This window comes from Sediminimonas sp. (genome assembly GCF_024637375.1).
Lineage (GTDB): Bacteria > Pseudomonadota > Alphaproteobacteria > Rhodobacterales > Rhodobacteraceae > Sediminimonas.
In genome coordinates this window covers 1-55,261 of record NZ_JAGXFK010000058.1, presented here as the reverse complement: position 1 = coordinate 55,261, position 55,261 = coordinate 1, and the positions used below count along the sequence as shown (strand labels likewise).

57 protein-coding genes and 1 pseudogene (1 of these 58 cut by a window edge) are annotated in these 55,261 nt (G+C 67.8%); 27 read left to right on the top strand and 31 right to left on the bottom strand.

Annotated features, from left to right (window positions below):
• From fdhD to Q0L89_RS09650, 10 genes are all read right to left on the bottom strand, one after another.
• On the bottom strand, positions 1-546 hold the 5' portion of the coding sequence (gene fdhD / locus Q0L89_RS09695) for a formate dehydrogenase accessory sulfurtransferase FdhD (RefSeq protein ID WP_296764365.1). 282 nt of this gene lie to the left of the window's left edge; the window shows 546 of its 828 coding nt (coding positions 1-546); it begins with the start codon at positions 544-546; its stop codon lies beyond the left edge, outside the window.
• Between the two features lie 8 nt (positions 547-554).
• The gene (fdhF, locus tag Q0L89_RS09690) at positions 555-3,446 is read right to left on the bottom strand and encodes a formate dehydrogenase subunit alpha (RefSeq protein WP_296764363.1); all 2,892 of its coding nucleotides are present in this window, start codon (positions 3,444-3,446) and stop codon (positions 555-557) included.
• A 121-nt stretch (positions 3,447-3,567) separates the two neighbouring features.
• Positions 3,568-5,085 (bottom strand): NADH-quinone oxidoreductase subunit NuoF, encoded by a 1,518-nt coding sequence (locus Q0L89_RS09685; protein WP_296764360.1) that lies wholly within the window; start codon positions 5,083-5,085, stop codon positions 3,568-3,570.
• Complete coding sequence (locus tag Q0L89_RS09680; protein ID WP_296764359.1) at positions 5,082-5,558, bottom strand: formate dehydrogenase subunit gamma; 477 nt, start codon at positions 5,556-5,558, stop codon at positions 5,082-5,084. Before Q0L89_RS09680 ends, Q0L89_RS09685 begins: the two co-directional genes overlap by 4 nt.
• A gap of 112 nt (positions 5,559-5,670) precedes the next feature.
• Positions 5,671-6,579, bottom strand: a complete 909-nt coding sequence (locus tag Q0L89_RS09675) for a LysR family transcriptional regulator (RefSeq protein ID WP_296764357.1) — start codon at positions 6,577-6,579, stop codon at positions 5,671-5,673.
• Between the two features lie 44 nt (positions 6,580-6,623).
• Positions 6,624-7,001, bottom strand: coding sequence for a DUF2237 domain-containing protein (locus tag Q0L89_RS09670; protein WP_296764356.1), 378 nt, complete (start codon positions 6,999-7,001; stop codon positions 6,624-6,626).
• A 264-nt stretch (positions 7,002-7,265) separates the two neighbouring features.
• Positions 7,266-7,952 carry an aminoacyl-tRNA hydrolase gene (gene pth / locus Q0L89_RS09665; protein WP_296764353.1) on the bottom strand — a complete coding sequence of 229 codons (687 nt, stop codon included), beginning with the start codon at positions 7,950-7,952 and terminating at the stop codon, positions 7,266-7,268.
• A gap of 138 nt (positions 7,953-8,090) precedes the next feature.
• On the bottom strand, positions 8,091-8,747 hold the full coding sequence (locus Q0L89_RS09660; RefSeq protein ID WP_296764351.1) for a 50S ribosomal protein L25/general stress protein Ctc: 657 nt from the start codon (positions 8,745-8,747) through the stop codon (positions 8,091-8,093).
• Between the two features lie 135 nt (positions 8,748-8,882).
• On the bottom strand, positions 8,883-9,524 hold the full coding sequence (locus Q0L89_RS09655) for a hypothetical protein (RefSeq protein WP_296764348.1): 642 nt from the start codon (positions 9,522-9,524) through the stop codon (positions 8,883-8,885).
• Between the two features lie 225 nt (positions 9,525-9,749).
• Positions 9,750-10,523 carry an FCD domain-containing protein gene (locus tag Q0L89_RS09650; RefSeq protein ID WP_296764345.1) on the bottom strand — a complete coding sequence of 258 codons (774 nt, stop codon included), beginning with the start codon at positions 10,521-10,523 and terminating at the stop codon, positions 9,750-9,752.
• A 127-nt stretch (positions 10,524-10,650) separates the two neighbouring features.
• Between Q0L89_RS09650 and Q0L89_RS09645 the strand changes: the two genes are divergently transcribed.
• Together Q0L89_RS09645 and cueR are read left to right on the top strand one after the other, a co-directional pair.
• A complete protein-coding gene (locus Q0L89_RS09645; RefSeq protein WP_296764343.1) occupies positions 10,651-10,962 on the top strand; it encodes a hypothetical protein in 312 nt (103 codons plus the stop codon).
• A gap of 86 nt (positions 10,963-11,048) precedes the next feature.
• Positions 11,049-11,441 (top strand): Cu(I)-responsive transcriptional regulator, encoded by a 393-nt coding sequence (gene cueR, locus Q0L89_RS09640; RefSeq protein ID WP_296764340.1) that lies wholly within the window; start codon positions 11,049-11,051, stop codon positions 11,439-11,441.
• A gap of 6 nt (positions 11,442-11,447) precedes the next feature.
• Here the strand turns inward: cueR and rnhA are convergent, their stop codons facing one another.
• The 6 genes from rnhA to Q0L89_RS09610 form a co-directional block, all read right to left on the bottom strand.
• A complete protein-coding gene (gene rnhA, locus Q0L89_RS09635) occupies positions 11,448-11,924 on the bottom strand; it encodes a ribonuclease HI (RefSeq protein ID WP_296764338.1) in 477 nt (158 codons plus the stop codon).
• Between the two features lie 21 nt (positions 11,925-11,945).
• Positions 11,946-12,398 carry a DUF3429 domain-containing protein gene (locus Q0L89_RS09630; protein ID WP_296764335.1) on the bottom strand — a complete coding sequence of 151 codons (453 nt, stop codon included), beginning with the start codon at positions 12,396-12,398 and terminating at the stop codon, positions 11,946-11,948.
• Between the two features lie 16 nt (positions 12,399-12,414).
• On the bottom strand, positions 12,415-13,365 hold the full coding sequence (gene ispH, locus Q0L89_RS09625; protein ID WP_296764333.1) for a 4-hydroxy-3-methylbut-2-enyl diphosphate reductase: 951 nt from the start codon (positions 13,363-13,365) through the stop codon (positions 12,415-12,417).
• 100 nt (positions 13,366-13,465) lie between these two features.
• On the bottom strand, positions 13,466-14,527 hold the full coding sequence (locus Q0L89_RS09620) for a DUF2235 domain-containing protein (protein WP_296764407.1): 1,062 nt from the start codon (positions 14,525-14,527) through the stop codon (positions 13,466-13,468).
• The gene (locus Q0L89_RS09615) at positions 14,502-16,808 is read right to left on the bottom strand and encodes a xanthine dehydrogenase family protein molybdopterin-binding subunit (RefSeq protein ID WP_296764330.1); all 2,307 of its coding nucleotides are present in this window, start codon (positions 16,806-16,808) and stop codon (positions 14,502-14,504) included. Before Q0L89_RS09615 ends, Q0L89_RS09620 begins: the two co-directional genes overlap by 26 nt.
• A 61-nt stretch (positions 16,809-16,869) precedes the next feature.
• Positions 16,870-18,000, bottom strand: a complete 1,131-nt coding sequence (locus Q0L89_RS09610; protein WP_296764327.1) for a type III PLP-dependent enzyme — start codon at positions 17,998-18,000, stop codon at positions 16,870-16,872.
• Positions 18,001-18,111: 111 nt separating this feature from the next.
• Between Q0L89_RS09610 and Q0L89_RS09605 the strand changes: the two genes are divergently transcribed.
• Positions 18,112-18,543: an Lrp/AsnC family transcriptional regulator gene (locus Q0L89_RS09605; protein ID WP_296764324.1), complete on the top strand. Its 432-nt coding sequence runs from the start codon at positions 18,112-18,114 to the stop codon at positions 18,541-18,543.
• An 86-nt stretch (positions 18,544-18,629) separates the two neighbouring features.
• The gene (locus tag Q0L89_RS09600; RefSeq protein ID WP_296764322.1) at positions 18,630-21,791 is read left to right on the top strand and encodes a valine--tRNA ligase; all 3,162 of its coding nucleotides are present in this window, start codon (positions 18,630-18,632) and stop codon (positions 21,789-21,791) included.
• A gap of 81 nt (positions 21,792-21,872) precedes the next feature.
• On the opposite strand, the gene Q0L89_RS09595 is transcribed toward Q0L89_RS09600, so the two are convergent.
• The 3 genes from Q0L89_RS09595 to Q0L89_RS09585 form a co-directional block, all read right to left on the bottom strand.
• The gene (locus Q0L89_RS09595) at positions 21,873-24,476 is read right to left on the bottom strand and encodes a peptidoglycan -binding protein (RefSeq protein ID WP_296764319.1); all 2,604 of its coding nucleotides are present in this window, start codon (positions 24,474-24,476) and stop codon (positions 21,873-21,875) included.
• 3 nt (positions 24,477-24,479) lie between these two features.
• Positions 24,480-25,715: a biopolymer transporter ExbB gene (locus Q0L89_RS09590; protein ID WP_296764317.1), complete on the bottom strand. Its 1,236-nt coding sequence runs from the start codon at positions 25,713-25,715 to the stop codon at positions 24,480-24,482.
• A 68-nt stretch (positions 25,716-25,783) separates the two neighbouring features.
• Positions 25,784-26,314, bottom strand: a complete 531-nt coding sequence (locus tag Q0L89_RS09585; RefSeq protein ID WP_296764314.1) for a gamma-glutamylcyclotransferase — start codon at positions 26,312-26,314, stop codon at positions 25,784-25,786.
• A 66-nt stretch (positions 26,315-26,380) separates the two neighbouring features.
• Between Q0L89_RS09585 and Q0L89_RS09580 the strand changes: the two genes are divergently transcribed.
• Positions 26,381-27,394, top strand: a complete 1,014-nt coding sequence (locus Q0L89_RS09580) for a DUF2125 domain-containing protein (protein WP_296764312.1) — start codon at positions 26,381-26,383, stop codon at positions 27,392-27,394.
• Between the two features lie 7 nt (positions 27,395-27,401).
• Here the strand turns inward: Q0L89_RS09580 and Q0L89_RS09575 are convergent, their stop codons facing one another.
• From Q0L89_RS09575 to Q0L89_RS09540, 8 genes are all read right to left on the bottom strand, one after another.
• Positions 27,402-28,358 (bottom strand): prephenate/arogenate dehydrogenase family protein, encoded by a 957-nt coding sequence (locus Q0L89_RS09575; protein ID WP_296764310.1) that lies wholly within the window; start codon positions 28,356-28,358, stop codon positions 27,402-27,404.
• Positions 28,355-29,440, bottom strand: a complete 1,086-nt coding sequence (gene hisC, locus Q0L89_RS09570) for a histidinol-phosphate transaminase (RefSeq protein WP_296764308.1) — start codon at positions 29,438-29,440, stop codon at positions 28,355-28,357. Before hisC ends, Q0L89_RS09575 begins: the two co-directional genes overlap by 4 nt.
• A gap of 172 nt (positions 29,441-29,612) precedes the next feature.
• Positions 29,613-30,233 (bottom strand): 30S ribosomal protein S4, encoded by a 621-nt coding sequence (gene rpsD / locus Q0L89_RS09565; RefSeq protein WP_296764305.1) that lies wholly within the window; start codon positions 30,231-30,233, stop codon positions 29,613-29,615.
• Positions 30,234-30,485: 252 nt separating this feature from the next.
• Positions 30,486-31,049, bottom strand: coding sequence for a F0F1 ATP synthase subunit B (locus tag Q0L89_RS09560; RefSeq protein WP_296764303.1), 564 nt, complete (start codon positions 31,047-31,049; stop codon positions 30,486-30,488).
• Between the two features lie 5 nt (positions 31,050-31,054).
• Positions 31,055-31,594 carry a F0F1 ATP synthase subunit B' gene (locus tag Q0L89_RS09555; RefSeq protein ID WP_296764301.1) on the bottom strand — a complete coding sequence of 180 codons (540 nt, stop codon included), beginning with the start codon at positions 31,592-31,594 and terminating at the stop codon, positions 31,055-31,057.
• An 88-nt stretch (positions 31,595-31,682) separates the two neighbouring features.
• Positions 31,683-31,919, bottom strand: coding sequence for a F0F1 ATP synthase subunit C (locus Q0L89_RS09550; protein WP_026757232.1), 237 nt, complete (start codon positions 31,917-31,919; stop codon positions 31,683-31,685).
• 85 nt (positions 31,920-32,004) lie between these two features.
• Positions 32,005-32,760, bottom strand: coding sequence for a F0F1 ATP synthase subunit A (locus Q0L89_RS09545; protein ID WP_296764297.1), 756 nt, complete (start codon positions 32,758-32,760; stop codon positions 32,005-32,007).
• Positions 32,750-33,118 carry an AtpZ/AtpI family protein gene (locus Q0L89_RS09540; protein WP_296764295.1) on the bottom strand — a complete coding sequence of 123 codons (369 nt, stop codon included), beginning with the start codon at positions 33,116-33,118 and terminating at the stop codon, positions 32,750-32,752. Before Q0L89_RS09540 ends, Q0L89_RS09545 begins: the two co-directional genes overlap by 11 nt.
• 219 nt (positions 33,119-33,337) lie before the next feature.
• On the opposite strand from Q0L89_RS09540, the gene Q0L89_RS09535 reads away from it, so the two are divergent.
• Positions 33,338-33,679 (top strand): metalloregulator ArsR/SmtB family transcription factor, encoded by a 342-nt coding sequence (locus Q0L89_RS09535; RefSeq protein ID WP_296764294.1) that lies wholly within the window; start codon positions 33,338-33,340, stop codon positions 33,677-33,679.
• 18 nt (positions 33,680-33,697) lie between these two features.
• Here the strand turns inward: Q0L89_RS09535 and Q0L89_RS09530 are convergent, their stop codons facing one another.
• Both Q0L89_RS09530 and Q0L89_RS09525 read right to left on the bottom strand, forming a co-directional pair.
• A complete protein-coding gene (locus Q0L89_RS09530) occupies positions 33,698-34,609 on the bottom strand; it encodes a DMT family transporter (RefSeq protein ID WP_296764292.1) in 912 nt (303 codons plus the stop codon).
• On the bottom strand, positions 34,606-35,487 hold the full coding sequence (locus Q0L89_RS09525; RefSeq protein ID WP_296764290.1) for a LysR family transcriptional regulator: 882 nt from the start codon (positions 35,485-35,487) through the stop codon (positions 34,606-34,608). The genes Q0L89_RS09530 and Q0L89_RS09525 overlap by 4 nt, the downstream gene beginning before the upstream one ends.
• A 356-nt stretch (positions 35,488-35,843) precedes the next feature.
• Here Q0L89_RS09525 and ffh point away from each other — a divergent pair, with 356 nt between their 5' ends.
• The 11 genes from ffh (at position 35,844) to Q0L89_RS09470 (ending at position 43,442) form a co-directional block, all read left to right on the top strand.
• Entirely contained in the window at positions 35,844-37,325 is a 1,482-nt protein-coding gene (ffh, locus tag Q0L89_RS09520; RefSeq protein WP_296764288.1) for a signal recognition particle protein, read from the top strand.
• 139 nt (positions 37,326-37,464) lie between these two features.
• On the top strand, positions 37,465-38,025 hold the full coding sequence (locus Q0L89_RS09515; RefSeq protein WP_296764286.1) for a GNAT family N-acetyltransferase: 561 nt from the start codon (positions 37,465-37,467) through the stop codon (positions 38,023-38,025).
• Entirely contained in the window at positions 38,025-38,630 is a 606-nt protein-coding gene (locus Q0L89_RS09510; protein ID WP_296764284.1) for a GNAT family N-acetyltransferase, read from the top strand. Before Q0L89_RS09515 ends, Q0L89_RS09510 begins: the two co-directional genes overlap by 1 nt.
• Positions 38,631-38,728: 98 nt before the next feature.
• Entirely contained in the window at positions 38,729-39,025 is a 297-nt protein-coding gene (locus Q0L89_RS09505) for a chorismate mutase (RefSeq protein WP_296764282.1), read from the top strand.
• Positions 39,026-39,075: 50 nt separating this feature from the next.
• On the top strand, positions 39,076-39,453 hold the full coding sequence (rpsP, locus tag Q0L89_RS09500) for a 30S ribosomal protein S16 (RefSeq protein ID WP_296764280.1): 378 nt from the start codon (positions 39,076-39,078) through the stop codon (positions 39,451-39,453).
• A gap of 53 nt (positions 39,454-39,506) precedes the next feature.
• Positions 39,507-40,055, top strand: coding sequence for a ribosome maturation factor RimM (gene rimM, locus Q0L89_RS09495; RefSeq protein WP_296764279.1), 549 nt, complete (start codon positions 39,507-39,509; stop codon positions 40,053-40,055).
• A 1-nt stretch (position 40,056) separates the two neighbouring features.
• Positions 40,057-40,872 (top strand): hypothetical protein, encoded by an 816-nt coding sequence (locus Q0L89_RS09490; RefSeq protein WP_296764277.1) that lies wholly within the window; start codon positions 40,057-40,059, stop codon positions 40,870-40,872.
• Positions 40,869-41,720 carry a tRNA (guanosine(37)-N1)-methyltransferase TrmD gene (trmD, locus tag Q0L89_RS09485; RefSeq protein WP_296764275.1) on the top strand — a complete coding sequence of 284 codons (852 nt, stop codon included), beginning with the start codon at positions 40,869-40,871 and terminating at the stop codon, positions 41,718-41,720. Before Q0L89_RS09490 ends, trmD begins: the two co-directional genes overlap by 4 nt.
• 54 nt (positions 41,721-41,774) lie before the next feature.
• Positions 41,775-42,158 carry a 50S ribosomal protein L19 gene (gene rplS / locus Q0L89_RS09480; protein WP_296764274.1) on the top strand — a complete coding sequence of 128 codons (384 nt, stop codon included), beginning with the start codon at positions 41,775-41,777 and terminating at the stop codon, positions 42,156-42,158.
• Between the two features lie 11 nt (positions 42,159-42,169).
• Entirely contained in the window at positions 42,170-42,391 is a 222-nt protein-coding gene (gene rpmE / locus Q0L89_RS09475; RefSeq protein ID WP_296764272.1) for a 50S ribosomal protein L31, read from the top strand.
• Positions 42,392-42,632: 241 nt separating this feature from the next.
• Positions 42,633-43,442, top strand: a complete 810-nt coding sequence (locus Q0L89_RS09470; protein ID WP_296764270.1) for a division plane positioning ATPase MipZ — start codon at positions 42,633-42,635, stop codon at positions 43,440-43,442.
• Between the two features lie 69 nt (positions 43,443-43,511).
• Here Q0L89_RS09470 and Q0L89_RS09465 read toward each other — a convergent pair whose 3' ends face one another.
• Together Q0L89_RS09465 and Q0L89_RS09460 are read right to left on the bottom strand one after the other, a co-directional pair.
• A complete protein-coding gene (locus Q0L89_RS09465) occupies positions 43,512-44,378 on the bottom strand; it encodes a DMT family transporter (protein ID WP_296764268.1) in 867 nt (288 codons plus the stop codon).
• Positions 44,375-44,815, bottom strand: a complete 441-nt coding sequence (locus Q0L89_RS09460; RefSeq protein ID WP_296764266.1) for a MarR family winged helix-turn-helix transcriptional regulator — start codon at positions 44,813-44,815, stop codon at positions 44,375-44,377. Before Q0L89_RS09460 ends, Q0L89_RS09465 begins: the two co-directional genes overlap by 4 nt.
• Positions 44,816-44,884: 69 nt before the next feature.
• Here Q0L89_RS09460 and hmgA point away from each other — a divergent pair, with 69 nt between their 5' ends.
• The 10 genes and pseudogenes from hmgA to Q0L89_RS09410 all read left to right on the top strand — a co-directional run.
• Positions 44,885-46,252: a homogentisate 1,2-dioxygenase gene (gene hmgA, locus Q0L89_RS09455; RefSeq protein WP_296764264.1), complete on the top strand. Its 1,368-nt coding sequence runs from the start codon at positions 44,885-44,887 to the stop codon at positions 46,250-46,252.
• A 78-nt stretch (positions 46,253-46,330) separates the two neighbouring features.
• A pseudogene (gene fahA, locus Q0L89_RS09450) lies at positions 46,331-47,586 on the top strand (fumarylacetoacetase).
• Between the two features lie 81 nt (positions 47,587-47,667).
• On the top strand, positions 47,668-48,618 hold the full coding sequence (locus Q0L89_RS09445; protein WP_296764262.1) for an MBL fold metallo-hydrolase: 951 nt from the start codon (positions 47,668-47,670) through the stop codon (positions 48,616-48,618).
• Between the two features lie 43 nt (positions 48,619-48,661).
• The gene (locus tag Q0L89_RS09440; protein ID WP_296764260.1) at positions 48,662-50,275 is read left to right on the top strand and encodes an FAD-dependent oxidoreductase; all 1,614 of its coding nucleotides are present in this window, start codon (positions 48,662-48,664) and stop codon (positions 50,273-50,275) included.
• A gap of 6 nt (positions 50,276-50,281) precedes the next feature.
• The gene (locus Q0L89_RS09435) at positions 50,282-50,485 is read left to right on the top strand and encodes a DUF2783 domain-containing protein (protein ID WP_296764257.1); all 204 of its coding nucleotides are present in this window, start codon (positions 50,282-50,284) and stop codon (positions 50,483-50,485) included.
• 159 nt (positions 50,486-50,644) lie between these two features.
• The gene (locus Q0L89_RS09430; RefSeq protein ID WP_296764404.1) at positions 50,645-52,060 is read left to right on the top strand and encodes a pyridoxal-dependent decarboxylase; all 1,416 of its coding nucleotides are present in this window, start codon (positions 50,645-50,647) and stop codon (positions 52,058-52,060) included.
• A 1-nt stretch (position 52,061) separates the two neighbouring features.
• Positions 52,062-52,844 carry an HpcH/HpaI aldolase/citrate lyase family protein gene (locus tag Q0L89_RS09425; RefSeq protein WP_296764255.1) on the top strand — a complete coding sequence of 261 codons (783 nt, stop codon included), beginning with the start codon at positions 52,062-52,064 and terminating at the stop codon, positions 52,842-52,844.
• A gap of 306 nt (positions 52,845-53,150) precedes the next feature.
• Positions 53,151-54,167 carry a TRAP transporter substrate-binding protein DctP gene (dctP, locus tag Q0L89_RS09420; protein ID WP_296764252.1) on the top strand — a complete coding sequence of 339 codons (1,017 nt, stop codon included), beginning with the start codon at positions 53,151-53,153 and terminating at the stop codon, positions 54,165-54,167.
• 141 nt (positions 54,168-54,308) lie between these two features.
• Positions 54,309-54,869: a TRAP transporter small permease gene (locus Q0L89_RS09415; RefSeq protein WP_296764401.1), complete on the top strand. Its 561-nt coding sequence runs from the start codon at positions 54,309-54,311 to the stop codon at positions 54,867-54,869.
• Between the two features lie 3 nt (positions 54,870-54,872).
• On the top strand, positions 54,873-55,261 hold a 389-nt coding region (locus Q0L89_RS09410), incomplete at its 3' end, for a TRAP transporter large permease subunit (RefSeq protein ID WP_296764250.1).

Genomic DNA, 55,261 nt, shown 5'->3' with positions numbered 1-55,261 from the left:
GCCCACGTCCTCGCGCGCGGCGACGATGCCCGCGCCGGGGCGGTAGAACCCGGCGGCATGAACGGCATTGGTCTGATCGTGCAGCGGCTGGTGGCTGTCGCGCAGCGCCTCCACCGCCTGCGCCAGGTCCGACGCGGCCGGCGTCGGGCCGTCCCGGCCCACATGCGGCAGCGGGCGCACCGCCTGTTCAAGGCTGTCGATCCCGCACAGCCCACAACCCACCGGCCCGGCCATCTGTCGCCGCCGCGCGGCCAGCGCCGCGCCGCGCCCGCCGCGCAGCCAGATGCGCGCCTCGATCCCATGGTCGTGCGCGACCTGTTCGAAGTCGGCGATCTGCGCGAGGTCGGTCACGATCCCCTCGGTCAGCGAAAACCCGGTGGCGAAGTCGGCGATGTCCGCCGGGGTAGCCATCATCACCGCCTGGGTGGTGCCGTCATAGACCATCGCCACCGGCACTTCCTCGGGCAGCGTGCGGGTGATCCGGCGCTCGTCGCCCGGCCTGACCGACAGGCCGGCCATGCTGCGGCTGGCGGGATAGCGTGTCATGGCGCGCCCTACTCCGCCGCCGGCAGGATGCGGCGCGCGCGCGCGGCCTGCGCAGCGTAATCCTCCTGCCAGTCGGTAGGCCCGTTCGACAGGCTCACCTGCACCGCGGTCACCTTGTATTCGGGGCAGTTGGTGGCCCAGTCGCTGAAATCGGTGGTGACCACGTTGGCCTGCGTATCGGGGTGGTGGAAGGTGGTGTAGACGACGCCGGGACTGACCCGGTCGGTTGCCCGGGCGCGCAGCGCGGTGTCGCCGGTGCGGCTGTTCAGCCTGACCCAGTCGCCGTCCTTGATGCCGCGCAATTCGGCGTCGTGGGGGTGAATTTCCAGCACGTCCTCTTCGTGCCAGATCACGTTCTCGGTACGCCGGGTCTGGGCGCCGACGTTGTACTGCGACAAGACCCGCCCGGTCGTCAGCAACAGCGGAAAGCGCGGCCCGGTCCGCTCTTCGGTGGCGACGTACTCGGTCACGATGAACCGCCCCTTGCCGCGCACGAAACCGTCGACGTGCATCAGCGGCGTACCCTCGGGGTGCGCCTCGTTGCAGGGCCACTGAACCGAGCCAACTTCCTCCAAGAGGTCGTAGCTAACGCCGGAAAAGCTGGGCGTGGTGGCCGCGATCTCGTCCATGATCTGGCCGGGGTGATCGTAGCTCCAGTCGCCGCCCATGGCATTGGCCAGCAACTGCGTCACTTCCCAGTCGGCATAGCCGCTGCGCGGCGCCATCACCTTGCGCACGCGGTTGATGCGCCGCTCGGCATTGGTGAAGGTGCCGTCCTTTTCCAGGAAGGTCGAGCCGGGCAGGAACACATGGGCGTAATTGGCCGTCTCGTTGAGGAACAGGTCATGCACGATGACGCATTCCATCGCCGCCAACCCGGCGGCGACGTGCTTGGTGTCGGGGTCCGATTGCAGGATGTCCTCGCCCTGGCAGTAGAGCCCCTTGAAGCTGCCATCTACCGCGGCATCCAGCATGTTGGGGATGCGCAGGCCCGGCTCGGGGTCGATCTCGACCCCCCAGAGCGATTCGAACACCGCGCGCACGTCGGCGTTCTTGACATGGCGGTAGCCCGGCAATTCATGCGGGAAGCTGCCCATGTCGCACGACCCCTGCACATTGTTCTGCCCCCTGAGCGGGTTCACACCCACGCCGGGCCGGCCCACGTTGCCGGTCATCATGGCAAGGTTGGCGATGCCGATCACGGTGGTCGACCCCTGGCTGTGCTCGGTCACACCGAGCCCGTAATAGATCGCCCCGTTACCGCCAGTGGCATAAAGCCGCGCCGCCGCGCGCAACTCGTCCGCGGGCACGCCGGTCAGTGCCTCGGTCGCCTCGGGGCTGTGGCGCGGGTCGCTGACGAATTCGGCATATTCGGCGAACTCGTCCCAGTCGCAGCGCTCCCGGATGAAGGCCTCGTCCATCAGCCCTTCGGTGACGATGACATGCGCCATCGCGGTGACTACCGCCACGTTTGTGCCGGGGCGCAAGGCCAGGTGATGCGACGCCTCGATATGCGCCGATTTCACCAGGTCGATGCGCCGCGGGTCGATGACGATCGCCTTTGCCCCCGCGCGCAGCCGCTTTTTCAGGCGGCTGGCGAATACCGGGTGCGCGTCGGTGGGGTTGGCGCCGATCACGATCACCACGTCGGTCTGCTCGACGCTGTCGAAATCCTGCGTTCCGGCACTGGTGCCCAGGGTCTGGCCCAGCCCGTAACCGGTGGGTGAGTGGCACACCCGCGCGCAGGTATCGGTGTTGTTGTTGGCGAACACCTGCCGCGCCAGTTTCTGCACCAGGTAGGTTTCCTCGTTGGTGCAGCGGCTCGACGTGATCACCCCGATTGAGCGGCGCCCGTACTCTTCCTGCAAGCCGCGCAGCTTGTTCGCGGCGAATTCCAGCGCCTCGTTCCAGCCGACCTCGCGCCAGGGCTCGTCGATCGACTCGCGGATCATCGGGCCCAGGATGCGGTCCTTGTGCGCGGCATAGCCATAGGCGAACCGCCCCTTGACGCAGCTATGCCCGCGGTTGGCCTTGCCGCCCTTGTAGGGCACCATGCGCACCACCTGGTCGCCGTTGAGTTCGGCCTTGAACGAACAGCCGACCCCGCAATAGGCGCAGGTGGTCACCACCGACCGTTCCGGCGTGCCCAGTTCGATCACCGATTTTTCCTGCAAGGTTGCGGTCGGACAGGCCTGCACGCAGGCGCCGCAGCTCACGCAGTCCGACGACAGGAAATCGTCGCCCATCGCGCCGGCGCTCACGCGGCTCTCGAAACCGCGCCCCTGGATTGTCAGCGCGAAAGTGCCCTGGACCTCTTCGCACGCGCGCACGCAGCGCGAACAGACGATGCACTTGCTGGGGTCATAGGTGAAATAGGGGTTCGAGTCGTCCTTGGGCATCCATTGCGGGTTGGCCTCGCCGCCGCTGCGCGCCTCGAAATGGTTGGTCAGGCCGCCCGATTGCGGTGCCTCGTAGCGCACGTCGCGCAACCCCACCATGCCGGCCATGTCCTGCAGTTCGCAATCGCCGTTGGCCGCGCAGGTCAGGCAATCAAGCGGGTGGTCGGAGATATAAAGCTCCATCACGCCGGTGCGGATCTTGCGCACCTTGTCGGACTGGGTGCGCACCACCATTCCCGGCGCCACCGGCGTGGTACACGAGGCGGGCGTGCCGCGCCGTCCCTCGATCTCGACCACGCACAGCCGGCACGACCCGAACGCCTCGACGCTGTCGGTGGCGCACAGCTTGGGTATCTGCAACCCCGCCTCGGCCGCCGCACGCATCACCGAAGTCCCTTCCGGCACCGTCACGGCAAAGCCGTCAACCGTCAGCGTAACCGGCGCGCCCTGTCTGGCCGGGGTGCCCATGTCGCGGTCGTCGGGGATGATGAAATCCTTCATGACAGAACCTTTCGTGCATCTGCTGTCCCGGCCTTCTTCTGGCCGGAAATATCCCGGGGGGTCCGGGGGGCAGCGCCCCCCGGACGGTCGCCGCCGCAGGCGGCGAAACCGCTCGGCCCGGTCATTCCGCCGCCTCCCGGTGGAGGCCGAAATCATCCGGGAAATGGCGCAGCGCCGACATCACCGGGTAGGGCGTGAAGCCCCCCAGCGCGCACAGCGAGCCATCGGTCATCGTCTCGCACAGATCGCTCAACAGGCCGGCCGCCGCCGCATCGCCCGCGACGATGCGGTCGATGGTCTCGACGCCCCGCACCGCCCCGATCCGGCACGGCGTACACTTGCCGCAGCTTTCCACGGCGCAGAATTCCATTGCCAAGCGCGCCATCTGCGCCATGTCGGTGCTATCGTCGAACACCACCACCCCGGCGTGCCCGATGAGCCCGCCAGCCCCGTCGAATTCCTCGTAGCCAAACGGCGTGTCGAACTCGTCCGGCACGAAATAGGCACCCAGCGGGCCGCCCACCTGCACCGCCTTCACCGGCCGCCCCGTCGCGGTGCCGCCGGCGATGTCGTTGACCAACTCGCCCAGGGCCATGCCGAAGGCGGTCTCGAACAGCCCGCCATGTTTGACGTTGCCGGCGATCTGCACCGGGATCGTGCCCTTTGAGCGGCCCAGCCCGAAATCGGCGTAATGCGCCGCGCCGCGCTCGAAGATCACCGGCACCGTGGCCAGGCTGAGCACGTTGTTGACAACCGTCGGCCGGCCCATGAACCCCTCGATCGCCGGCAGCGGTGGCTTGGGCCGCACCACGCCCCGCTTGCCTTCCATCGAGTTGAGCAGCGACGTTTCCTCGCCACATACGTAAGCCCCTGCGCCAACACGGATTTCCATGTCAAAAGCGACACCCGAGCCCAGCACATCATCGCCCAGCAGGCCGGCGTCGCGGGCGGTGTCGATAGCGGCATTCATCACCGCGATGGCCACCGGGTATTCGCTGCGCAGGTAGACATAGCCCCTGGTTGCCCCGACCGCGCGCCCGGCGATCGCCATGCCCTCGATCAGGCTGAACGGATCGCCCTCCATGATCATGCGGTCGGCGAAGGTGCCGCTGTCGCCCTCGTCGGCGTTGCAGACGATGTATTTCTGCGCCGCCGGGGTGTCATGCACGGTTTTCCACTTGATGCCGGTTGGAAATCCCGCGCCGCCGCGCCCGCGCAGGCCGCTGTCGGTGACGTCCTGCACGATGGCGGCCGGGTCCGCATCCAGCGCCCGGCGCAGCCCGGCAAGCCCGCCATGGGCGGCGTAGTCGTCCAGGTCCAGCGGGTCGATCACCCCGCAGCGCGCGAAGGTCAGCCGCGTCTGGCGGGCGAAAAAGGGGATGTCCTCGACCGGGCCCAGCGTCTCGGCGCTGCCGTCCAGTATCGCGGGCACGTCGGCCACGCTCACCGGGCCATAGGCCAGGCGCACACCGTCGCGCTCGACCTCGACCAGCGGCTCCAGCCACACCATCCCGCGCGAGCCGTTGCGTACAACCTGTACGTCCATATCGCACGACCGGGCCGCAGCGCGGATCGCCTCGGCCACCTCGTCGGCGCCCAGTGCCTTGGCGGCGCTGTCGAGGGGAACGTAGATCTTCATGCCCCGGCCTCCGTCAGGATCGCGTCAATCTGCGCCGCGTCCATGCGGCCCACCAGCCGGTCATCGACCATCGCCGCCGGCCCGCAGGCGCAAAGCCCCAGGCAGTATACCGGCTCGATCGTCACCGCGCCGTTGGCGCTGGTGCCGTGCCAGGCAACACCGGCGCGCGCCAGCGCCGCGTCGGCCAGCGCCGCGCCGCCCATCGCCTGGCAGGCCTCGGCGCGGCAGATTTTCACCACATGGTGGCCGGCGGGCACGTCGCGGAAATCGTGGTAGAAACTCAGCACTCCGTGGACCTCGGCCGCGGTGATGTTGAGCGCCTCGGCAATCATCGGCACCGCCGCCTCCGGGACGTGGCCGAACGCATCCTGCACGCTGTGCAGGATCGGCAAGAGCGGCCCCTCCTGCGCGAGGTGACGGTCGATCAGGGGCTGGATGTCCCCGGCGGATGGCTGCGGCAGGTGCTGGCGCATATCGCCCCCCAGTCGTTGCTGTGCCTGTCCCCCGTGGCCGAAATCGCGCGCCGATTCAATATCGAGTTTCCGTTGATTGATAGGAGTAGCCTATCAGAAACGCGCGATTTTCTCAATCGCCGGCCGCGGCGGCCGGACCATCGCGCGCGACCTGCCCGGCCTCGGCCAGCAGCGCCCGCAGCACCGGGGTGTGCGGCTCGCGATAAGGCGCCACCAACCCCACGGCGTGGCCCGCGCCCGCCTGCACGATGGGGATCACCCGCAGCGGCTTGCCCGCGGTCAGGAACCGCGCCAAGTCGAACGGCAGGATCGTCGCCCAGTCGCCATGCGAAACGTGCGAAACCAGCACCACGGTCGAGTTCGACTCCATCCGCGCCTGCGGCGCCACCCCGGCATCCATGAAGTTCTTGTTGATGATGCGGCGGTTCTGCATGTCCGGGGTCAGCATGCACAGCTTGAGGTCGGCCAGGTCCGCCCAGCCCACCGTGTCGCGCCCGGCCAGCGGGTGATCGGGGTGGCAGACCAGCGTGTAATGCTCGCGGTAGAGAAGCGCGGTCGAAACCCGGCCCAGGGGCTCGTTGTCGAGATAGGACAGCCCGGCGTCGATATCGAGGTTTTCCAGCATCGTCAGGATCTCGGCCGAGGTCCGCGACAGGATGGTGAAATCCACGTTCGGGTGGCGCTGGTTGAACCCGGCCGCAAGCCGCGAGGCCCATGTCAGCGCCGTCGGAATCACCGCCAGCCGCAGATGCCCCGACAGCCCCTTGCCGGTCTGGCGCATCTCGTCGCGCAGCATGCGCACGTCGCCGACGATCTGGCGCGCCCAGACCAGCGCGCGCTGGCCCTCGGGCGTCAGCCCGCCATAGCGCGACCCGCGCTGCACCAGTTTGACGCCCAGTTGGTCCTCGAGCTGGCGGATGCCGGTCGAAAGCGTCGGCTGGGTGACACCAAGGCTGGCGGCTGCGCGGCCGAAATGCTGCTCTTTCGCCAGCGCCAGGAACATTTCCAGCTTTGCTATCATGTCAAACCGATACCACCGGAGCGCGGCATTTCAATGTAAATCGGCTATTCGGGAAGGGCGTTGGCGCGCAATACCTCGATCGGCACGATATCCAGCGTCGCGCGGTGGGTCGCCGGCAGCAGCACCCGCGGCGCGCACCCCTCTTCGTGCGCTTGCAGGAATCGCGCCGCGCACAGGCACCAGCGGTCACCGGCGCGCAGGCCGTCGAAGCCGAATTCCGGGCGCGGGGTGCTCAGGTCGTTGCCGACGTATTTCGAATAGGCCAGGAACTCGGCCGTCATCACGGCGCAGACGGTGTGGCGGCCTGTATCCTCGGCGCAGGTGTTGCAGTGCCCGTCGCGAAAGAACCCGGTGCGCGGCGCGTTGGAGCAGGGCTGCAACGGCGTGCCCAGAACGTTCACCGGATCATCCTTTTCGATCATTGCACGTCCCTGCCTGTTGCTGCGGCCCTCAGACGCTTTCGGCGATCAGCCGAAAGATGCGTATGTTTTCCTCCACCAGCCATCCTCGCGGAACTTCCGGTCGGCGGCAATGGTAGCGATCACGAGGATCAACAAGCGCCGAGGCCGCAGTTTCGTCATTCGGCGCACGGTGTTTCCCTTGCGACCGCCCCGGCACACAATGACGGCGGGCGCGGCGAAAATCCAGATGCCTGATCGGTGCCCTGCCGCAGGGTCACGGACGGGTCATCGAAACCTGTCCCTCAGCCTTTGCAGGGGCGAGCGGTCGTCTGGCGGGTCAGGGGGCGCGTCGGATGCGTCCCGTTTCTCTGCGGGCTTTTCCGCCCCGGGTTTCGAAGGCCGCGGCGGGGCGACGCGACGGGCCACGGCATTCAGGAATCGACCGTTGTCGCCCTTTGCCAGGTCGGCGGCGCCGTCGCTAATGCCGCGCATCAGGTCATCCAGCCAGTCCTGGTCGGCGCGGGCGAAATCGTGCAGCACGTAGTGCGCCACCGCGTCCTTGTGGCCGGGATGACCGATGCCCAGACGCACGCGCGCGAAACCGGCGCCGATATGTGCCTGGATCGAGCGCAACCCGTTGTGGCCCGCGTGCCCGCCGCCACGCTTGACCCGCACCTTGCCCGGCGCCAGGTCCAGTTCGTCGTGGAACACGATCACGTTCTCGGCGGGCAGCTTGTAGAAGCGCGCCACCTCGCCCACCGACTGGCCCGAGAGGTTCATGAACGTCTGTGGCTTGAGCAACACCACCTTTTCGTCGCCCAGGCGGCCCTCGGTCACCAGGCCCTGAAAGCGCGCGCGCCACGGCCCGAAGCCGTGATCGGCGGCGATCCTGTCAACCGCCATGAAACCGATGTTGTGCCGGTTGGCCGCGTATTTCGCGCCCGGATTGCCCAGCCCCGCGAAGATCAGCATGCGCGCATTCCCCTGCCTTGTACCGCGACAGTCCTAGCGCGGTCGCGCGGCAACCTCAACGGCGCAGGAAAAAGGGCGCGGTGCCGCCTCCGGCGCCGCGCCCTCCGATATCTCCCGACCGACGGGATCGACGAGGCGTCAGTCTTCGCTGCTCTCGCCGCTGTCTTCGGCGGTCTCGGCCTCGGCCTCTTCGCCTTCTTCCTCTTCGTCATCCGCCGAACGCAGGCTGGACGGTGCCGAGACGTTGGCGATCACGAAATCGCGGTCGATGGTCGGCTTGGCGCCCTTGGGCAACTCGACGTCGGAAATGGTGACGGTATCGCCGATCTCGCATTGCGACAGGTCCACGGTGATGCTTTCGGGAATGTCGCCGGCGGTGACGCGCAGCTCCACCTCGGGGCGCACCACGGTCAGAACGCCGCCCTTGCTCAGGCCGGGGCAATCTTCCTCGCCGGTGAATTCGACATGGATGTAGAGATTGATCTTGGTCGTGCGGCGCAGGCGCAGCAGGTCGACATGCGTGGGCAGGTCCTTGACCACGTCGCGCTGCACTTCGCGGCAGATCACCCGCACGTCCTCGTGCCCCTCGACCTTGAGGTTGAACAGGGTCGACTTGAAGCGCCCGTCCTTGAGCCGCTTGATGAGGGCGTTGTAGGGGATGTTGATGGGCAGCGGATCGTTGTCGCCACCGAATACGATACCCGGAACCAGATGCGCGCGGCGCGCTGCACGAGCGGCGCCCTTGCCCGTCCCCGTGCGTTCCTGGGCGTGAAGATCAGGAATTTCTCCAGCCATGTCAGTCTCCATAAGATTGGGGCGGGCATCCTCCAAGGCTGTATGCCCGCGTCAAGGCTGCGCGTATAGACCAACGCCGCCGGGTTGGAAAGAGGGCGGCAGCCGATTTTTCGCGGTCATCGCCGCGCGCCCCGCTCAGCCCAGAAGATGCCCCCCGGCGGCCATGATCCGCGCGTGCAGATCGAAATCGGCCGCTCGCGCGGCGCGCAGGCGCGCCTCGACGTCCGGGCTGATCGGCGTGTCGACGGTGGGCGAGACGTTGCGCCACGACAGCTCGATGTCACGGCCTAGACGCTCTTCCATGAAGCGGTGGAAAACACCCAGCTTTTCATAGGCGAAGAGGTGCTCGAAGCGCACCGCACCGTCGTCGCCGGCGAGAAAGGCGTACTGGCTGCCCACGGCGGCATAGCGCGGCGGGTCGTCGGCGATCGCGGCCAGCACGAAACTGTCGAAATCGACATCCGCGGCGCTGCGCGGGGTGCCGCGACGTTCGGGGCGGTGGCGGTAGCGGTACCAGCTGCGCAGGTGATCGAGCGGATCGCGCACCACCGCGGCACGCGCCGGGCGCAGCCCGTGCGCCTGGTCGAGCCAGGGGGCGAAGTGGCGCTCGTAGGCACGGGCGCTCATGTGCTTGAGGTAGCCCTTGTGCGCCAGCACGATGTCGGCACGCCCGCGCAGCGACACATGATAGGCGGTGCTGCCGGTCTTGGGCACCGCGAAGAAGGTCAGATTTGCATCGACGAAAATCAGCACTTGGGTGGCCCCCGGGATTTTCATTCAGACTGCCCGCGCGGCGGCGCGGCATCAAGCCCTGTCGCCGTCTGGCCGGGGTCGAGACAGCGGCGCGCGGCCGGGGGCCGCGCACAGGGCGTCTCGCCGTCGCCCGGCGGGCGCCGGCTCGGGTTTGCGGTCAAGGCGCCGCGCCGCTGCATGAGGCTGGACCCGTGGCGGGTGCGGGAGCCTCCGGCGGGAGTATTTACGCAAAGGTGAAACCGGGGGCGGTCAAGTACGCCTGAGCTTTTCGTGATCGAGGCGCTGGTGCGCGATTTCCTCGTTGCGATCGGCGGTTTGCTGGTCGGCGAGGGCGCGTTCGACGTAAGTCAGGTGGGCCTCCACCGCGGCGCGCGCGGCGGCCGGGTCGCGCGCCTGCAGCGCGTCGTTGATGGCGCGGTGCTGGTCGAGCAGCATGTCGCGGGTGGTGCGCTGCTTGAACATGACCTGGCGGTTGTAGAACACGCCCTCGCGCAGCAACTGGTACATCGAGCGCATCATGTGCAGCATGATGATGTTGTGGCTGGCCTCGATGATCGACAGGTGGAAATCGGCGTCGAGCCGCGCCTCGTCGGCCGGGTTGCGCTTGGCATGGGCGGCTTCCATCTTGTCGAATACGGTCTGGATGACGCGCAGGTCGGTATCCGAGGCCAGCTTGGCGGCGCGTTCGGCGGCCAGCCCCTCCATGTCGCGGCGAAACGAGATGTAGTCGAACACCGCCTCGTCATGGGCCGAGAACAGCCGCACCAGCGCCGGCGAGAAGGCCCCGCCCAGCACGTCGGCCACGTAGATGCCCGCGCCCGCGCGCGATGTCAGCAGGCCCTTGTCCTGTAGTTCGGCCACCGCCTCGCGCAGGGACGGGCGCGAGACGCCCAGCCGCTCTGCCAGGTCCCGCTCGGCGGGGAGGCGTTCGCCGGGGCGCAGGATGCCGCGCAGGATCAGCAGCTCGATCTGGCGCGACACGGCGAGCGAAAGCTTCTCGGGCTGGATTTTGCGAAACGGCATCGGGTCTCCGGGTCGGTTCATGGCGCCAAGAACAATAGGCAGGCCGCGCCGGGGCGGCAACCGCGTTTCGCACCGCCGCGCCAGACGGGTTAACCCGGCGTTTACGCCCGCGCGTGCAGGCTGAGCCATGGTTCGCAAGGGCATGGTGTTGGTTTGGCTGCTACTGGCGGGCTGTGACGCGCCCAGCCCGTATTTCAGTGCCGTCGCGCCGGTGCGGATGACGGTGGGCGGCAGCACCTTCGATCTGCGCCGTCGCGGGCGGCTGGTGGAAGCGGTGCGGGTCAACCCGCAATACGCGCCGCGGTTGGGCCCGGTGGCAGCGCGGGCCGGCGTCGCGATGGCACGGATGACCGGCTGTCGCGTGCGCGGGTTGCGCGGCGACCAGGCGCTGATCCTGGGCATTCTCGACTGCGACGCGGCCGATTCGGGGGCTTATTGAGCCGGGCAGCGGCGCGCAGGGGTTGACCCGGCGCTGTTGGCCACCTTTGTCACATGGTATCGGGAGAGAAATGAAAGGGGCCGCGGATGAATATCGGCGATGTCGCGCGTTTGTCGGGCCTGCCGGCCAAGACGATCCGCTACTACGAACAGATCGGGCTGATCACGCCGCTGCGTGGCGACAACGGCTATCGCCGGTTTCGCGACAGCGACCTGCACAAGCTGCGCTTTCTGGGCCGGGCGCGGGCGCTGGGGTTCAGCATCGAGGAATGCCGCACCCTGCTGGCGCTTTACGAGGACGACAGCCGCGCCAGCGCCGATGTGAAGGCGATCGCGCGCGAACACATGGCGCGAATCGAGGCCAAGATCGCCGATCTGCGGGCGATGCACGACACCCTGTCGCATCTGGTCGAGGCCTGCGCGGGCGACGCGCGCCCCGATTGCCCGATCCTGGCCGACCTGGCCGGCAAGACGCGCTGAGCGGCCTCAGCCCGCCCCGGCGCCGCGCGCGGGTTTGAACGGCGCCATGCCGGCGCGCGCCAATTCGTCGGCGCGCTCGTTTTCCGGGTGGCCGGCATGGCCCTTGACCCATTCCCAGGTCACGTCGTGGCGCGCCTGCGCCGCATCCAGACGCTGCCACAGCTCGACATTCTTGACCGGCTTCTTGGCCGATGTCTTCCAGCCGTTGCGCTTCCAGCCGTGGATCCAGCCGGTGACGCCGTTGCGCACATAGGTGCTGTCGGTGATGATGGTGATCGCCGACGGCCGCGCGAGGCTTTCCAGCGCGTTGATCGCCGCCAGCAGCTCCATCCGGTTGTTGGTGGTCGCCACCTCGCCGCCCGAAAGCGCGCGCTCTTTCACCACGCGGTCGCCCTCGCGCGCCTGCATCAGCACACCCCAGCCCCCGGGCCCGGGATTGCCGGAGCACGCCCCGTCGGTATAGGCGATCAGGTCATGGGGCATGGGCGGCCTCCGGCAAGGGTTTCAGAAGAACACGTTGGCGGCCAGGCAAGCCACGCTCACCGCGGTCAGCGGCACGCGCAGGTGCATCCACCATGGCGGCGCCAGCCCGTGACGCCAGAACAGCCAGTCCAGCCCCAGCACGCCGCCGAACCCGAACATCAGGTTCATGCCCGCACTGACCGGCCCGCCGCCGACCATCAGGAACGCCCACAGCGCCGGGATCACCGACAGCGCGTAGCCGCTGGCGGCCACCTGGCCGCTGGCGCGGGTGGCAAAGCCCCACAGGACGCCGGACATGAACGAAAGGATCACCGTGCCATAGGCCAGCCCCACGTACGGCCCGGCAAAGCGCGGCCCGATGGTGCGCGCCGTCCACAGCCCCAGGTCGGGCACCAGCCCGCTGACCGCCGACCAGATGAACGGGATCAGACCCGCCAGCCCGAGGGCCAGCGCCGAGGCGGGGATGGCGCGCATGGCCGTGCCCTCCTGCTCAGGCCGGCGCGCGCAGCGCGCGCGGCACCTTGAATTCGACGTTTTCGGTGGCGGTCTCGACCTCGTGCACCGTTACCTCGTAGCGGGTGCGCAGCGCCGCGATCACCTCGTCCACCAATTCCTCGGGCGCCGAGGCGCCGGCGGTCAGGCCAAGACTGCGCATGCCGTCGAGCGCGCGCCAGTCGATATCGGCGGCGCGCTGGACAAGCTGCGCGTACCCGCAGCCGGCGCGCGCGGCGACCTCGACCAGCCGCCGTGAATTGGACGAATTCGGCGCCCCCACCACCAGCATCGCGTCGATGCGCGGCGCCATCGCCTTGACCGCCTCCTGCCGGTTGGTGGTGGCGTAGCAGATGTCTTCCTTGTGCGGGCCGACGATGCGCGGGAACCGCGCGCGCAGCGCCGCGACGATATCGGCGGTATCGTCGACCGACAGCGTGGTCTGGGTGACGAAGGCCAGTTTTTCGGGGTCGCGCACGTCGACGCGCGCCACGTCCTCGGGGGTTTCGACAAGCAGCACTTCGCCCGGTGGCAGTTGCCCGGTCGTGCCGATGGTTTCAGGGTGGCCGGCATGGCCGATCATGATGATCTGAAGGCCCGACTGATGATGGCGCTCGGCCTCGATATGCACCTTGCTGACCAGCGGGCAGGTGGCATCGACATAGACCATGTTGCGTGCCTGCGCCTGCGAGGGCACCGATTTCGGCACCCCGTGGGCGGAAAAGATCACCGGGCGGTCGTCGGGGCAGTCTGACAGTTCCTCGACAAAAACCGCGCCCAGGTCGCGCAGCCGGTCGACGACGAAACGGTTGTGCACGATCTCGTGGCGCACGTAGACGGGGGCGCCCCATTTCTCCAGCGCCATCTCGACGATCTTGATGGCGCGGTCGACGCCGGCGCAAAAGCCGCGCGGCGCGGCAAGGAAAAGGTCGAGGGGCGGTGTGGTCATTGGCGTCTCCTGTCGGCGCCACAGGTAAGACGAAGCGCGCCGCGCGTCCAGCCCCCGGCGCACGCGCGTGTTTGCCGGGGGCTGGACGTCGCCGCGGGGATCACGCGGTCACGCCCAGCGCAGCGCGCGCCGCCGGGTGGCCACGCACGGTTTCATGCAGGCGCTCGGACATGTCGCGCCCCACCACCCGCCGTTTGCGCAACCAGAACAGCTTGCCCCAGCCGCGCCAGGTGCCGACGCTGGGCGCATCCGGGTCGGTGGGAAAGCGCCCGCACCAGCCCTCGGGCAGCGGCAGCGCGCATTCCTCCATCCGCTCCAGCATCCACACCAGCGCGATGTTGGCCAGCGGCCGCGCCGGGGTGTAGCCGCCCAGGTGCCCGCCGATATCGCCATGGGTGCCGGTAAACCAGACCTGGCGCACATCGCCTTCCCACTCCGGCGGGCATTCCCACAGCACCGGGTCGAAGACCTCGCGCGTCTCGTCCAGCGCCAGGGCGTGGAAGCCGTGCAGGATCGACGGCCCCAGGTGGTGGTTGTGAAAGGCGTGGTTGCGCGCCGAGCGTTCCCACAGGAACGGCAGCCGCAGCCCCAGCGCCTTGACCGTGTCCCACACCGCGACCGCTTCGATCGGAACGTGGGCGTGGCAGCGGCCGCCGGCGAAGGCGCGCGCCTGGTCGGTCTTGCCCGGCGCGGCGTAGAGCCGATAGGTCTGGCGGATGTTACGTTCGGTCGCGCACGTGGCGCGCAGCAGGCCGACCCGGTCGATCATCCCCGCCAGCGAGCGCACCGCGTAGGCGCCGCGCGAGTACCCCATCAGGAAAATCCGGTCCCCGGGCCGATAGCGGCTGGCAAGGAAACCGTAGGCGCGCCGGATCTGCTGGTTGATGCCGCGCCCCATCATGACGTGATGGGTGGTGCGCCAGTCGCACCATTGCAGCCCCGCCTCGTAGTAAAGCGACAGCGCCGGGCGCGCCTCGCACAGCAGCTTGTAGGTCAGCCCGGCATTGGTTTCGTCGCCGGGCTCCAGCGTCGACATGGTGCCATCGAGGATGATGACGTGGGTCTGCGACCCGCGCCTCTCGGACAGCGGCGTGTGCCCCGCGCGCTGCCCGGGGCGGACCCATTCGAGAAAGCTCTTACTCAGCCGCCTGAGGCGTTCCATCTTCATTGAGCATCTCCCAAACGCGCGACGGCGTGAACGGCATGTCCGCCCGGCGTACCCCGCGCGCCCACAGCGCATCGAGCACCGCGTTGGCGGTGGCTGCCATCGCGCCCACGGTGCCGGCCTCGCCGCAGCCCTTCATTCCCATCGGGTTGGCGGTCGAGGGCACGGGTTCGGTCGCGAAACCGATCATCGGCAGATCATCGGCCCTCGGCATGGCGTAGTCCATGAACGTTGCCGTGAGCAACTGCCCGTCCTCGTCGAATACCGTGTGTTCGGTAAGGGCCTGGCCCACGCCCTGCGCCACCCCGCCATGCACCTGCCCCTCGGCCAGCAGCGGGTTGATGAGGTTGCCGAAATCGTCCACGACCGTGTAGCGGTCGAGCGTGACCTTGCCGGTATCGGGGTCCACTTCCACCTCGGCCACATGGGCGCCGTTGGGGTAGCTGCGCGCCGGCAGGGTGGCGCGCGCCTCGTGCACCAGAAGGTCAGTGCGCCCGTCGGCAAGGGCCATCTGCGCCGCCTCCAGCAGCGTCGGCGTCAGGTTCGATCCGGGCGCGCGAAAAGTCTCATGGTCGAAGCTGACGGCGCTTTCATCCACGCCCAGTTTCTCGGCCAGGTAAGGGGTGAAGGCAGCGACCATCACATCGACCGTGGCCAGCGTGGCGTTGGCCTGCACGGTGACCGAGCGTGACCCGCCGGTGCCGCCGCCCTTTTCGATCAGGTCCGAATCGCCCTGTACCACGCGGATGCGATCGGGCGGGATGCCGGTCTGATCCGACAGGAAATGCGCATAGACGGTTTCATGCCCCTGCCCGTTGCTTTGCGTGCCGACATAGATCGTGGCGGTGCCGTCAGCGCCGAATTCCACCTTGGCGCCCTCGGACGGATCGCCCAGGATGCTTTCGATGTAATAGGCCAGCCCCATGCCGCGCAGCCGCCCCCGCGCGGCGCTGGCCGCGCGCCGGGCTTCGAACCCGTCACGGTCGGCGGCGGCTTCGGCGTGGTTCAGAACGCGGGCGAAATCGCCCACGTCGTAGGTTTCGCCGGTGGCGCTGACATATGGAAAGGCATCGGCCGGGATGAAGTTGCGCCGGCGCAACTCCCACGGATCGACGCCCAGTTCGCGCGCGGCCATGTCCATGACGCGCTCCAGCAGATAGATCGCCTCGGGCCGACCGGCGCCGCGATAGGCATCCACCTGCGTGGTGTTGGTGTAGTACCCTTCGACATGCAGGAACGTGTCCTGCACGTCGTAGGTGCCCATCATCACCTTGGAAAACAGCGTCGTCTGGATGATCTGGCCGAAATTGCTGTTGTAGGCGCCCAGGTTACAGCGCGAGTCCACCCGGTAGCCGGTGATCCGGTGATCGGCGTCGAAGCCCATCATCACCTCGTGGGTCAGGTCGCGGCCGGCGTGATCGCTCAGCATCGCCTCGGTGCGCTCGGACATCCAGCGCACCGGCCGGCCCAGCGCGCGCGCGGCGTGGGCGACGACGAAATACTCGTTGTAGGGCGGCGCCTTCATCCCGAAGCCGCCGCCGACATCGGGGTTGGTCACGCGCACCTGGTCGCGGTCAAGACCCAGGACGCGCGCGATCTGCGCCTTGGGCCCCCACACGCCCTGCCCGTTGAACGACAGGTGCAGCCGCCCGCCCTGCCATTCGGCGAAACAGCCGCGTGGTTCCATCGAGTTCACGATCACGCGGTTGTCGTCCACCTGCATGCGCACCACGTGCGCGGCGCGCTCCAGCGCCGATGCGCAGGCGGCCTCGTCCCCCATCGCCCAGTCAAAGGCGCGGTTGTCGGGCGCCGCGTCGGGGTGAATCGCCTCGCCCCCCGGCGCAAGGCCCAGCTTGGCGGGCAGATCGTCATAATCCAGTTCGATCAGCTCGGCGGCGTCGCGCGCATGGTCCAGCGTTTCGGCGATGACCACCGCGACGGGTTCGCCGACATGGCGCAGCCGGTCGCGTGCCAGGATCGGCCGCTCGGGGCCGGCGGCGGGGGTGCCGTCGCGGTTTTCAATCGTGATGCCCCAGATGCCGGCGGTGATGCCGGCGGCGTCGAGATCGGCGGCGGTGACGACCATGTGCACGCCCTCGGCGTCGCGCGCGGCACCCACGTCAAGCGCCGTGATCCGCCCGTGCGCCACCGGCGAGCGGAAAACAAGCGCGTGCAGCGCGCCCGCAGGCGCGATATCGTCCACGTATTCGCCATGCCCGGTCAGGAATCGCTGGTCCTCGATCCGCGTGATTGGCTGGCTTTTGCCGAATTTTTCCATGATGCGCCCCATTCGCTGTCTCGGGCGCACCCTAGCTCACCGTGCGGCACTGTCCAGTGGATCACAGCCGGCCGACAGTGATCGGATCGCCCGGGCCATAGCCGTTGAACCCGGTGGCAAGCGCCAGCGAATAGGCCCCCTGCCCGTGGAACAGCAGGTAGTCGCCGTCGGCCACGTCGCCCGGCAGGGCCACCGGGTCGGGCAGCCGATCGAGGCTGTCGCAGGTCGGTCCGAACACCACGCGTGGCTGCGGGGCGCCCCGGCGCGGGGCGCCGTCGGGCGCGTGCACGGTGATCCGGTCGCCCTGCGCGAGGTCGCGCATTTCGGACAGCCCGCCATAGATGCCGTCGTTGATGAACACCGCCCCGCCCGGGCGCCGCGCCTTGACGCGCGCAGCCAGGGTGAACGCCTCGGCCACCATGGCGCGGCCCGGCTCGCACACCAGCGCCGGCGCATCGGCGCCAAAGGCCGCGTCCACCGCCGCGCGGATACGGGTGAAAATGGCGTCGAGGTCCGGCGCATCGGCGCCGGCGCGATGCGCGGCAAAGCCGCCACCGACGTTGAGCCGCGCCAGCCGCACGCCGGCGCGGCAGGCCACGTCGGCGCAGGCCGCGACATAGGCCGCCCAGGCGGACGGATCGGCGCACTGGGTGCCGGGGTGGAAGGTCATCGCCGGGGTGAACCCCATCTCCGCCACGCGGGCCAGCAATTTCTCGGCCGCCTCGGGGTTGGCGCCGAACTTGTCGCCGAAGTCATAGGCCGCGCCCTTGACCGGCAGCGCCAGGCGCACGCTCACTTCGGCGGTGCGCGGCACATCGGCCAGCTTGTCCAACTCGGCCGCGCAATCGACCGACCACGATGCCACCCCAAGCGCCACGCCCGCTGCCACCTCGTCGGGCGAGCGCACGGGGTTATTGTAGTGCAGCACCGCGTCGGGACAGGCCGCGCGCGCCGCGCGCATCTCGGCCGGCGAGGCCACGTCAAAGGCGCGCACCCCGGCGGCGGCGAGGTTTTCCAGCACCTCGGCGCGCGGGTTGGCCTTGACCGCGTAGGTTACCAACCCGTCGAACCCGGCCCGGAACCGCCGCGCGTTGGCCTGCAACACCGCCGGGCAGAAATACATCACCGCCGTGTCGGGCCGCACGCGGGCCAGGTGGGTCAGGGGGTCACGCCAAAGGGGCTCTGCGCGCATGTTCGGGGTCTCCTGCTGCTCGTTTTCTCCAGTCTGGGGCGAAATGCTGTCGATTCCTGTCGTCACCTTGTCTATATTGACAGGGATGTGACACATTATGACGGGGTGATAATGCAAACCGACGAAACCGATGCGGCACTGATGGCCCTTCTGGCCGAAAATGCCCGCCTGCCGGTGGCCACTCTGGCGCGGCGGCTGGGGCTGGCGCGCACCACCGTTCAGGCCCGCATCGACCGGCTGGAAGCCGGCGGCGCCATCGCCGGCTACACCCTGCGCCGCGGCGCGCAGGCGCGCCCGCCGCTGCACGCCACGGCGCTGCTGTCGGTCGAACCGCGCGCCGGCGCCGCGGTGCTGGCGCGGCTGAAAACCCTGTCGCAGGTCAAGCGCGTGCACACCGCCTCGGGCCGGTTCGACATGATCGTGGAACTGGCCGCCGACAGCACCGCGGCCCTCGATGAGACGCTCGACCGGATCGGCGAGGCGAAGGGCGTGCGCTCGTCGGAATCGCTCATTCACCTGAGCACCAAGCTCGACCGCGCCTGACCCCGGACAGGCCGCGACAACCGGCTTTCCCTTGGCCCGCCAATTCGCTAGACGGGGGCGCAAACGGATCAGCGGGACCAGGCACCATGGCGATGGAAAAGACATTCGACGCGGCCGAGGCCGAGGCGCGGCTTTACAAGGCGTGGGAAGAGGCCGGCGCGTTCAAGGCCGGCGCCGGCGCGCGCGATGGCGCCGAGACCTTCTGCATCATGATCCCGCCGCCCAACGTGACCGGCAGCCTGCACATGGGGCACGCCTTCAACAACACGCTTCAGGACATCCTGACCCGCTGGCACCGGATGCGCGGCTTCGACACCCTGTGGCAGCCGGGGCAGGACCACGCCGGCATCGCCACGCAGATGGTGGTGGAACGCGACCTCGCCAAGGAAGGCAAGCGGCGCACCGATTTCACGCGGCAAGAGTTCCTCGCGAAGGTCTGGGAATGGAAACAGGAATCGGGCGGCGCCATCATCAACCAGCTCCGGCGGCTGGGGGCCTCGTGCGACTGGTCGCGCAACGCCTTCACCATGTCCGGCGCACCCGGCGCGCCGGCGGGCGAAGAGGGCAATTTCCACGACGCGGTGATCCGCGTCTTCGTGGACATGTACAACAAGGGGCTGATCTATCGCGGCAAGCGGCTGGTCAACTGGGATCCGCACTTTGAGACCGCCATTTCCGATCTCGAGGTCGAGAATGTCGAGGTGCCGGGGCACATGTGGCATTTCAAGTACCCCTTGGCGGGCGGCGAGACCTATGAGTATTTGGAGAAAGATGAAGACGGCAACGTGATCTTCCGCGAAGAACGCGATTACATCTCCATCGCCACCACGCGCCCCGAGACGATGCTGGGCGACGGCGCGGTGGCGGTCCACCCGTCGGACGCGCGCTATGCGCCCATCGTCGGCAAGCTGTGCGAAATTCCGGTCGGCCCGAAGGAACACCGCCGCCTGATCCCGATCATCACCGATGACTACCCCGACCCGAATTTCGGCTCGGGCGCGGTCAAGATCACCGGCGCGCATGATGCCAACGACTATGCCGTGGCCGAGCGCGCAAACATCCCGATGTACCGTCTGATGGACACGAAGGCGCACATGCGCGACGACGGCGCGCCTTATGCCGACTGTGCCAAGCGCGCGCAACAGATCGCCGAGGGCGCCGAATTCACCGCGCAGGAGGTGGATACGCTCAACCTGGTGCCCGATCACCTGCGCGGGCTGGACCGATTCGAGGCGCGCCGCAAGGTCGTCGAGGAGATCACCGCCGAGGGGCTGGCCGTGATGATGCCGTCATCCTCGGCCGACCATCCCCCGTCATCCTCCGGCTCGACCGGAGGATCTCGCCCCGCCGCCGCCACGTCATCCTCGGGCGCGACCCGAGGATCCCGGGATCAGGATATCCCCGATCAAGTCGGGGATGACGGCTTTGCCGGGGATGACGTGACCATGGTGCCGCTGGTCGAAGCCAAGCCCATCATGCAGCCCTTCGGCGACCGCTCGAAGGTGGTGATCGAGCCGATGCTGACCGACCAGTGGTTCGTGGACACCGCGCAGATCGTGCAGCCCGCGATTGATGCGGTGACCGGCGGCGACGTCACGATCATGCCCGACCAGGACCGCAAGGTTTACCTGCACTGGCTTGAGAACATCGAGCCATGGTGCATCTCGCGCCAGCTCTGGTGGGGCCACCAGGTGCCGGTTTGGTATGACCTGTATGGAAACGAGTTTTGTGCTTCGAGTGAAGCCGAAGTGGCCGAAAAAGCAAAGGCTTTCCACAAAAAGACAACCCCTCACGCGACTATCGACGTTATTTTTGATGATGGTTTCATACTCTCTGAGCCTGATAGTGCAGGCCGCCCACAAGCCAATCCGCCGTCTAGAGGGTCTGGTTGGGTCGGTGATCCGGAATCCGAGCGCACTACAATTGGTTTGACCCGCGACCCCGACGTCCTCGACACCTGGTTCTCCTCCGGCCTCTGGCCCATCGGTACGCTGGGCTGGCCCGAGGACACCGAGGCACTGCGCAAGTATTTCCCCACCGATGTGCTGATCACCGGGTTCGACATCATCTTCTTCTGGGTCGCCCGGATGATGATGATGCAATACGCCGTGGTCGGGCAAAAGCCGTTCCATACCGTTTACGTCCATGCCCTTGTCCGCGACGAGACCGGCAAGAAGATGTCCAAATCCCTGGGCAACGTGCTGGACCCGATCGAGCTGATCGACGACTACGGCGCCGACGCGGTGCGCTTTACCCTCACCGCGATGGCGGCCATGGGGCGCGACCTGAAACTGTCGAAAGACCGCATCGCCGGCTACCGCAACTTCGGCACCAAGATATGGAACGCCACCCGCTTTGCCGAGATGAATGGCGTCTACGAGGGCCACGCCCCCGCGCCCACGCCGCCCGCGGCCAGCCGCACCGTCAACCGCTGGATCATCGGCGAGGTCGGGCGCATCCGCGAGGAAGTGGACGCAGCGCTCACCGCCTACCGGTTCAACGACGCGGCCAATTCACTGTACGCGTTTGTCTGGGGCAAGGTCTGCGACTGGTACGTGGAATTTTCCAAGCCCCTGCTGATGGATGGCAGCGCCGAAGACCAGGCCGAGACGCGCGCCACGATGGCATGGGTGCTGGACCAGTGCCTGATCCTGCTGCACCCGATCATGCCCTTCGTCACCGAAGAGCTGTGGCAGGTCACCACCCGGCGCGACGGGCTGCTGGCGCTGGCCCCGTGGCCCGAATACGGCGCCGAGCTGGTCGATGCCGACGCCGACCGTGAAATGAACTGGGTGATCTCGCTGATCGAGGGTATCCGCTCGGCCCGCGCGCAGATGCATGTGCCGGCGGGGCTGCAGATACCGATGCTGGTGGCCGATCTCGACACAGCCGGGCACGCCGCGTGGGCGCGCAACGAGGCGCTGATCACGAAGCTGGCGCGCATCGACACCCTGACCGAGGCCGCCGATTTTCCCAAGGGCACCGTGACCGTGCCGGTCGAGGGCGGCACCTTCGGCCTGCCGCTGGCCGGCGTCATCGACGTGGACGCCGAAAAGGCGCGGCTGCAAAAGGCGCACGCCAAGCTGGAAAAGGAACTGGCCGGTCTGCGCGGGCGGCTGAACAACCCCAAGTTCGCCGAAAGCGCCCCTGCCGAGGTGGTCGAGGAAACGCGCGAAAACCTCGCCGCCCGCGAAGAGGAAGAGGCGCGCCTGAACGCCGCGCTGGCCCGGCTGGCCGAGATCGGCTGAGGGGGGCGGCGCCCGCCGGGCCCCGAGGCCCACGGGACCAGGTGATCAGGCGCGACGCCAGGGCGCTTGCCCGGCGCGGGCCTATCGCTCGGTCAGCTTCAACTCGATGCGCCGGTTCTGGGCACGCGCCGCTTCGGTATCGGCGGTGTTCACGGGCTGGAATTCCCCGAAGCCGTTGGCGCTCAACCGCTTGGGCTGCATGTCCAGTTCATCGACCATGTAGCGCACCACCGACAGCGCCCGCGCCTGGCTGAGTTCCCAGTTGTTCTCGAAATCGGCGGAATCGGCCAGCGGCACATCGTCGGTGTGCCCGTCCACCCGGATGATCCAGTCGATGCCCTCGGGGATTTCGTCGGCGATGCGCTTGACGATACCCGCGACCTTGGCGATCTCGGCCTTGCCGTCATCCGACAGTTCCGCCTTGCCCGGCGCGAACAGCACCTCCGACGAGAACACGAAGCGGTCGCCCTCGATGCGCACGCCTTCCTGGTTGCCCAGGATCTCGCGCAGCCGACCGAAGAATTCGCTGCGGTATTTCTCCAGGTTGGCCTTTTCTTCTTCCAGGCGCTTGCGCTCGGCTTCTTCCAGCTCGCGGCGCTTGCGTTCCTCTGCCGCGGCGCGGGCCAGCGCGGCGTTAAGGTCCGACCCCAGCGATTGCAACTGCACCTGCGCGGCGGCCTCGCGTTCCTTGTAGTCGTCCAGCAGCGCCTGCAACGACCCGAGTTGCTCTCGCAGCGCGCGCAGTTGCTGGTTGAGCAGCGCCTGCTCGCGCTGCGCCTTGGCGCTGGCGGCTTCCTCCTGGGTCAGCTTGCGCCGTGCCTCGGCCAGCAACGCCGCGCGACGCTCGGCCTCGCTCAGTTGCGCCTGCGCCTGCTGCTCGGCCGCCAGACGGGCCGCCAGCGCCTCGGCCAGCGCGTCCTGGGCGCGCTGCGTCTCGCGGGTCAGTGTCTGCTCGGCGGCTTCGGCGCGACCCTCGGCAGCGGTGGCGCGCTCTTCGGCCGCGTCGGCACGGTCTTGGGCCGCTGCGGCGCGATCCTCGGCGGCGCCTTGCGCCGCGCGCGCCTGCTGCGCCGCCTGATCGGCCTGTCGGCGCGCCTCCAGCGCCGTGGCCAGCGCGGTTTGTGCGTCGTCCAGGTCGCCCTCCAGCTTGAGCTTGGCGGCCAGCGCCTCGGCAAGGCGCTTCTCCAGCGACCCGGTTTCGGTCTGCATCCGCGCGCGCAGGCTTTCGGCCTCGCCGCGTGCCTGGGCCAGCTCATCGCGCAGCGCCGTCTGCGTTTGCCGCGCCTGCGCCAGTTGCTGCTCCAGGTCGCCTGCGGCCTCGCGGGTTTGCGCCAGCTCCGCCTCGGCCTCGCTCAGACGGGTGCGCAGATCCTCGATGCGCGCCGTTCCCTCTTCGGCCCGTGCCAGGGCCTGGGCCAGCGCCGCCTCCAGCGACGACAGGCGGGTTTGCGCCGCGGCGCGGTCTTCCTCGGCCTGCGCAAGCGCCGCCTCGCGGGCGTCGCGGGCGCTTTGCAGGTCTTCCTGCAGGGCGCCAAGCTGCTGCTGCGTCTTCTCGCGCGCCAGCAGCGCCGCGGCCAGCTTGGTGCTCAGGTCTTCCTGCGAGCTTTCGGCCGCGGCCAGCAAGGTCAGGGTTTCCTCGGCCTTGCGGCGCTGCTCCTCCAGCACCATGGTCATCGCGGTGAGTTCCGCGTCGGCGTTCCTGAGCCGCTCGCGCAGGCGCTCGGCCGCGGCGGCCTCTACCAAGCGCGCGGCCTCTTCCTCGCTCAGCCGCTCCCTGGTCGCGGCAAGATCTTCGCCCAGGCGGGCGCGCGCCGCCGCGCTTTCGTCAAGGTCGTCCTCCAGTTCGCCGACCCGCGCGGAAAGCCGGTCGCGCGCCGCCTCCTGCGCGCTCAGCTTGTCCTCTACGGTACCCAGCCGGGCGCGCAGATCGTCGGCTTCGGCGCCCGCGGCAACGTTGCGACGGCGCAGATCGGCGATCAGCGCCTGCAAGGCCTCGCGCCGCGCCGCGGCAAGGCGCGCCGCCTCGGTTTTCGCGTCGACCTCGTCGCGCGCCTGCGCCAGCGCCAGGTTGAGCGCCTCGCGCTCGCTGATCAGTTCGGCGCGCTCGCCCTCCAGTCGCGTCACCTCGGCCTGCGCAGCATCGCGTGCCGTGCGCAGGTCTTCGGCCTCTTCGCGGGCGGCATCGCGTTCGTCACCCAGCGCCGCGACCTCGCGGCGGAACCCGGCGATGCGGCTCTGCGCCGCGTCCAACGCCGCGGCTTGCGCATCGCGCGTGGCGATCAGGGCGGCGACCTGTTCCTCGAAACTGGCGATACGGCCGCGCGCGCCCTCAAGCGCGGCGGCCTGCGCGTCGCGCTCGTCGCGCAGCGACGCGATCAGCGCCGACTGCTCGTCGGCGCGGGCACGTTCCTCGCGCAGGGTCGCGTCCAGTTCGCCCACCCGGGCTGTCAGTTCGGTGTTGCGCCGCTGCGCCAAGCCCAGCGCCTGCGACAGCGCCGCCACCTCGGCGGAAAGCGCATCAAGCCTGGTATCCTGCCCGGCAATGGTTTCGCGCAGCACCGATTGCACCACCATGAAGATGGTCAACACGAACATCAGGACCAGCAACAGCCCCGTCATCGCGTCCACGAACCCCGGCCAGATGGAAGACTGGAAGCGCTGCCCGGTGCGCCGCGACAGGGCCATGGCTCAGCCCTCCTGCCCGGTGCCGCCACCGCCCCGCGATGCGCCCCTGTCCCGGTCACGGCCGGTGCCGCGCCCGCCCTGCTGTTGCAGGGCGCGGGCCAGCGCCGAAAGATCGGTGCGCAGCTCGGTCATGGTTTCCTGGCGGCCGGCGCTGATCTCTTCCAGCAGGCGCAGCATCTGCACGTCGATCGAGCGCAGCCGCATCCGGCTTTCGGCGTCGAGCCCCTCTTCGCGGCCGCGCTCGGCCTCGGCCAGGTCGGTCAACGTCCCGATCAGCCGGTCCTGCCCCTCAGACACGCGCGCCAGCGCCTCGTCCATCGACCGCGTCTCGGCCATTCGGTCGGTCAGCCGCTCGACCGAGTCGGCCAGGCTGCCCAGCTTGGCGTCGGTTTCGACGCGACCCGCCTCGGACTGCGAAAAAAGCTGGCGCAGTCCGTCCATCTGCTCGACCATGGTGTCGAGAACCTGCGCCACGACCTCCTGATCGCCGCCCTCGGCCTCGCCACTGGAAAAGCCCAGCCGCGTGATCGACGACAGCCATTCCTCAAGTTCGCGGTAGAACCGGTTCTGCCCGTGGCCGGCGAACAGCTCCAGCAGCCCCACGACCAGCGATCCGGCCAACCCCAACAGCGACGAACCGAACGCCACGCCCATGCCCGAAAGTTGTTGATCCAGGCCGCTCATCAGGCGCCCGAACACCTCGACCCCCGCCTCGCCCTCCTGCGGGGCAAGCCCGCGAATCGTGTCCACCAGCGCCGGCACGGTGGTGGCCAGCCCGTAGAACGTGCCCAGGAGCCCGAGAAAGATCAGCAGGCTGACGATATAGCGGGTGATCTCGCGCGCCTCGTCGATCCGCGTGGCCACCGAATCGAGGATCGAACGTGTCGAGGATGCCGATATCTGCATCCGTCGCCCGCGCGATCGCAGCAACGCCGCCAGGGGCGCCAGCAATTGCGGCACGCGCCCGGCCTGCGCGACCTCTCGCTCGCTGGCGAATGCCTCGATCCAGCGCACCGAACTGATGAGTTGCAGCACCTGCCAGAAACACGCCAGCACGCCGATCACGAAAACGAACAGGATGAAGCCGTTGAGGTAGGGGTTTGCCTCGAACACCGGCAGCACCCGCGGCAGCGCCAGCACCACCACCACCCCGGTCAGACCCAGCACCATGAGCATCAGGATGATCTGGCGCACGGGTTGGGAAAACTGCGGCTCGACCTCGCGGTCCGGCTGATCCATGCGGACAGATCCTGACACTTGTTCTTGTTGGCGCGACAATAGGGGTTTCAGCGCGTCAAGCCAAGGAATTATGCCGTCAGGGCGCGCACCCGGGCGTCCAGCCAATCAAGGTCGGGGTCAGAGATTCCAAGCGTGCGCAGATGCGCGGCGGTGTTGAACAGATACTCGGCATTCGGACCCATGCCGCCGCTCGCGCGGGCGATGATCCCGGCCTGCTCGTCCAGCGGCAAGGCGCCGCAATACTGCGTATGATCGGGGTCGACCAGGTAGGTCACCGCCTCGACCCGGCGCCCGTCGCGCAGATCGACAGCCAGGCGCGCTTCGAAATAGGCCGACGAGACCAGCTCGCGCTCACGCAGGTAGGCCAGCGTGTCGTCCTCGCGCCCCGGTGCCACCGCCAGCGCCTGCCCGTGGCAGGCGGCGCCCTCGGCCCGGTCCAGCGCCAGCACCAGCCCCGGCGCATCGGCGGTGCCGCGGTGGTGGACCGAGCGCATGCAGAAACTGCGGTGGTAGCCCGGCAACACCGCAAGGCCGCGATCCGCGACCTCGAAACCCGGGTTCCACAACAGCGATCCGTATCCGAACACCCACATCGTCATGCATCTGGCCCTCCGCGTTGCGGCCCTGTAAACACCAGCCAGGCACCACATGAAAGGGGGCAGCCCGTGAAACGCCTGGTGATCGTGATCGTTCTGGCCGCCGCGCTGTGGTCGGGGCACTGGTTCTGGGCCGCATCGGGCATGAAATCCGACATCTCCGCCTGGTTCGACGCCCGCCGCGCCGAGGGCTGGGCCGCCGATTACGCGGCGCTGTCGGTGGCGGGGTTTCCCAATCGGCTGGACGCGACGCTCGATGCGCCGGCGATGGCCGACCCGGCGACCGGCTGGGCCTGGCAGGCACCGTTTCTGCAAATCCTGCGGCTGAGCTATGACGACGATCACGTCATCGCGGTGTGGCCCGACCGCCAGCGCCTTGCCTCGCCGCGGGTAAAATACGACCTGACCAGCGCCGACATGCGCGCCAGCATGGTCACGCGCGGCAAGGCGGCGACGCTGGAGCGGGCGACGCTCATCGCCGATACGCTGCGTATCGCGCGGGTTGGCGCCAATCCCGGGGGCGGCACCGCCATGACGGCGCTCAACCTCGCCATCAAGGCTCAACCCGGCAGCGGCGAAAAGGCGGCCTACCGCGTGGCGCTGAGTGCCGCCGAGTTCGCCCCGCCGGCGCGAACGCGCCGCCGCATCGCCACGGGAGACGTGTTGCCGCCGCGCTTCGACGTGCTCAAGGCCGACATTGCCGTGACCCTCGACCGCCCGATCGACCGGCATACGCTGGAACGCGCCCGCCCGCAGCCGGTGGCGCTGCGCATCGAGGCGGCCCGCGCCGAATGGGGCGACATGGTGTTGGAGGCGGCAGGCGAAGTGACCATCGACGAACGCGGGCGCGCCGATGGCCGGATCACCCTGCGGGCGCGCAACTGGCGCGACATCCTCGGCGCCGCCGTCGCCACCGGGGCGCTGCCGCAGGTCGTGGCAGGGCAGATGCAATCGGCGCTGGAAATGATCGCCGGGCTGGCGGGCAACCCGCGGATGCTGGATATCCCCCTCCAGCTTGCCGGCGGGCGCGTCTACCTCGGGCCGGTGCCTGTCGGGCGCGCACCGTGGCTGCGCCTGCCCTGAGCGCCCGTCAACCGTCGCCGCGCCCCGCCGGGTCGGGTTCGGGGCCGCGCTGCGCGGAAGCGCGGCCGAAATCGGGCGCGTCGGTGTCCTGCCCGGCCTCGATGATGCCGCGCCGAATCTCGCGCGTTCGGGTGAAGTAATCAAACAGGTGATCGCCGTCGCCGGTGCGGATGGCGCGCTGCAACGCGAACAGCTCTTCGGTGAAGCGGCCGAGGATTTCCAGCGTCGCATCCTTGTTGGTCAGGAACACGTCGCGCCACATGGTCGGGTCGCTGGCGGCGATGCGGGTGAAGTCGCGGAACCCGGCGGCGGAATACTTGATCACCTCGCTGTCGGTCACCCGCCCCAGGTCGTCGGCGACGCCGACCATGGTATAGGCGATCAGGTGCGGCGCGTGGCTGGTTACCGCAAGCACCAGGTCGTGGTGGTCGGGCTCCATCGTCTCGACGTGCGAGCCCAGCGCCTCCCAGAACGCCCTGAGCCGCGCCACCGGTTCGGGCGCCGTGCCCGGCGGCGGCACCAGCAGGCACCAGCGGTTGTCGAACAGCTCGGCAAAGCCCGACTCGGGGCCGGAATGCTCGGTCCCGGCCAAGGGGTGGGCGGGCACGAAATGCACCCCCCCGGGCACATGCGGGCCGACCGCGTCGATCACCGCGCGCTTGACCGACCCGACATCGCTGAGCGTGGCACCCGGCGCCAGGTGCGGCGCGATCTCGGCGGCGACCGCGCCCATGGCGCCCACCGGCACGCACAGCACCACCAGGTCGGCGCCCGCGACCGCCTCGGCCGCGCTGTCGCACACCCGGTCGCACAGCCCGATGCGGCGCGCCGTATCGCGCGTGGCCTGCGTGCGTGTATAGCCGGTCACCTCGTCCGCGAGTCCGGCGCGCCGGATCGCATGGAACATCGACGACGCGATCAGCCCCAGCCCGATCAACGCCACGCGGTCGTAAACCGGGGTCATCGCGCGCCGCCCTTGAACTGCCCCACCGCGTGGGCCACGCGGCGGCAGCTGGCCTCGTCGCCCACCGTGATGCGCAGGCACTCGGGCAGCTTGTAGCCGGCCACGCGCCGCACGATCAGCCCTTGCGATTTCAGGTAGGCGTCGCAAGCCTCGGCCTCCTCGACATCGGCGAAGCGGGCAAGGATGAAATTGGCCATCGACACGTCCGAGGGCACGCCGTGCTCGGCCAGCGCACCGGCCAGCCAGGTGCGCATCCGGGCGTTGTCGGCGCGGCACTTCTCGGCCCAGGCGCGGTCGCGCACCGCCGCCTCGGCGGTGGCCAGCGCGGCGCTCGACAGGTTGAACGGCCCGCGCACGCGGTCCAGCACGTCGATGATCGCGGCGGGGCCATAGCCCCAGCCGACGCGCATCCCGCCCAGCCCGTAAAGCTTGGAAAAGGTGCGCGTCATCACCACGTTGTCGCACGTCTCGACCAGCCCCGCGCCGCCGTCGTAATCCTCGACATACTCGGCATAGGCGCCGTCGAGCACCAGGATCGCCTGCGCCGGCAACCCAGCGGCCAGGCGCGCGATCTCGGCCTCGCCGATCATCGTGCCGGTGGGGTTGTTGGGGTTGGCGATGAATACCAGCCGCGTCGCCTCGGTGCAGGCGGCGAGGATGGCATCGACATCGGTGACGCGGTCGCGTTCCGGCACCTCGACCGGTGTGGCACCCGAGACCAGCGCGCTGATGCGGTACATGGCAAAGCCGTGCTCGGTATGGATCACCTCGGCGCCCGACCCGGCATAAGCCTGGCAAAGGAAATGGATGATCTCGTCGCTGCCCACCCCGCAGATGATGCGCGCCGCGTCCAGCCCGTGTACCTCGGCGATCGCGGTGCGCAACGCGGCGTGATCGGTGGGCGGGTAGCGGTGCAGGTCGTAGGCGGCGCGGCGAAACGCCTCGATCGCCGCCTCGCCGGGGCCGTAGGGGTTCTCGTTGGAGCTCAGCTTCACGGCGTCGCGCACGCCCTCGATTCGGGCCTGCCCGCCCTGGTAGGGGGCGATCTCCATGATGCCGGGGCGTGGGGTGATCTGGGTCATCTCGCAACTCCTTGAGGGCCGTCTTAGCGTCGGCCCCGGGGCAAGGAAAGGGTCAAGCGGCGCGGGCGCGATTCGACCGGCGCGCGTTGCCCTGCTGCCATGCCCGCCAACGCGAAGGCCCCGCCGCATCGCTGCGGCGGGGCCCCGAAAGACATGACCTGCCGCGCGAGCGTCAGTTCTTGGCGTAGAATTCGACCACCAGGTTCGGCTCCATCATCACCGGGTAGGGCACGTCGCTCAGGCCCGGGGTGCGCACGAAGGTGGCGGTCAGCTTGGAATTGTCGACGTCCAGGTAATCGGGCACGTCGCGCTCGGGCAGTTGGGTGGCCTCGAGAATCGCCGCCATCTGCTTGGATTTCTCGCGCACCTCGATCACGTCGCCTTCCTTGACCCGGTAGGAGGGGATGTTGACGCGCTTGCCGTTGACCGTGACGTGACCATGGTTGACGAACTGGCGGGCGGCAAACACCGTCGGCACGAACTTGGCGCGGTAGACCACCGCGTCGAGGCGGCGTTCCAGCAGGCCGACGAGGTTTTCACCGGTATCGCCGGACACACGCTCGGCCTCGGAATAGATGCGGCGGAACTGCTTTTCGGTCAGGTCGCCGTAATAGCCCTTGAGCTTCTGCTTGGCCTTCAGCTGGGTGCCGAAATCCGACAGCTTCTGCTTGCGGCGCTGGCCGTGCTGGCCGGGGCCGTATTCGCGGCGGTTGACCGGGGATTTCGGGCGCCCCCAGATGTTTTCGCCCATCCGGCGGTCGATCTTGTACTTGGCAGACGTGCGTTTGGTCACGGCTGGTCTCCTTCATGCGGTTCAGAAGGGCGTTGTCCTTTGCGTTCCGGCTTGATCCGGTCGGCCGACAGGCATCCCCTCGCGGGGGCCACCAACACCAATGAAGCCGCGCTTATACCGCCCCGCGCGGGGGTGTCAACCACCCGTCACGCAAGCGCGCGACGCCACGGCCCGAACCGACGAAAAAGCCCCCGGCCACGCGGCCGGGGGCGATATGAAACGAGGTCGCGCGGTACCGCGATACCCGCGGTATCAGTGCAGCTTCTTGTCGACTTCCTCGATGGCATCGTCGATCAGGGCGTTGCCCTGCGCGGCGGTCATCTTCTTTGCGACGACGTCGCGCGCCGCTTCGATGGCCACCGCGATGGCCTGGTCGCGGACCTGGCGGATCGCCTTCGCCTCGGCCGAAGCAAGCTGCTCTTCGGCGGCTTGCTTGCGCCGCTCGACCGAGCGCTTGATGTCCTGCTTGGCCTGCTCGGCGCTCGCGTTCGCCTCGTCCTTGGCCTGCGCGACGATGCGATCGGCCTGCGCCTGCGCCTCTTTTTGCTGACGCTCGTAAGAGGCCAGCAGCGCCTGCGCCTCCTCGCGCAGGGCGCGGGCCTCGTCCAGCTCGGAGCGGATACCCGCGGCGCGCTTGTCCAGCATGCCCATCAGCAGGCCGGGCACCTTGAAGTAGATCAGCACGCCGACGAACAACAAGAACCCCAGCAAGACGATGAAGTCGGTATTGCCCAGCGAAAAGAACGGCCCCGAGGCCGCCAGCGCGGGCGTCGCGGCAGCGACGCCGGCAGCGGAAAGAATTGCCGTGTTGCGCATGTCCGTTACCCCTTGAGCCTTGTATTGACGGCGGCGGTCACCGTGCGGGCGTCGACGTCGGCGCCCAGCGCCGCGACCACTTCCTTGGCGGTGTCCTTGGCCACCTCCTTGACGCTTTCGGTGGCGTTGGCCTGGATCTCGGCGATCTTCTTTTCGCCCTCGGCGGACATCGCGGCGATCTCGGTATCCGCCTCCTTGATGGCCGCGTCGAGGTCCTGCTTGATCTCGGCCTTGGCCTCGGCAACGATGCGGCTGGCCTCGGCGCGTGCCTCGGCCAGCGCCTTGTTATATGCCTCTTCGGCCTCGGCCGCCTTGGTCTTGAGGTCCTCGGCGGCGGCGATGTCGTTGGAAATCGCGCCCTTGCGCTCGGCCAGAACCGCGGCGATGCGCGGCAGGGCGATACGCGACAGGATGAAATAGAGCGCCACCAGCGTCACCAGCAGCCAGAATATCTGGTTGCTGTAGGTCGAGAAATCCAGCTGCGGCATGCCCGGGGCGGCTGCTTCCGCGGCCTGACCTGCGGCCTCTTGGGTTTCAGTCGCCATGTCGTCCTCCTTGGGAACTTGCCGGTTTACACCGGGCGGGCGCTCATTGCACGCCCCGCCCGGCCGTAAGGATGGTGTTCCGCTGGACTCAGACGGCGAACATCAGCAGCAGCGCCACGAGGAACGAGAAGATCCCGAATGCCTCGGCAAAGGCGATGCCGATGAACAGCATGGCGGTCTGGCCGGCGGCGGCCGACGGGTTGCGCAGCGCGCCGGACAGGAAGTTGCCCACGATGTTGCCCACACCGATGGCCGAGCCGCCCATGCCGGTACATGCCAGACCCGCGCCGATGTATGCGCCCATTTGTACGATATCGCCTTCCATGAGATCTCTCCTTACGTTGGAATTTGCGTTGGTTCGTTCCGGTTGTGTCGGGCGCGCGGGCAATGCCCGCGCCCCGCTTCACCCTTTAGTGCGAGGGATGCAGCGCATCCTTGAGGTAGACGCAGGTCAGGATGGTGAAAACATAGGCCTGCACGAAGGCCACGAGGATTTCGAGCGCGTACATGGCGCCGATCGCCAGCACCGAAAGCGGCGCGATGGCGGCGATGGCGGCAAAGCCGGCAAACACCTTGATGACCGCGTGCCCGGCCATCATGTTGCCGCCAAGACGAATGGAATGGCTCAGCGGGCGCACGAAGTAGGACATCACCTCGATGATCGCCAGGAACGGGCGCAGCGCCAGCGGCGCCTCCTTGACCCAGAAAAGCCCGAAGAACTTTCCGCCGTTGAGCACGAAGCCCAGCACCGTGACGGTGAAGAACACCAGCAGCGCCATGGTCGCGGTCACCGCGATATGGCTGGTGGTGGTGAACGCCATCGGAATAAGGCCAACGAAGTTGGCCATCACGATGAACATGAACAGCGTCATCACGTAAGGAAAGTACTTGACCCCTTCCTTGCCGGTGATGTCCTCGAGCATCTTGTAGACGAAACCATAGGCAAGCTCGGCCACCGACTGCACCCGCGACGGGATGACGGCGCGCCGCGAGGTGCCCAGCACCAGCAGCGCGGTGACCGCGATCACCGCGATCGCCATCCACAGCGTCACGTTGGTGATCGTGTACCATGCCACGGTGTCGCCACCGAACAGCGGCGTGACCTCGAACTGCGCCATCGGGTGCAGCGCCAGGCCGCCTTCTTCGCCATTCGCTTCAGTCGCCATCTCTGTTCCCCTCGTCGTCGCCGGCCCGGTGGGCCGATTTGTCGTCGGCCTTTCCGGCCGGGTACTTGCGCTGCAACTCGCCCGCGGATCGCAGCATCGTCGTGATGCCCGCAGCCAGCCCCAGCAATGTGAACAGCACCAGGAAAAGCGGCATTGTCCCCACCAGGAGATCCAGCCCGTACCCGATGCCGAAGCCGATCAGCAGACCGGCCACCAGTTCCGTCACCATCCGCCAGGCCAGATGCGCCTGGCTGTGCGGATCGTCCTTGCGGGGGCCGGACGCCCGTTCCTTCTTGCGAACGGTGCCGAGCTTCTCTTCGAGCTGCTTCATGCGGCGGTCGCGGTCGGGATCTGTCACGCGCGGAGGCCCCCTTGTCGGTCGCGCTTTTGCTATTGCGCGGCGGCGCCCGAGTCAAGCACCCGTTCGTCGCGGGTGAATACCTTGTAACCGTCTGTTATTATTATTTTTCATTCCCGTTCTGGAAACTTGCCGCGAACGGGTTGCAGCACCGCGTCGCCGCTCGCACATTCAACCGCCTAGTTGACCTTGCCATATCCCGGCGGGTAGTCATGCGCCATGGATCAGCACCTCGACGCCGTTTTCGCCGCCCTCGCCGACCCGACGCGCCGCGCCATCCTGTCGCTGCTGCTGGAAGACGACATGGCGGTAACAGACGTGGCCGAGCCGTTCGAGATGTCGCTGGCAGCGATTTCCAAGCACCTCGGCATCCTCGCCGGCGCCGGGTTGATCAGCCAAGAAAAGCACGGCCGGGTCAAGTGGTGCAAGCTGGAGCCCGACGCCCTGCGCGCCGCCAGCGTCTGGATGCAGGGCTTCGGCCAGTTCGAACCGGTTCACCTCGACGCCTTCGAACGTTTTCTCGCCGCCGAACTGCCGCAAGAGGCGCCCGAGCCCGGCTGACGGCCCGCCGGGGCGGCCCTATCCCTCGTCCTTGAGCAGGATCAACAGCGCCGCCACCGTCAGCACCACGCCGCCCAGCACCCAGACCGGCGGCACCGCGTGGCCCAGCGCCAGTTCCAGCACGATCACCCATGTGGGTGTCAGGTAGGTATAGGCCATCACCTTGGACGACGGCAGCCGCAGCGAGGCGAATTGCAGCAGCACGAAGGTCAGCGCGCTGGCGAACACCGCGACATAGGCGATGGTGACCCATACAACCGGCGGCAGCGCCGCCCAGTCCGTCGCCAGGATGTCGCGCCAGCCCCAGGCGGTGACCGCCACGCAGGCCGCCACCAGCGTGCCGAAGGTGAACACGATCGCCGGTTCGCCCCGGTTGAGCTTGCGTACCAGCGGCGTATAGATAGCGTGCGCGGCGCAGCCCCAGGCATAGATCGCCTCGCCCGGCCCGATGCGGAAGGCCATCAGCGCCTGCCAGTCGGCGCGAAAGATCACCCACAGCGCGCCCGCCGCCCCCACCGCCAGGCCCAGCACGATGCGCGGCGTCGCCACCTGCCGCAACAGCGCGTAACCCGCCACCGCCGTCATCACCGGCGTCAGCGTGAACACCGCCGCCGCCGAAACCGGCGCCGCGGTCTTCAGCCCCTCGAACATCAGCACGAAATAGGTCGCGAACGTGCCGCCCAGAACCAGATAGCGCCACGGCGCCCGGAACGCCCCGCGCCGCAGCCCGGTGGTGGCCAGCGCCGCGACACCCACGATCACCGCCGCCACCGCAAAGCGCACTGCATTGAGCGCCGTGGGCGCAATGTGCCCGGCCGCCATCGACCCCAGCGAGAACGACCCCGCCACCAACGCCGAGAACACCAGCATCGCCAGATGCCCGCGCAAGCCGTCGCGCACCGCCGTGCTCCGCGCCGTCGCCTCGCTCATGACCGCTCCAGCATGTCGGCATTGTCCTTGAGGTGCCGCAGGAACGCCTGCACCTTGGTGGTGCGGTGCAAGTCCACATGCGTGACCAGCCACAGCGGTGACTCCCAGTCGAGGCGTGGCGGCGCCACCTCGATCAGTTCGGGATAAAGTACCGCCGTCCAACGCGGCATGAACCCGATGCCCACACCCCCAACCACGGCCAGTTCCAGCGCCCGGTCGTCGCTGGCACGGAACACCACGTTGCCGTGCGGCACCGTTTCCCACAGCCAGTTGTAGAACGGCGCGCGCGATGTCACGTCGTCGGTGGCCACGAACCGGTGCGCGGCAAAATCCGCCTCGGTTTCGGGGATGCCATGCGCATCTGCATAGGCAGGCGCCGCGTAAAGCGCCGTGCGCTGGCGCAAGAAGGGTTGCACCACGTTGTCGGGCTGCTCGGGCGCCGCGCCGGCGCGAATCGCAACATGCGCTTCGCCGTACTCCATGCGAAACAGCCGCGGGCCGGTCAGGTACCGCAAGATGACATCGGGGTAGCACGCGTTGAACTCCGCCAGCACCGGCGCCAACAGCGGCGCCAGCCCGCTCAGCGAGGTGATCACCAGCTCCCCCTTGACCGCATCGCCCTGCCCCTTGATACGCCCGGCCAGCTGCGCGAACTGGTCGTCGGTGGTCTGCGCCACGCGGCACAGGTCGGCCCCCGCCTCGGTGGCGGTGTAGCCCCGCGCGTGACGCTGAAACAACTTGACGCCCAGCCGCTCTTCCAGCGCGTCGATATGACGGATCACGGTGGCATGATGCACGCCCAGCACCTCGGCGGCGCCGCTCACCGTGCCGACGCGCGCCACCTGGTAGGCAGTGCGGATTTCGTCCCAGTTATCCATGGCAGGCCTCGCGCGCTGTCGGTTTCGGACGGATGCGGGGGGCGTATGTGCGCAGATCAACACATCCGCACGACTTTCTAGTCCGGTGCGTGCGGTGGCACAAGGCAAAGCGCGCCGCACGCGCCAGCCGCACGCGCCGGCCCATGCCGCGAAACGCGCCCGCATGGCTTGACTCCCGCGCCGCCTGCGCTTAACGGGAACCAAATCTCCGGAAGCCGGTCATGCTTCCGGTCCCATGGGCGCAGCCCGGGATCGCCCCCCACCAGCGAGTTTCGCCCGTGGGGGCATTCACGTTTGGAACCGTCCCACTTATGTTGGGGCAAGGCGAAATCCGGCATCAGAGGGAAGCCGCAGGCATGTTTGAAAACCTATCCGAACGCCTCTCCGGCGTCCTCGACCGGCTCACCAAGCAGGGCGCGCCCAGCGAAGACGACGTCAAGACCGCCCTGCGCGAGGTGCGCGTGGCGCTGCTTGAGGCGGACGTGTCGCTGCCCGTGGCGCGCGAATTCATCAAGCGCGTCCAGAAAGAGGCCACCGGAAGCGCGGTGACCAAGTCGGTCACGCCGGGCCAGCAAGTGGTCAAGATCGTTCACGACGCGCTGGTCGAGACGCTCAGCGGCGGCGAAGACCCCGACGCGCTCAGGATCGACACGCCGCCCGCCCCGATGCTGATGGTCGGGCTGCAGGGCTCGGGCAAGACCACCACCACCGCCAAGCTCGCCAAGCGGCTGAAGGAACGCGACGGCAAGCGCGTGCTGATGGCCTCGCTCGACGTGCAAAGACCCGCGGCGATGGAACAGCTGGAAATCCTCGGGGCCCAGATCGGCGTCGATACCCTGCCCATCGTCAAGGGCGAAGACCCGGTCGCCATCGCCAGGCGCGCCAAGACCCAGGCCAGCCTTGGCGGCTACGACGTCTACATGCTCGACACCGCCGGCCGGCTGCATATCGACGCCGAGCTGATCGCCCAGGCCGCCGCGGTGCGCGACGCGGTCAACCCGCGCGAGACGCTTCTGGTGGTCGACGGGCTGACCGGCCAGGACGCCGTCAACGTCGCCACCGAATTCGATGACAAGATCGGCGTCACCGGCGTGGTTCTCACCCGGATGGACGGCGACGGCCGCGGCGGCGCGGCGCTGTCGATGCGCGCCATCACCGGCAAGCCCATTCGCTTCGTCGGCCTGGGCGAGAAGATGGACGCGCTCGAAACCTTCGAGCCCGAACGCATCGCCGGACGCATCCTCGGCATGGGCGATATCGTCAGCCTGGTCGAGAAAGCCCAGGCCACGCTCGAGGCCGAACAGGCCGAGCGCATGATGCGGCGCTTCAAGAAGGGCCAGTTCAACATGAACGACCTGCGCGCCCAGCTTGAACAGATGCTCAAGATGGGCGGCATGGACTCGATCATGGGCATGATGCCGGGCATGGGAAAGATGGCCAAACAGGTGCAGCAGGCCGGCTTCGACGATTCCATCCTGCGCCAGCAGATCGCGCTGATCCAGTCGATGACGCGGCGCGAACGCGCCAACCCCCAGATCCTCCAGGCCAGCCGCAAGAAACGCATCGCCAAAGGCGCCGGGCTCGACGTGTCGGACCTCAACAAGCTGCTGAAAATGCACCGCCAGATGGCCGACATGATGAAGAAGATGGGCAAGGGCGGCGCCCTCAAGCAGGCCATGAAAGGCATGTTCGGCAAAGGCGGCGGAATGCCCGACATGAACGACCCCAAGGCAATGGAAGACGCCGCGCGCGCCATGGGTGGCGCCAAGGGAATGGGCGGCATCGGCGGCGGCAACGCGCTGCCCCCCGGCCTCTCGGGCTTGGGCAAGAAGAAATGACCATGGCTTCATCTTTCCCGAAATACTCCCGCCGGAGGCTCCCATCGGTGCATTGCGCGCACCTGCCCGCAGCGGCACGTCGCGCCCGCCCCATACCGAAATCGGACGCGCGGCAGCGCGGCAACCGGATCACGCCATCATGAACCTCACCAACGCCCCCACCCTGGAAACCGCCAACCTGGTCCTGCGCGGCCCCGAGATGCGCGACATCGAACCGCTGATCGCCTTCCTGACCGACCGCGACCGCGCCGCCGGTTTCGGCGCCTGCGACAACCGCCACGACGCCTGGCGCTGGATCGCGCTCAGTATCGGGCACTGGCACATCCACGGCTACGGCTATTTCACGATCCAGGACAAGGCCAGCGGCCAGCCCGCCGGCATCACCGGCATCTGGAACCCCGATGGCTGGCCCGAACCCGAACTGGGCTGGGTCGTGTTAGACGGCTACGAGGGCCGCGGCATCGCCTTCGAGGCCGCCGCGCGCGCCCGCGAATGGGCCTATGCGCCCGACGGGCTGGGCTTCACCACGCTGACCTCCAACATCGTACCCGGCAACACCCGTTCGGTGGCGCTGGCCGAACGGCTGGGCGCCTGGTTCGAACGCGAGTACACCAACGTCAATATGGGCCGTGACATGCTCTACCGTCACCCCGGCCCGGACGCGCTCGACAGCGACGGCAGCGCGGAGGCCTACGCCTGATGCCGCACACGTCCATCCCCGTCATCGAGACGCCACGCCTCGTCCTGCGCGGCCCCGAGCCGCAGGACTATCCAGATTTCAAGGCGACGTTCTCGTCCTACCGCGCGCGGTTCATGGGCGGGCCGCTCAACGCCTACGAGGCATGGATGCTCTACGCCGCCGAGATCGGCCACTGGCAGATCCGCGGCTACGGCATGTGGATGATCCACGACCGCGAAACCGATCGCTCGCTGGGCATGGCCGGCGGCTGGTTCCCGGCCATGTGGCCCGAACCCGAACTGGCCTGGATCATCTGGCCCGAGGTCGCCGGCCACGGCTACGCGCTCGAAGCCACCCACGCCGCGCGCGACTATTTCTACGACACGCTGGGCTGGACCGGCGCGGTCAGCTATATCGACCCCAAGAACCTCGACAGCATCCGCCTGGCCGAACGGCTGGGCGCGGTCAAGGATCACGACGCGCCCACCATCGACGGCCACGACGCGGTCTATCGCCATCCCGACGCTGGCGCGCTGCGCGGCAGCCAACTCGAACACGGCATCGAGATGGAAATCGCCAACTACCGCGATCCGCTGTTCAAACCCAGGGGGATGCCCGTTGACTGACACGCCCTCGATCCGCACGCCGCGTCGCGCACCGATGCGATACCGACGTGATACCGACATCTTGCAGTCCGGCGATTTCGCCGGTCCGGAGCACCGCCATGACCGATGACGCCACCCGCGCCGCGGCCCTGCTGGCCGATCACCGCGACAGCATCGACAGGCTCGACGCGATCCTCGTCTATACCCTGGCCGAGCGGTTCAAGCACACCCAGGCGGTGGGCCGGCTCAAGGCGCATCACGAGCTGCCGCCCTCCGACCCGGCGCGCGAAGAGCAACAGATCGCCCGGCTCGAAGAGTTGGCGAAAGCCGCCGATCTCGATCCCGAATTCGCCCGCAAGTTCCTCAACTTCATCATCGCCGAGGTGATCCACCACCACCAGAGCCACCAATCCTGACCCCGACCACCGACACTCTGTCAAACGCCATTCACAAAGGAGAAACACCAATGGCCATGAAAATCCGCCTCGCCCGTGCCGGCAGCAAGAAACGCCCCTTCTACCGCATCGTCGCCGCCGACAGCCGCATGCCCCGCGACGGGCGCTTCCTGGAGCGACTGGGCACCTACAACCCGCTGTTGCCCAAGGACAGCGAGGAGCGCGTGAAAATGGATGTCGAGCGCATCAAGCACTGGCTCGACCAGGGCGCCCAGCCCACCGACCGCATCTCGCGTTTCCTCGAAGCCGCCGGCGTGGTCGAGAAGAAACAGCGCGCCAACCTCAAGAAAGGCGCGCCCGGCAAGAAAGCGCAGGAGCGCACCGAGGCGAAAGCCGCCAAGGCCGCCGAAGCCGCCGGCGCCAGCGACGAGGCCGAGGCCGAGGCGTAACCCGCGCCCCCGCCGCGCCTTTCGCGCGGCGGGGCACTCACTGGGGAAACCACATGACCGGCAGCGACGACCAGGGCAGCGGCGGCACCGCCGCGACCGGCGATCCGATGATCTGCGTGGGCGCCATCGCCGGCGCTTTCGGCGTCCATGGCGAGGTGCGGCTGAAATGCTTCACCGCCCGGCCCGACGACATCGCCGACTACGCGCCGCTGCTCACCGAGAACGGCGAGATCGCGTTCGATATCCAGGTCGAACGCCCGGTCAAGAACGGGTTCGCCGTGCGCCTCAGCGGCGTCGAAACCCGCGAGGCGGCCGAGGCGCTGCGCGGCGTGCGCCTTTACGTGCCGCGCGCGCGCCTGCCGGCGCTTCCCGACGACGAGTTCTACCACGTCGACCTGATCGGGCTGGAGGTGGTCGATACCGGCGGCGCCACGCTGGGTCGGGTGCGCGCGGTGCACGATCATGGCGCCGGCGACTTGCTGGAGGTTCACGCGCCGGGGCACACCGACACGGTGCTGCTGCCCTTCACCCGCGCCGCCGTGCCCACCGTCGATCTGGCCGCCGGGCGCATCGTCGCCGACCCGCCCGAGGGGCTGTTCTGAGATGCGACTGATCGCGCACGCGGGGTTTCACAAGACCGGCACCAGCAGCGTGCAGCAGACGCTGCGCCGCAACGGCAAGCGGCTGGCGCGCGAATTCCGCGTCTTCACCCACCGCGACATCCCCGGCGTGTGCGGTGCCGCGCGCGGCATGTCGGCGGGCGGCAAGCACGGCGGCGACCCGCTCGACGCGGCGTTGTTCGCCTTCGAACTGGCGCAGTTCCTCGCCGGGCTTGACGCCGACGACCCGCGCCCGGTGGTGATCAGTTCGGAGAACCTCGCCGGCCACATGCCGGGGCGGCATGGGCTCAGGCGGTACTCGGTGACGCCGGCGATCATGGCCCGCTTTGCCGAGGTCACCGGCGAATGCCTGCCGGATGCGCTCATCGACTTCCACTTCTCGACCCGCGAGCGCGAAAGCTGGCTGCGCTCGTGCTACTGGCAGCACTTGCGCGCTACCCGCATGACCGACGATTTCGACAGCTACCGCGCCGCCTACCTGCCGCATGCCGACCTCGAAGCCGACGTTGCCGCCGTCAGTGCCGCGGTGCCCGCGCCGCACCGGGTGCACGCCACCCCGCTGGAAGCCTGCGCCGACCTGCGCCTCGGCCCGCTGGAGCCGCTGCTGGACCTCATGCAGCCCGGCGCGGACTTGCGCGCCGCGCTCACCCCGCTGCCGCCGGCCAACCGCGCGCTTGGCGCGGAGGTCGCCGACGAGTTGCTGCGGCTCAACCGCGCGGGGCTCGACAAGGCGGCGCTGACCGCGGCAAAGAAGGCCGTCATGGCCCGTGGCACCGGCAGCCGGGGGTTCCCGGCATGACCGGCGGCGGCGACGGCGGCACAGGCGGCGGCCGGACCGCCCGCTCGCACGGGCGCAAATCGATCGCCGCCACCCGCCGCCCGCGCGATTTGATCGGCGACCCCGACCCGCTGGCCGGGGTCTGGACGGCGCAGGTGCTTACCCTGTTTCCGCAGGCCTTTCCGGGCGTTCTGGGTGAAAGCCTCACGGGGCGTGCCCTGCGCGAGGGGCTTTGGGCGCTCGACACGATCGACCTGCGGCCCTTCGGCGTCGGCCCGCACCGCAATGTCGACGACACGCCCACCGGCGGCGGCGCCGGCATGGTGCTGCGCCCCGATGTGCTGGGGGCGGCGCTCGACCAGGCCGCAAGCCGCGCTCGCGGCGACTGGCCGGTGATTTATCTCAGCCCCCGCGGTCGCCGCTTCGACCAGGCGCAGGCACGGCGGCTGGCGCGCGCCGACGGCGTGACGCTGCTGTGCGGACGGTTTGAGGGCGTCGATCAGCGTGTGCTCGACGCCTACGACATCGACGAGGTCAGCCTGGGCGATTTCGTTCTCACCGGCGGCGAGATCGCCGCACAGGCCTTGATTGATGCCGCGGTCCGGCTTATACCCCGCGTGCTCGGGAATCAGGCATCGACCGAAGAGGAATCCTTTTCAGACCACCTGCTTGAACACCCCCAGTACACGAAACCGGCCGTCTGGAAGGGGCGCGCGGTTCCCGATGTTCTTCTGTCGGGCCACCACGCGAACATAACCGACTGGCGCCGGGCCATGGCCGAAAGGCTGACCAAGCAACGCCGACCTGATCTCTGGCGGGCTTATTGTGACGACCACGATAGGGACCCGGAAGAAGACCAAGAGCTCTGAGGACGCGCATCAACTTTGCGGGCCAAACCGCAAGCATAGTCAGGAGTGGATCAGATGGACCTGATCGCAGAACTGGAGGCGGAACACATCGCCTCCCTCGGGAAGGAAATTCCCGACTTCAAGGCCGGCGACACCATCCGCGTCGGCTACAAGGTGACCGAAGGCACGCGCACCCGGGTGCAGAACTTCGAAGGCGTGTGCATCAGCCGCAAGAACGGCAAGGGCGTCGCCGGCGCCTTCACGGTGCGCAAGATCTCGTTCGGCGAGGGCGTGGAACGGGTGTTCCCGCTCTACTCGACCAACATCGAAAACATCACAGTGGTACGCCGCGGCCGCGTGCGCCGCGCCAAGCTCTACTACCTGCGCTCGCGCCGGGGCAAATCCGCCCGCATCGCCGAGGATACCCACTACAAGCCGCTCTCGGGCGCCAAGGCATAAGGATCGGACCGATGAAACAAGGCATCCACCCCGATTACCACATGATCGACGTCAAGATGACCGACGGCACCGTGTTCCAGGTCCGCTCTACCTGGGGCGCCGAGGGCGACATGATGACGCTCGACGTGGACCCCACCTCGCACCCGGCCTGGACGGGCGGGTCCTCGCGCCTGATGGACACCGGCGGACGCGTGTCGAAGTTCAAGAACAAGTACGCGGGCCTCGGCTTCTGATAAGCCCGCTACTCGTCGTGACAATGCAATCCCCCGCGCCCCCCACGGCGCGGGGGTTTTCATTCCTGCGCACTGTGGCTTCATCTTGCCCCGAATACTCCCGCCGGAGGTCGCGGCCCCTTCCAAATCGCCGCGACACCTGCCAATGAAGCCCTGCGCGCGTGGGGGCTTTGCAAATCCGCCGCGCCACAATATCCTGTGGAAAACGCCGCTAACAAGGCGATATGGGGGACGGGGACGCATGGCGCATATCATCGTGGTTGGAAATGAAAAGGGCGGCGCGGGCAAGTCCACCGTCTCGATGCACACCGCCACGGCGCTGGCGCGGCTGGGGCACGCGGTCGGCGCGCTGGACCTGGACCTGCGCCAGAAAACCTTCGCGCGCTATGCCGCCAACCGCGAGAAATTCATCGCCGACAACGGCATCGACCTGCCATCGGCGCAATATCACGAATTGCCCGAGGCCCAGCAGGACGATCTGAAACCGGGCGAGAACATCTACGACCATCGCCTTTCGGCGGCCATCGGCGAGATGGAAACCGCCTGCGACTTCATCGTCATCGACTGCCCCGGCTCGCACACACGACTGAGCCAGGTCGCCCACAGCCTGGCCGACACGCTGATTACGCCGCTCAACGACAGCTTCATCGATTTCGACCTGCTGGCGCATGTCGATTCGGACGGGCAGAAGATCCTCGGCCCCTCGGTGTATTCCGAGATGGTCTGGAATGCCCGGCAACTGCGCGCCCAGGCGGGGCTGAAACCCATCGACTGGGTGGTGGTGCGCAACCGGCTGGGCGCTCAGCAGATGGTCAACAAGCAGAAGATGGGTGCCGCGCTCGATCACCTGGCCAGGCGAATCGGCTTTCGCACCGCGCCGGGCTTTCACGAACGGGTGGTGTTCCGCGAGTTGTTTCCGCGCGGGCTGACGCTGCTCGATCTCAAGGACGTGGGCGTCAAGCAGCTCAACATCTCCAACGTCGCTGCCCGGCAAGAATTGCGCGACCTGATCAAGGCACTGAACCTGCCCGGCGTCAGCGTGGATTTCTGAGCGCCTCCAAGGGCGCCATGCGAGCGGAGGGGACTCCGTTCCCGGGCAGGGGCAATGCCTGCAACGTGCTCAAACCCGCCCTTTCCGCCGGCTCAGCGCCACCGCGTTCGACACTGCCAGCGCCCCGATCACCACCGCGCCGCCGACCAGGGCATAGGGCCCCGGATCCTCGCCCACCACCATCCATGCCAGCAGCGGTGCCAGCACCGATTCCAGCAAGATCAGCAGCCCCACTTCGGGCGAGGGGATGTAACGCGGACCCAGCGCCAGCCCCATCGAACTGCCGGCGATGAAGGCGCCGTGAAAGGCGACAAGGTGCCATTGCCCATCGGGAATGCTTAGCGGGTCCACGAAAGGCCACAGCAACGCCGAGGCGCCCAGGTAGCCTACCGGCACCGCCGCCACCATGGACACGCGGCGCACCTTGCGCGCTGCGGTCAGCCCCGCCGCGAACAGCGCCGCCACCCCCAGCGCCGTCACATCGCCCGTCCAGTGCGCGCCGCGCGTCTCGGCCGAGCCATAGCCCAGAATCGCCAGCCCCACCGCCACCGCGATCATCGTCAGCACCATGCGCCGCGATATCGCCTCGCCCAGGAAGATGCGCGAATAAAGCGCCGCGAAAACCGGCAGCGCGGCGATGATGAACACCACGTTGGCAACGCTGGTCAGGCTGACGGCAAGCGGGAACAGCACCCCCGCCGCGCCCACCGCCAGCACGTAGATCGCCCCGCTGACCCCGGTGCCGGGCAACGCGCGGTAGGGCTGCACGCCTTGCCAAACCAGCACCCCCAGCAGGATCAGCCCGCCCGATACCACGCCACGCCAGAACGCGATCACCAGCGCATCGGCCCCGATCAGCCGCACGAACAGCGAATCGGGCACCACCATCAGCACCGCCAGCGTGGTGATCATGAGCCCCTTGGCCTGGTCGCTCATTCCGCGCCCCCGGCAAGCGCCTGCAGCATCCGCTTGAGCGTCGCCACGTCGCGCGGCGAAAATTGCGCCGCCAGGTTTGCATCGTATGCCATCGCCACGCCGCGCAGGTCGCGATAGGCGCGCTGCCCCGCCGCCGTGAGTTCGAGGTATTCAAGCCGTCGGTCGTCGACATCGCGCCGGCGGGTCAGGAACCGGCGTTCAGCCAGTTTCGCCACCGCGCGGCTGATCTTGGTCTTGTGCATCTTGGACATGCGGCCAATCTCGCGCGCGGTCATGCGCCCGTAAAGGCCAAGATGGAACAACACCCGCCACTCGGTGCGCAACATGCCGTAGCGGTCCTTGTATATCTGCTGAAAGGCCAGGCTGCTTTCCTCGGCCGCCTGATTGAGAAGATAGGGCAGGAAATCCTGCAGATCGAAATCGTCATCGCCGTTCATGTGAGCCTCCTGCCCTTGTTAGTTACAAAAACAACCGTTAACAACGCAAGCAACAAAGGAGGAGACGCCATGACTCTCGATACAGTGCCCGAAAGCATCATCCAGGCCCCCACCCCCACCGGCACGACGCCGGGCTACATGCCCGGCTTCGGCAACGATTTCGAGACCGAGGCGCTGCCCGGCGCCTTGCCGCAGGGGATGAACAGCCCGCAGAAATGCAATTACGGCCTCTACGGCGAGCAACTCAGCGGCACCGCCTTCACCGCGCCCAGCCACCAGAACGAACGCACCTGGTGCTACCGCATCCGACCCAGCGTGAAACATTCCTCGCGCTATGAAAAGATCGACCTGCCGCACTGGAAATCGGCGCCCAATGTCGACCCCGACGTGATCAGCCTAGGGCAATACCGCTGGGATCCGGTGCCGTTGCCCGGCGATGGCACGCAACTGACCTGGCTCACCGGCATGCGCACCATGACCACCGCCGGCGACGTCAACACCCAGGTCGGCATGGCCAGCCACATCTACCTGGTCACCGCCTCGATGGAGGATGCCTATTTCTTCTCCGCCGACAGCGAATTGCTGGTGGTGCCGCAGGAAGGCCGGCTGCGCTTTGCCACCGAACTGGGCATCATCGACATCGGCCCGCAGGAAATCGCCGTCATCCCGCGCGGGCTGGTCTACCGGGTCGAGGTGCTGGAAGGCCCCGCCCGCGGCTTCGTGTGCGAAAACTACGGTCAGAAGTTCGAGCTGCCCGGCCGCGGCCCGATCGGTGCCAACTGCATGGCCAACCGGCGCGACTTCAAGACCCCCGTCGCCGCCTTCGAAGACCGCGAGACGCCCTCGACGCTGACGATCAAGTGGTGCGGTCAGTTCCATTCCTGCGAGATCGGGCAAAGCCCGCTCGACGTGGTTGCCTGGCACGGCAACTACGCGCCGGTGAAATACGACCTCACCAATTACTGCCCCATCGGCGCGATCCTGTTCGACCACCCCGACCCGTCGATCTTTACCGTGCTGACCGCGCCTTCGGGCGTGCCGGGCACCGCCAATATCGATTTCGTGCTGTTCCGCGAACGCTGGATGGTGATGGAAGATACCTTCCGCCCGCCATGGTATCACAAGAACATCATGTCCGAGATGATGGGCAACATCTACGGCCAGTACGACGCCAAGCCGCAGGGCTTCGTCCCTGGTGGCCTGAGCCTGCACAACATGATGCTGCCCCACGGCCCCGACCGCGACGCGTTCGAGGGGGCGTCGAACGCCGATCTCAAGCCCGAGAAGCTCGACAACACCATGTCGTTTATGTTCGAAACCCGCTTCCCGCAGCACCTGACCGCCTTCGCCGCGAACGAAGCGCCGTTGCAGGACGACTACATCCACTGCTGGGATGGGATCGAAAAGAAGTTCGACGGCATGCCGGGCCGCAAGTGACCCCGCGCCAGGGCTTTCCCCGCCCCGCGGTTCGGCCGTAGGGTGGGGCACACCCGCTGACCTGACAAGGACACCGACATGACCCTGCTCAAATCCTGGGTGGCCGCGGCCAATGCCGCCGACCACCCGTTCCCGCTCAACAACCTGCCCTACGGGGTGTTCTCGACCGACACGCTCGACCCGCGCTGCGGGGTGGCGATCGGTGACATGATCCTCGACTGCCGCGCCGCCGAGGAGGCCGGGCTGATCGCGCTGGCCGAGGTGCCGCTTTTCGACGTGCCGTTCTGGAACGAGGTGATGGAGGAAGGCCCCGAGCTGTGGGCCGCCCTGCGCGCCCGGCTGAGCGAAATCCTGCGCGAGGGCAGCCCTGATCGCGCCGCGGCCGAGCCACTTTTGGTGCCGCAGGCCGGGCCGAGATGCACCTGCCGGTCCTCGTGTCGGAATTCACCGACTTTTACGCCGGCCGCCACCACGCCACCAACGTGGGTACCATGTTCCGCGGCGCCGAAAACGCGTTGCCGCCCAACTGGCTGCACATCCCCATCGGCTACAACGGGCGCGCCTCCTCGGTGGTGGTCTCGGGCACCGACGTGCGCCGCCCCTGGGGACAACTCAAGTCGCCCGACCACGACAAACCCGCCTTCCTGCCCTGCCGGCGTTTCGATCTGGAGCTGGAGATGGGCGCCATCGTCGGCCAGCCCGGCGACGGCCCGGTGACGGTGGACGAGGCCGACGCGATGATCTTCGGCTACGTGCTGCTCAACGACTGGTCGGCGCGCGATATCCAGGCCTGGGAATACCAGCCACTCGGCCCCTTCCAGGCCAAGGCGACCGCCACCTCCATCAGCCCCTGGATCGTCACCGCCGCCGCGTTGGAGCCCTTCCGCGCCCCCTGCCCGCCGCGCGAGGTCGAACTGCTCGACCACCTCAAGGACACCGGGCCGATGCTCTACGACATCGACCTCGCCGTGACGCTGGCCCCCGAAAGCGGCAAGGCGTCCGAAATCGCCCGCACCAATTACCGCGAGATGTACTATTCCTCGGCCCAGCAACTGGCGCACCACACCACCAGCGGCTGCCCGATGACGCCGGGCGACGTGCTCGGCTCTGGCACCATCTCGGGCGCCGAAAAGCACCAGCGCGGCAGCCTGCTGGAACTTTCCTGGGGCGGCAAGGAGCCGATCACGCTCGATACCGGCGAGCAACGCGCCTTCATCGAGGACGGCGACACCGTCACTCTGCACGGGCGCTGCCACGGCGATGGCTACACCATCGGATTCGGCACCTGCGCGGGCAAGGTTCTGCCGGCGCTCGAAAACCCCTATGCCCGATAACCGCTTCATCTTTCCACAAATACTCCCGCCGGAGGCACCCGACATCGCCGCCGGCGGCCCCGTTTGAAAGGACACGCACCCATGGCCAAGGCATTCGCATCGCAAGGCGACATGACAGAAAAGAAAACCTCGTTCACCGAAGTGGGCGAGGGCATCTACGCCTTCACCGCCGAGGGCGACCCCAACTCGGGCGTCATAATCGGCGACGACAGCGTGATGATCGTCGAGGCGCAGGCCACCCCGCGGCTGGCGCACAAGGTGATCGACTGCGTGCGCGGCGTCACCGACAAGCCCATCACCCATGTCGCGCTCACCCATTACCACGCCGTGCGCGTACTGGGCGCCAGCGCCTACGATGCCAGCCAGGTCATCATGTCGGACATGGCCCGCGCCATGGTCGTCGAGCGCGGGCAGGAGGACTGGGACAGCGAGTTCCAGCGCTTCCCGCGGCTGTTCGAGGGGCATGAAAGCATCCCCGGCCTGACCTGGCCCACCACCACCTTCAACGACTCGATGACCGTCTACCTCGGCAACCGACGGGTGGACCTGATGCACCTGGGTCGCGCCCATACGGCGGGCGACATCGTCATCCACGTCCCCGACCAGAACGTGATGTTCACCGGCGACATCGTCGAATACCACTCGGCCTGCTATTGCGGCGATGGGCATTTCGCCGACTGGGGCGATACGCTGGACACGATCAAGTGGTTCGACGTCGACGCCATCGCGCCGGGGCGCGGCGACGCGCTGATGGGGCGCGAACGGGTGAACGAGGCGATCGAGAACACCCGCGATTTCGTCGACAGCACCTACCGCCCGGCGGCCCGCGTCGCCGCCCGCGGCGGCACGTTGAAAGAGGCGTGGGATGCTGTGCGCGCCGAGTGCGATCCCAAGTTCGCCGATTACGCGATCTACGAGCATTGCCTGCCCTTCAACGTCGCCCGCGCCTATGACGAGGCCCGCGGCCTCGACACCCCGCGCATCTGGACGGCCGAGCGCGACCTGGAAATGTGGGACCAACTGCAAGGCTGAAGGCCCGGTGACCGGCCGACCGCATCGCTTCGGGAGGAAACCGATGAACAAGATCTTCGAAACCCCGCTCTACCCTTACGCGCGCCACCCCGACCAGGACGCCACGCCGCCCGCGCGCCGCAAGGTGGTGATCGTGGGTGCGGGACCCGTCGGGCTGGCCGCGGCGATCGACCTCGCGCAGCAGGGCGTCGAAGCGGTGGTCGTGGACGACAACGACAAGGTCAGCTTCGGCTCGCGTGCGATCTGCTTCGCCAAGCGGCCGCTGGAAATCCTCGACCGGCTCGGGTGCGGCCAGAGCATGGTGGACAAGGGCGTGCAGTGGAACACCGGCAAGGTGTTCTTCGACGACCGCAAGGTGTTCGAATTCAACCTCCTGCCCGAGGACGGCCACCGCCGCCCCGCCTTCATCAACCTGCAACAATACTATTTCGAACAGTACCTGGTCGAGCGCGTCCGCGAACTGGAGGCCGATGGCGCCCCGATCGAGCTGCGCGGCGGCAACAGGGTGCGCGAGATCACGCAGCACGCCGACCATGTGACGCTCGGCATCGACACCCCCGATGGCCCCTATGACCTCGAAGCCGACTGGCTGATCGCCTGCGACGGTGCCGGTTCGCCGCTGCGCGCGATGATGGGGCTCGATTTCGTCGGCCGCGTGTTCGAGGACAACTTCCTCATCGCCGACGTGGTGATGGACGCCGGCTTCCCCACCGAACGCTGGTTCTGGTTCGACCCGCCCTTCAACCGCGGCCAGTCGGCGCTGTTGCACAAGCAGCCCGACGGAGTCTGGCGCATCGACCTGCAACTGGGTTGGGACATCGACAAGGAAGAAGAGAAAAAACCCGAAAACGTCATCCCCCGGCTCAAGGCGATGCTAGGCGATGATGTCGAGTTCGAACTGGAATGGGTCAGCATCTACACCTTCCAGTGCCGCCGGATGGAGCGGTTCCGCCACGGCCGCGTGCTCTTTGCCGGCGACGCCGCGCACCAGGTCAGCCCGTTCGGCGCCCGCGGCGCCAATTCCGGCCTTCAGGACACCGACAACCTGTGCTGGAAGCTGGGGCTGGTGATCGACGGCACCGCCCCCGAGACGCTGCTCGACAGTTATGACGCCGAGCGCATCCAGGCCGCCGACGAGAACATCCTCAATTCCTCGCGCTCGACCGATTTCATCACCCCGAAATCCGACATCAGCCGCATCTTCCGCGATGCCGTGCTCGACCTGGCCGAACACCACGCCTTCGCCCGCCCGCTGGTCAATTCGGGGCGGCTGTCGGTGCCGGCCGTGCACGACGGCTCGCCGCTCGCCGGGGACGACGCGCTTCCCGCCGCGCCGGCACGCACCCGCCCCGGCGCGCCGTGCCCCGACGCGCCGGCGGGCGACGGCTTCCTGCTCGACCAGCTCGGCGAGCGCTTCATCTTGCTCACGCTGGGGGCCGAGGCGCCCGACGCGCTGTCGGAATCGGGTGTCGTGGCGCGGCGCGTGGCGCTCGACGTGGATGGCAATGCGCATGCGGCGTTGCGCGAGCGCTACCTCGGCGACGCGCCTGCCGCCGTCTACCTGGTGCGGCCCGATCAGCACGTCGTCGCCCGCTGGCCCGCCTACGACGAATCCGCCACCCGCGCCGCGATCCGCCGCGCCCTTGGATTGGAGTGACCCATCATGCCGCTGACCCTCGCCCCCAACCTGGCACAAGCCGATGACGTCTACGCCGACCTGCTCGCCGCCCACGAGGGGCTGAGCAAGGAAGAAAGCGACGCGCTCAACGCGCGGCTGATCCTGATCCTTGCCAACCACATCGGCGACCGCGCCGTGCTGCGCGAGGCGCTCGCCGCCGCCCGCGATCCCGGCCGCGCCACCGGCTGAACGGCACCGCGCCCGCCCTACCCTTTCCGTCTCTCGAAAAATGTCCTCGGGGTGTGAGGGACGACAGCCCCCCACGTCTCATGCATCTCAAGGCCCCGCCCCTTGCCCCCGGCCGCCGCCGGGCTTACCCCTTGCCTTGAACCGGCAATGAGGGCGGCGATGCGCTGGAGCGAATTTCCGAAATGGGGCAAATGGGCGGCCGACTGGGCGGCGCGCTACCATGCCGGGCTGCGCGAACGCCCCGTGCGGGCGCAGACCGCGCCGGGCGAGGTGGCCGCCGCCCTGCCCGCGCATCCGCCCGAGACCGCGCAGCCGATGGACGACATCATCGCCGATTTCGAAACCATCGTGATGCCCGGCATCACCCACTGGCAACACCCGCGCTTCTTTGCCTATTTCCCGTCGAACGCCACGCCCGCGGCGGTGCTGGCGGACAACCTGATCACCGCCATGGCCCCGCAATGCATGCTGTGGCAGACCTCGCCGGCGGCGACCGAGATGGAAACCCGGATGATGGACTGGCTGCGTCAGGCCGTGGCCCTGCCGGCGGAATTCCACGGCGTGATACAGGACAGCGCCAGCGGCGCCACGCTGGCCGCGGTGCTGGTGATGCGCGAGCGCGCATTGAACTGGCGCGGCAACGCCGAGGGTCTCACCGGCCAGCCGCGCCTGCGCGTCTACGCCTCGGCCGAGGTGCACAGTTCGGTCGACCGGGCGATCTGGATCAGTGGCATCGGCCAGGCCAACCTGGTGCGCATCCCCGTGCACGGCCCGCGGCGCGGCATGGGCATTGCCGCGCTGGAGGCCGCGATCGAGGCCGACAGCAAAGCCGGCCACCTGCCCGCCGGCATCATCGCCTGCACCGGCGGCACCGGCACCGGCGCCTGCGACGACGTGGCCGGCGCCTGCGCTGTCGCGCGCCGTCACGGGCTTTTCACCCATGTCGATGCCGCGTGGGCGGGTTCGGCAATGATCTGCCCGGAATTCCGCGACCTCTGGGCCGGGGTCGAGGGGGCGGATTCAGTGGTCTTCAACCCGCACAAGTGGCTGGGCACGCAGTTCGACCTGTCGGCGCATTTTCTGCGCAGCCCCGATGACCTGACGCGCACCCTGGCGATACAGCCCGAATACCTGAAAACCCATGGCGCCGACGGGGTGATCAACTATTCCGAGTGGTCGATCCCGCTGGGCCGGCGGTTCCGGGCGCTCAAGCTGTGGTTCCTGATCCGCGCCCACGGGCTGGAGGGGCTGCGACAGGTGATCCGCAACCATGTCACCTGGAGCCGCGACCTGGCCGAGCGCCTGCGCGCCGCGCCCGGATTCGAGATCGTGACCGAGCCGGTGCTGTCGCTGTTCACCTTCCGGTACGCGCCGCCGGGCGCCGACCCCGACGCCACGACCGAGGCGCTGCTGACCCGGATCAACGACGACGGCCATATCTACCTGACCCAGACGCGGGTCGATGGCCGCTACGTGATCCGCTTCCAGGCCGGGCAGTTCGATTGCACCGAAGATGATATCGACGCCGCCTATCGCACGATCACCGAAACCGCCCGCAATCTCGAGGAGGACTGACATGCCCGCACCGATCAACCCGTTCAAGGCGGCGCTGGCGCGCGGCGATCTGCAACTGGGCTGCTGGGCGGCCTTCGCCGAGCCTTACGCGACCGAGGTGCTGGCCACCGCCGGGTTCGACTGGCTGGTGATCGACGGCGAACACGCGCCCAACGACCTGCGCAGCACGCTGGCGCAGCTTCAGGTGCTCGATGCCAGCGCGGCGCACCCGGTGGTGCGCCTGCCGGCGGGCGAGCACTGGATGATCAAGAGGGTACTCGACGCCGGCGCGCAGACGCTGCTGATCCCGATGGTCGAAAGCGCCGCGCAGGCGCGCGCGCTGGTGCAGGCGATGCGTTACCCGCCGGCGGGCACGCGCGGGTCGGGGGCGATGCTGGCGCGGGCGTCGCGCTTTGCCGCGATTCCCGACTATTTCGCCACCGCTGACGCGCAAATGTGTCTGCTGGTGCAGGTCGAAAGCCGCGCCGGGCTGGCCGCGCTGGACGAGATCCTCGCCGTCGAGGGCGTCGATGGCGTGTTCATCGGCCCCGCCGACCTGGCCGCCGACATGGGCCATGGCGACGACACCGAATCGCCAGCGGTGACGGCGGCGATCGGGGATGCCATCGACCGCATCACCGCTGCCGGCAAGGCGGCGGGAATCCTCGCGCTGGCCCCGGAGGCGGCGACACGCTACCGCGACCGTGGCGTGCGGTTCCTGGCCGTGGGTATCGACGTTCTGATGCTGGCCGGGGCGGCGCGGGCAACAGTCGACGCCTGGAAAAGGTGCAGAAAAAACGACTGAATGTCGGCCCGAATTCAGACCAATCATCTGAATTGGCTGAAAGATTTCGCATCCGCACCGGTTGTGCAGGCACAAATGTTGACATGGTCTTTTTCCATGGCATCGTGGAACGGCACCGTGGGTCGGCGTTTTTCGCCGGGCGGGCGGGCACGATCAAGCGTGTCTTCCCGGCTTTGCGTGCGCGCATGACGCTTGGGCTGACCCGGCGTATCAATGGCTTGGGATCGCCCGTTCGGGCGTCCTTGGCCTAGTAAAGCGGCGCGCAGACGCCGATGCCACAACCGATTTGCAACAAGGGAGAAACCCATGACCAACCTGAAACGCATTCTCACCGGCACCGCCGCCGCGGCGGCCCTGATGGCCAGCGCGGGCATCGCCGGTGCCGAAACCTGGCGCTATGCCTTCGAAGAGGCGATCACCGACGTGCAGGGCGTCTTCGCCACCAAGTTCAAGGAAGAGGTCGAGGCCAATTCCGACCACACCATCCAGCTGTTCCCCTACGGTACGCTGGGCGAATCCGCAGACACCATGGAACAGACCCAGGCCGGCATCCTGCAGTTCGTCGACCAATCGCCCGGCTTTACCGGTTCGCTGATCCCCGAGGCGCAGGTGTTCTTCGTGCCTTACCTGCTGCCGCAGGACACCGAGAAGCTGGGCGAGTTCTTCCGCACCTCCAAGGCGATCAACGAGATGTTCCCCAAGTTCTACGCCGATCAGGGGCTGGAACTGCTGACCATGTTCCCCGAGGGCGAAGTCTGCATGTCCACGAAGGAACCGGTTCATTCGCCCGAGGACCTCAACGAGGTCAAGGTCCGCGTGATGACCAACCCGCTCCTGGTGGAAAACTACAAGGCCTTCGGCGCCACGCCGACGCCGCTGCCGTGGGGCGAGGTCTATGGCGGGCTTCAGACCGGTATCATCCAGGGCCAGGAAAACCCGATGTTCTGGATCGAATCCGCCAAGATGTACGAGGTGACAGACGTCATCACCTGCATCGGCCACAACAACTTCACCACCGCGGTGATGGCCAACAAGGATTTCTATGACGGTCTGCCGGAAGAGGACCAGCAGGTAATCCAGGGCGCCATCGACACGGCCTTCGACCACATCATCGGCTACCAGAAGGGCCTGCACCAGGAGAGCCTCGAAAAGATCCTGGAGGACAAGCCGTCGATGGAAGTCAACGTGCTCAGCAAGGAAGAGCGCGCGCCGTTCGTGGCCGCTGCCGAGCAGGTCGAGGACAAGTTCATCGAGATGACCGGCGACAGCGGCAAGGAACTGCTTGAGCAGTTCAAGGCCGACCTCGAAGCGGTCGGCGAGTAAGACCGCCGCAATTCGCGCCCCCGCCATCCCGGCGGGGGCGTCGCATTATCCGCAATTCATCACGGGGGCGGGCCGGTGACAGAAGAACATTCTTCGCAATTGCAATCGCAGACCGACACGACGGGAACCGACGACCCGCCGCTGGAAGAGTACAAATCCAGCCTGCCGGGTTTTCTTGGCACCATCGACACGGCGATCAGCCGCATCGAATCGGTTCTGCTGGCGGCCGGCGTTCTGCTGATGGCAGCCAATACCATCTCGAACGTGGTCGGCCGCTTCGTATTTCAAAGCTCGCTGTTCTTTTCCGAGGAACTCAACCGCATCCTCATCATCCTGGTCACCTTCGCGGGGATCAGCTATGCCGCCCGCCAGGGCCGGCACATCCGCATGTCGGCAATCTTCGACGCGCTGCCGCCCAGGCCGCGCAAGGTGATGATGATCATCATCTCGCTGGTCACGGCCGTCTTCATGCTGGGCCTCGCCTGGTATTCGACGCAATACATCCTGACGCAGGCCGGGCGCGGGCGTGTCCTGCCATCGCTGCAAATTCCGGTCTGGATCATCCTGGTCTGGGTTCCGGTGGGTTTTTTCATGACCGGGCTGCAATACCTGCTGACCGCGATCAAGAACCTCATTGAAAAAGACATCTATCTCTCGACCAACGTGATCGAGGGGTATGAGGAAAACGAGCAGGAGGTCTGAGCCATGGCAATCACCATTTTCTCGATCATGATCGTCCTGCTGCTGCTGGGCTTTCCGATGATGATCCCGCTTATCGTCGGCGCCTTCGTGGGGTTCTATTCGCTGTTCGGCGGCCTGGGCCAGATGGAAACCATGGTCCAGCAGATGATGGCGGGTATCCGCCCGGCCTCGCTGATCGCGGTGCCGATGTTCATCTTCGCCGCCGATATCATGACACGCGGCCATTCCGCCGGCCGGCTGATCGACATGGTGATGGCCTTCGTCGGCCATCTCAAGGGCGGGCTGGCGGTATCCACCGCCGCCGCGTGCACCATGTTCGGCGCGGTGTCGGGCTCGACCCAGGCGACCGTCGTCGCCATCGGCGGTCCGCTCCGACCTCGCATGCTGAAGGC

Excerpts from the sequence above, each read along its gene's own strand:
- Q0L89_RS09660 (WP_296764351.1), bottom strand. The coding sequence starts at position 8,747 with ATGGCTGGAGAAATTCCTGATCTTCACGCCCAGGAACGCACGGGGACG.
- rimM (WP_296764279.1), top strand. The coding sequence starts at position 39,507 with ATGACCGGCAGCGACGACCAGGGCAGCGGCGGCACCGCCGCGACCGGC.
- ispH (WP_296764333.1), bottom strand. The coding sequence starts at position 13,365 with ATGACCACACCGCCCCTCGACCTTTTCCTTGCCGCGCCGCGCGGCTTT.
- Q0L89_RS09515 (WP_296764286.1), top strand. The coding sequence starts at position 37,465 with ATGAACCTCACCAACGCCCCCACCCTGGAAACCGCCAACCTGGTCCTG.
- Q0L89_RS09505 (WP_296764282.1), top strand. The coding sequence starts at position 38,729 with ATGACCGATGACGCCACCCGCGCCGCGGCCCTGCTGGCCGATCACCGC.
- Q0L89_RS09430 (WP_296764404.1), top strand. The coding sequence starts at position 50,645 with ATGCGCTGGAGCGAATTTCCGAAATGGGGCAAATGGGCGGCCGACTGG.
- Q0L89_RS09545 (WP_296764297.1), bottom strand. The coding sequence starts at position 32,760 with ATGGCGACTGAAGCGAATGGCGAAGAAGGCGGCCTGGCGCTGCACCCG.
- Q0L89_RS09535 (WP_296764294.1), top strand. The coding sequence starts at position 33,338 with ATGGATCAGCACCTCGACGCCGTTTTCGCCGCCCTCGCCGACCCGACG.
- Q0L89_RS09590 (WP_296764317.1), bottom strand. The coding sequence starts at position 25,715 with ATGGATCAGCCGGACCGCGAGGTCGAGCCGCAGTTTTCCCAACCCGTG.
- cueR (WP_296764340.1), top strand. The coding sequence starts at position 11,049 with ATGAATATCGGCGATGTCGCGCGTTTGTCGGGCCTGCCGGCCAAGACG.
- Q0L89_RS09445 (WP_296764262.1), top strand. The coding sequence starts at position 47,668 with ATGGCCAAGGCATTCGCATCGCAAGGCGACATGACAGAAAAGAAAACC.
- Q0L89_RS09605 (WP_296764324.1), top strand. The coding sequence starts at position 18,112 with ATGCAAACCGACGAAACCGATGCGGCACTGATGGCCCTTCTGGCCGAA.
- hmgA (WP_296764264.1), top strand. The coding sequence starts at position 44,885 with ATGACTCTCGATACAGTGCCCGAAAGCATCATCCAGGCCCCCACCCCC.
- Q0L89_RS09550 (WP_026757232.1), bottom strand. The coding sequence starts at position 31,919 with ATGGAAGGCGATATCGTACAAATGGGCGCATACATCGGCGCGGGTCTG.
- Q0L89_RS09600 (WP_296764322.1), top strand. The coding sequence starts at position 18,630 with ATGGCGATGGAAAAGACATTCGACGCGGCCGAGGCCGAGGCGCGGCTT.
- Q0L89_RS09440 (WP_296764260.1), top strand. The coding sequence starts at position 48,662 with ATGAACAAGATCTTCGAAACCCCGCTCTACCCTTACGCGCGCCACCCC.
- Q0L89_RS09650 (WP_296764345.1), bottom strand. The coding sequence starts at position 10,523 with ATGCCGTTTCGCAAAATCCAGCCCGAGAAGCTTTCGCTCGCCGTGTCG.
- Q0L89_RS09680 (WP_296764359.1), bottom strand. The coding sequence starts at position 5,558 with ATGCGCCAGCACCTGCCGCAGCCATCCGCCGGGGACATCCAGCCCCTG.
- Q0L89_RS09615 (WP_296764330.1), bottom strand. The coding sequence starts at position 16,808 with ATGGAAAAATTCGGCAAAAGCCAGCCAATCACGCGGATCGAGGACCAG.
- Q0L89_RS09675 (WP_296764357.1), bottom strand. The coding sequence starts at position 6,579 with ATGATAGCAAAGCTGGAAATGTTCCTGGCGCTGGCGAAAGAGCAGCAT.
- pth (WP_296764353.1), bottom strand. The coding sequence starts at position 7,952 with ATGCTGATCTTCGCGGGGCTGGGCAATCCGGGCGCGAAATACGCGGCC.
- rpmE (WP_296764272.1), top strand. The coding sequence starts at position 42,170 with ATGAAACAAGGCATCCACCCCGATTACCACATGATCGACGTCAAGATG.
- Q0L89_RS09425 (WP_296764255.1), top strand. The coding sequence starts at position 52,062 with ATGCCCGCACCGATCAACCCGTTCAAGGCGGCGCTGGCGCGCGGCGAT.
- trmD (WP_296764275.1), top strand. The coding sequence starts at position 40,869 with ATGACCGGCGGCGGCGACGGCGGCACAGGCGGCGGCCGGACCGCCCGC.
- Q0L89_RS09470 (WP_296764270.1), top strand. The coding sequence starts at position 42,633 with ATGGCGCATATCATCGTGGTTGGAAATGAAAAGGGCGGCGCGGGCAAG.
- Q0L89_RS09575 (WP_296764310.1), bottom strand. The coding sequence starts at position 28,358 with ATGACCCCGGTTTACGACCGCGTGGCGTTGATCGGGCTGGGGCTGATC.
- fdhF (WP_296764363.1), bottom strand. The coding sequence starts at position 3,446 with ATGAAGGATTTCATCATCCCCGACGACCGCGACATGGGCACCCCGGCC.
- dctP (WP_296764252.1), top strand. The coding sequence starts at position 53,151 with ATGACCAACCTGAAACGCATTCTCACCGGCACCGCCGCCGCGGCGGCC.
- rpsP (WP_296764280.1), top strand. The coding sequence starts at position 39,076 with ATGGCCATGAAAATCCGCCTCGCCCGTGCCGGCAGCAAGAAACGCCCC.
- Q0L89_RS09620 (WP_296764407.1), bottom strand. The coding sequence starts at position 14,527 with ATGGAACGCCTCAGGCGGCTGAGTAAGAGCTTTCTCGAATGGGTCCGC.
- Q0L89_RS09525 (WP_296764290.1), bottom strand. The coding sequence starts at position 35,487 with ATGGATAACTGGGACGAAATCCGCACTGCCTACCAGGTGGCGCGCGTC.
- Q0L89_RS09585 (WP_296764314.1), bottom strand. The coding sequence starts at position 26,314 with ATGACGATGTGGGTGTTCGGATACGGATCGCTGTTGTGGAACCCGGGT.
- Q0L89_RS09465 (WP_296764268.1), bottom strand. The coding sequence starts at position 44,378 with ATGAGCGACCAGGCCAAGGGGCTCATGATCACCACGCTGGCGGTGCTG.
- Q0L89_RS09510 (WP_296764284.1), top strand. The coding sequence starts at position 38,025 with ATGCCGCACACGTCCATCCCCGTCATCGAGACGCCACGCCTCGTCCTG.
- rnhA (WP_296764338.1), bottom strand. The coding sequence starts at position 11,924 with ATGCCCCATGACCTGATCGCCTATACCGACGGGGCGTGCTCCGGCAAT.
- Q0L89_RS09460 (WP_296764266.1), bottom strand. The coding sequence starts at position 44,815 with ATGAACGGCGATGACGATTTCGATCTGCAGGATTTCCTGCCCTATCTT.
- Q0L89_RS09490 (WP_296764277.1), top strand. The coding sequence starts at position 40,057 with ATGCGACTGATCGCGCACGCGGGGTTTCACAAGACCGGCACCAGCAGC.
- Q0L89_RS09610 (WP_296764327.1), bottom strand. The coding sequence starts at position 18,000 with ATGCGCGCAGAGCCCCTTTGGCGTGACCCCCTGACCCACCTGGCCCGC.
- Q0L89_RS09530 (WP_296764292.1), bottom strand. The coding sequence starts at position 34,609 with ATGAGCGAGGCGACGGCGCGGAGCACGGCGGTGCGCGACGGCTTGCGC.
- Q0L89_RS09560 (WP_296764303.1), bottom strand. The coding sequence starts at position 31,049 with ATGCGCAACACGGCAATTCTTTCCGCTGCCGGCGTCGCTGCCGCGACG.
- Q0L89_RS09435 (WP_296764257.1), top strand. The coding sequence starts at position 50,282 with ATGCCGCTGACCCTCGCCCCCAACCTGGCACAAGCCGATGACGTCTAC.
- Q0L89_RS09645 (WP_296764343.1), top strand. The coding sequence starts at position 10,651 with ATGGTTCGCAAGGGCATGGTGTTGGTTTGGCTGCTACTGGCGGGCTGT.
- Q0L89_RS09555 (WP_296764301.1), bottom strand. The coding sequence starts at position 31,594 with ATGGCGACTGAAACCCAAGAGGCCGCAGGTCAGGCCGCGGAAGCAGCC.
- Q0L89_RS09630 (WP_296764335.1), bottom strand. The coding sequence starts at position 12,398 with ATGCGCGCCATCCCCGCCTCGGCGCTGGCCCTCGGGCTGGCGGGTCTG.
- Q0L89_RS09595 (WP_296764319.1), bottom strand. The coding sequence starts at position 24,476 with ATGGCCCTGTCGCGGCGCACCGGGCAGCGCTTCCAGTCTTCCATCTGG.
- Q0L89_RS09685 (WP_296764360.1), bottom strand. The coding sequence starts at position 5,085 with ATGAAGATCTACGTTCCCCTCGACAGCGCCGCCAAGGCACTGGGCGCC.
- Q0L89_RS09670 (WP_296764356.1), bottom strand. The coding sequence starts at position 7,001 with ATGATCGAAAAGGATGATCCGGTGAACGTTCTGGGCACGCCGTTGCAG.
- Q0L89_RS09655 (WP_296764348.1), bottom strand. The coding sequence starts at position 9,524 with ATGAAAATCCCGGGGGCCACCCAAGTGCTGATTTTCGTCGATGCAAAT.
- ffh (WP_296764288.1), top strand. The coding sequence starts at position 35,844 with ATGTTTGAAAACCTATCCGAACGCCTCTCCGGCGTCCTCGACCGGCTC.
- rplS (WP_296764274.1), top strand. The coding sequence starts at position 41,775 with ATGGACCTGATCGCAGAACTGGAGGCGGAACACATCGCCTCCCTCGGG.
- hisC (WP_296764308.1), bottom strand. The coding sequence starts at position 29,440 with ATGACCCAGATCACCCCACGCCCCGGCATCATGGAGATCGCCCCCTAC.